Consider the following 52,445-nt stretch of genomic DNA (forward strand, 5'->3'; position numbering starts at 1 on the left):
CTGCGCGAGCACGCCCTGTGCGCTGCATCGGCCTGCGAAATTCGCCGGCCGAGGGGTTCAACTGCTCTTTTTAGGGTTAGAGGCGCTGCCTCGTCGCCGCCCCGCTCGGCAGGGAGAGCCTGCGGCTTGGGCAGTGGCAGCGGGCAGCCGGGGCGGCTGTTGGCGGCCCTAACTCTGCCACAGCCTCGATCCGATGGGTGGCTGTCGGCGACGCGGTGTGCCCGCCGCTTGCCCCGGTCCGCTCGCCGCGCGCTGGCGCTGGCGCTGGTGCGCTGGTTCCCAGGCTCGGCCTGGGAACCCGGTCGGGAGGCTCTGCCTCCCGTTTCGCGAGGCAGAGCCTCGCGACCGCATTCCCGGGCGGAGCCCGGGAACGAGGTGCACGAGGTACACGAAGTGCAATGGTGCGAATCTTCTCCGCGAGGCGCTCGCCGATGTGCGGCAGCGCGCTCAGGTCCTCGTCCTCCGCAGCGTGGTCGGCGAGGCTCTGCCTCCCGTTTCGCGAGGCAGAGCCTCGCGACCGCATTCCCGGGCGGAGCCCGGGAACGAGGCTCCGATCACGCTCCCGGGCGGAGCCCGGGAACGAGGGGCGCGGCAAGGGAAACCGCCGATCGATCGCCGTCTTCCCAAGGCGCCCGCGCTGGCATGCCGCTCGCATCGGGCTGGGTACCAGGCGCCGCGCGCCGGCGCGGCCCCGTGCAGGATTCAGCGCTGGGAGACAGACCCATGCCCGAGCTGCCGGATGTCGAGATCGAGCGGCGCCACGCCGAGCGCTGGGTGGTGGGCCATGCCATCCGGCACGTCCATGTGCCGGAGCCGGAGATTCTGGAAGACACCTCGCCCGCGGCCCTCGGGCGCCGGCTGCACGGGCGCCGGGTGACCGGCAGCCGCCGGCACGGCAAGTATCTCTTCCTGGAGACCGACGGCGCCCCCTGGCTGCTGCTGCACTTCGGCATGACGGGGCACCTGGAGCGGGTCGGCAAGGCCGCACAAGCCCCCGCGTACACCGACTTCACGCTGGTGCTGGACGACGACAGCGCCGTCGCCTATGTGGCACCCCGCAAGCTCGGACGGGTCGGGGTGATCGACGACCCGAACGCCTACGTCGCCGCGCAAGGGCTCGGCCCGGACGTGCTGCGCCTGGACCGCGAGGGCTTTGCGGACCTGGCCGAGGGCCGCCGCGGCGGCACCAAATGCTGGCTCATGGACCAGGCGGCCATGGCCGGGCTCGGCAACGTCTATACAGACGAGATCCTGTTTCGCGCCCGGCTGCACCCGAAGACGCCGGTGGCGGCGCTGGACGCCGATGGCCTTCACCGGCTGTTCGAGGCCGTCTCCGAGGTGCTGCGCACCGCCATCGAGGCCGGCGCGGACCCGGCCCGGCTGCCGGAGGACTGCCTACTGCCGCACCGCGAGCCGGGCGCCGCCTGTCCGCGCTGCGGCGGCGATGTGCAGCAGATCAAGGCCTGCGGGCGCACCGCCTATTTCTGCCCCGCTTGTCAGCCGCGGCCGGATGGGCAGTGAGTGCCCCGCCGCGGCGGAGCGCGGTCATGCTCGCGCGGTGCATTACCCCAAGGCGATGGGGCATTTGAGCCGGATCGGTTGCGGCGGGCCACCGCCTGCCGGCGGCAGCGGACAACGGTCGGCCCCGTCGCTGCCGGGAGCGCATGCAGCCCGAAGCGTCCGGGCCCCAACCGGCGCCCCTGCACAGCCGCCCATCACGGCTGGCACGTCATCTGCTCTCGGGTTGGCGAGACCACCGCCCCGCGCCCCACAGCCGATGCCGAGCCCGTTATGCCCGATGCTGCCTCCAATACCGATCAGGCCGTGCTGGTCGTTCAGCTCGCGGACCTGGACAACAATGATGTCGCCCGTGTCGGCGGTAAGAACGCCTCCCTCGGGGAGATGATCGGTGCCCTGAGCGCCGAGGGCGTGCGCGTGCCGGACGGCTTCGCGACCACCGCAGACGCCTACCGGCAGTTCCTCGCCGCCAACGAGCTGGCGCCGCGCATCCGCGAGCGCATCGAGGATTACCGCAGCGGCGAGCGCTCCCTGCGGGAGACCGGCGAGGCCATCCGCGGCCTGATCCTGGACAGCGACCTGCCCGCGGACCTGAGTGAGGCCATCCGCAGCGCCTACCGCGACCTCGCCGACGCGCGCAGACAGGAGAGGCCGGACGTGGCCGTGCGCTCCAGCGCCACCGCCGAGGACCTGCCGGAGGCGAGCTTCGCGGGTCAGCTGGAGACCTATCTCAACATCCGCGGCGAGGACGCGCTGCTGGACGCGGTACGCCGCTGCTGTGCATCGCTCTTCACAGACCGCGCCATCGCCTACCGTGAGGACCACGGCTTCGACCAACTGAAGGTCGCCCTGTCCGTCGGCGTGCAGACCATGGTGCGCAGCGACCTCGGCGCCGCCGGCGTCATGTTCAGCCTGGACACGGACACGGGCTTCCCGCGCACCGTGCTCATCAACGGCGCCTGGGGGCTCGGCGAGACCGTGGTGCAGGGCAGCGTGGACCCGGACGAATTCCTTGTGTTCAAGCCATTGCTGGACGACGCCGAGCGCCGCCCGATCATCGCCCGCAGCATCGGCGGCAAGGAGGCCAAGCTCGTCTACGCGGACGACCCGGATGCGCCCACGCGCCGCCTGGACACCACCGGCGACGAGCGCCTGCGCCCGGTGCTGAGCGACGAGGAGGTGCTGACCCTCGCCCGCTGGGCCGTGCTGGTTGAGCGCCACTACGACAAGCCCATGGACATGGAATGGGCCAAGGACGGCGAGACCGGCGAGCTCTTCATTGTGCAGGCGCGCCCGGAGACCGTGCACTCCCAGCGCACGGGGGGGACGCTCAAGACCTATCGGCTCAACGCGGCGGGCGAGGGACTGGCCAGCGGCTATGCCATCGGTGACGCCATTGCCGCCGGGCCGGTGCGCCGGCTCGACAGCCCCGACGACAGCGAGCGCTTCGAGCGCGGCGACGTGCTGGTGACGGCCATGACGGACCCGGACTGGGTGCCCATCATGCGCCGGGCGGCGGCCATCGTCACCGACCACGGCGGACGCACCTCCCATGCGGCCATCGTCAGCCGCGAGCTGGGCCTGCCGGCGGTGGTGGGCACCGGCGACGGCACCGAGCGGCTCGGCGACGGCACCGAGGTGACCGTCTCCTGCGCCGAGGGCGAGACGGGCCATGTCTACGCCGGCACCGCCGACTACGACGTCGAGGACATCGACCTCGACGACATCCCGGAGACCCGCACCCAGGTCATGCTGAACCTGGCCAACCCGGCGGCGGCCATGCGCTGGTGGCGGCTGCCCGCCGACGGCGTGGGCCTGGCGCGCATGGAGTTCATCATCAATCAGCACATCAAGATCCACCCGCTGGCGCTGCTGCACCCGGAGCGGATCGAGGACGCCGCCGCCCGCGAGCAGATCGACGCCCTCACCGCCGGCTACGACGACAAGGCCGAGTACTTCGTCGAGCGCCTGGCCCGCGGCATCGCGCGCATCGCCGCCGGCAGCCATCCGCACCCGGTGATCGTGCGCATGAGCGACTTCAAGACCAACGAGTATGCGGACCTCATCGGCGGTCGCGCCTTCGAGCCCGCCGAGGCCAACCCGATGCTCGGCTGGCGGGGTGCGAGCCGCTACTACAGCGAGGACTACCGCGACGGCTTTGCGCTGGAATGCCGGGCCATCCGCAAGGCGCGGGAAGAGATCGGGCTGGAGAACATTGTCGTGATGATCCCCTTCTGCCGCACGCCCAAGGAGGCGGACAGGGTGCTGGCCGTGATGGCGGAGCACGGCCTGGAGCACGGCGAGCGGGGGCTTGAGATCTATGTGATGTGCGAGATCCCGTCCAACGTCATCCTGGCCGCGGAATTCGCGGCGCGCTTCGACGGTTTCTCCATCGGCAGCAACGACCTGACCCAGCTGGTGCTCGGCGTCGACCGCGACTCGGACCGGCTCGCCCACCTGTTCGACGAGCGCAACGAGGCCGTGCGGCAGATGATCCGCTCGGTGATCCAGACCGCCCACGAGCACGAGCGCAAGGTCGGCCTCTGCGGCCAGGCGCCGAGCGATCATCCGGACTTCGCCGCCTTCCTGGTGCGCGCCGGCATCGATTCCGTCTCGGTGAATCCGGACAGCTTCCTGTCGGTCAAGCAGTCCATCGCCGGGGTAGAGCGCAGCGGCTGACGCCGCTTCGGCGGCCACCAGGCTATGACAGCTGGCGGCTGTGCCGGCCACCACCGCCACGACCATTCACCACTGCTGGAGAGGTGCGCAACATGACCGCCAATTTCCGCATTTGCTGGCCCGCCTTCATGACGCTCATGATCGGTATCACCTGCGCCACCCAGGTCGGCGCTCAAACCGGCTCGCCCGGAGCTGGGGAGCGCATGACACCCGGGATGGGAGGCGGCACGATGCCGATGCAGCCGGGTGCCGGTGGTATGGGGCCCGGTATGGGACCCGGTATGGGACCCGGTATGGGACCCGGCATGGGACCCGGCATGGTGCGGCGCATGGGCATGAACATGCCCGGTTTCTCGGATTTCGACGCCGACAACGACGGTCGCATCAGCCAATCCGAGCTCAACGCGGTGCGCTCGGAGCGCCGGAGCCAGCGTGCAGCGCAGGGCTATCCCATGCGCGGTGCCGCCAACGCACCGAGCTTCTCCGATCTCGATGCCGACGGCAGCGGCGGCATCTCCAGGGATGAATTCAGCCGCTTCCACGGCGCCGGCGGCCGTCCGCAAGCAGGCGGGCGCTGATCGAAGCGCCACCGGCAGCCGGCGGGTAAGCCGCACCACAAGCCGGACCGTCATCGTCATCGGCGGCGGCTGCGCGGCGCAATGATCGACCCACAAAGGCATTGGCAGATGGCCGCCATCGTCACCCTGACCATGAACCCGGCGCTGGACCTGACCAGCGACACCGGCGCGCTGGAGGCCGGCCACAAGACCCGCTGCGAGCCGCCGCGGCGCACGCCGGGCGGCGGCGGCATCAATGTCGCGCGCGGACTCAGGGATCTGGGCGACGACGTCCTCGCCGTCTATCCCAGCGGCGGACCCACCGGCGAGGCCTTCGACCGGCTGCTGGCGAAGCTCGGCGTCCCCGCCGAGCGGCTGCCCATCGCCGGCGACCTGCGCCAGAACCTGTCCCTGCGGGTGCATGACACCGGCGAGGTGCTGCACCTGGTCTTTCCGGGACCGACGCTCCAGCAACAGGAACGGCAGGCCTGCAGCGACGCCGTCGCAAGCCTCGATCCGGCGCCGGAGGTGGTGGTGATGAGCGGGAGCCTGCCGCAGGACACGCCGCTTGAGTTCTACGCCGGAGTGGCCCGCCGCGCGGCCGAGCGCGGCAGCCGCGTGGTGCTGGACACCAACGGCCCGGCGCTGCGGGCGACGCTCGACGCCGGCGCCCCGCTCGACCTGATCAAACCGAATCGCAACGAATGCCGGGAGCTTCTGGACCTGCCCGACGGCGACGGCGAGCCGGGGCCGGACGACTATCTGGCGGCCATGGACCGGCTGATCCGCGACGGCGCCGCCGCGGCCGTGGTGGTGACCCTCGGCGACCAGGGCGCGGTGCTGGCGAGCGACGGCCTGCACGTGCATCTGCGCCCGCCGGCCATCGAGGGGCGCGCGCCGGTGGGCGCCGGCGACAGCTTCGTCAGCGCGCTGGTGCACCGGCTCGCCGCCGGCGGCGAGCTGCTGGAGGCGGCCATCGACGGCGTCGCCGCCGCAGCCGCGGCGGTGAAGACCCGCGACACCCGCCTGTTCCGCCCGGATGACCTCGCCGCACTGCGCGCGGAGGTGACGGTACGCCACGCCGGTATCGACGAACGCAGCAAGCCCTGACCGGGTGAAGGTGCTGGCCTGGTACGACAACGAAATGGGCTATGCGGCGCAGATGGTGCGCGCGGCCGTGCAGGTGCTCGGCTGACGCGTGGGAGCGGCATCCCTGCCGCGACGGCTGCCAGCGCAGCTGAGTGCCAGCTCCGTCGCGGCCAGAGGCCGCTCCCACGGCGTCCCTCGCTGTGGGAGCGGCATTCCTGCCGCGACGACTGGCAGTGCAGCTGAGTGCCAGCTCCGTCGCGGCCAGAGGCCGCTCCCACGGTTGCCGCGTGCCCTTTTTGGCTCGAAGATCGGGCCCAGGCTCAATCATCGCGCGCGGGCACCGACACCTCCCGCAGCGCCGGCAGCATGGATCGACCGACAGTGACAGCGCCCTACCAGCAATCCGCCGATACCCTGGTCGATGCCCTCGACAGCAGCGTCGAGCAGGGCCTGGACGACGCCGAAGTCAAACGCCGGCGCGAGGAGCACGGGCCGAACCGCCTGCGCGAGGCGCAATCGCGGCCCACCTGGCGCATCCTGGTGGATCAGCTCGCGAGCCTGATCGTGCTGCTGCTGGTGGCGGCGGCGGTGGCCGCGGCGGTGTTCGGCCGGGTGGTCGAGGCCATTGCCATCGGCGCCGCGGTGGCCGTGAACACCGTCATCGGCTTCGTCATGGAGCTGCGGGCCACCCGCGCTATGGAGGCGCTGCAACGCATGGGCAAGGCGCAGGCCCGAGTGCGCCGCGGCGGCAAAGAGCGCACGCTCTCGGCCGACGAGCTGGTGCCAGGCGACATCGTGCTGCTGGAGGCCGGCGACGTGGTGAGCGCGGACCTGCGGCTGCTGGAGGCCAACCGCCTGCAGTGCGACGAGGCCGCGCTCACGGGCGAGTCCGTGCCCGTCACCAAGCGCACCGGCACCCTGGACCGCGACGACCCGCCACTGGCGGAGCGCGAGAACATGGCCTTCAAGGGCACCGCGGTCACCGACGGCTCGGGCTTAGGGTTAGTCGTCGCCACCGGTATGGACACCGAGCTTGGGCACATCTCCAGCCTGGTGGAGGAGGCGGAGTCGTCCGAGACGCCGCTGGAGCAGCGCCTGGAGCAGCTGGGCCGGCGGCTCATCTGGCTCACCATCGCCATCGCCGGCGTGGTGGCGGCGGCGGGACTCATCGCCGGCAAGGCGATGATGGTGATGCTGGAGACGGCCATTGCGCTGGCCATCGCCGCGGTGCCCGAGGGCCTGCCGGTGGTCGCCACGCTGGCCCTGGCCCGCGGCATGCGCAAGATGGCCAAGCGCAACGCCGTGGTGAAGCGGCTCTCCGCCGTCGAGACCCTGGGCACCGCCAGCCTGATCTTCACGGACAAGACCGGCACCCTCACCGAGAACCACATGACCCTGGCCCGGCTCGGCCTTGCCGCAGGCACGCTGACGCTGGAGCGGGAGCAGGACGGCGCCCGCTTCCTGCGCGACGACGACACGGAGGTGGCGCTGGACGACATGCCCGGCCTTGCGGATGCGCTCACCGTGGGCGCGCTCTGCAACAACGCGAGCCTGCAGGAGGCGGGCAGCGTCGGCGATCCCACGGAGGTGGCCTTGCTGGAGGGCGCCGCCGCCGCCGGGCTGCATCGGGACGAGCTGCTGGAGCGTCTGCCCGAGGAGCGGGAGGTGAGCTTCGATCCGGACCTCAAGCTCATGGCGACCATCCACGCCGAGGACGACGGCTGGCGCTACGCCGTCAAGGGCGCACCGGAGGCGGTGCTGGAGCACTGCCGCAGGGTGCGCACCGGCGACGGCGACGCCGAGCTTGCCGACGCCGACCGCGAGGACTGGCAAACCCGCAGCGAGCAGCTCGCGGCCGACGGTCTGCGCGTGCTCGCCGTCGCCGAGAAGCATGCCGACAAGGCCGACGCCGAGCCCTATGCGGACCTGACGCTGCTGGGGCTCACCGGACTCTACGATCCGCCGCGCCCAGGCATCGACACCACCATCGCCGCCTGCCAGGACGCCGGCATCCGCGTGGTCATGGGCACCGGCGATCATGCGGCCACGGCGCAGGCCATCGCCGTCGAGATCGGCCTCAGTAAGCCGGATGCGGAGGCCGTCGACGCGTCGACGATCAAGGACTTGCAGGCCCTGGACGAAGACGGGCGCGAGCGGTTGCTGGCCAGCGACGTCTTCGCCCGCATCAGCCCGGAGCAGAAGCTGCGCCTGATCGACCTGTATCAGGATGCGGATTGGGTGGTCGGCATGACCGGCGACGGCGTCAACGACGCCCCCGCGCTCAAGCAGGCGGACATCGGCATCGCCATGGGCCAGCGCGGCACCGAGGTGGCCCGGCAGGCGGCGGACATCGTGCTCAAGGACGACGCCTTCGAGACCCTGGTCCACGCCATCGAGCACGGCCGGACCATCTTCCGCAACATCCGCCGCTTCATCGTGTATCTGCTCTCCGGCAACCTCGCCGAGATCATGGCGGTGTCCGCGGCGGCCGTGGTGGGCGCACCGCTGCCGCTGCTGCCTTTGCAGATCCTCTACATCAACTTCGTCTCGGACGTCATGCCCGCGCTGGCGCTGGGCCTGAGCCCGAGCCGCCCCGGCGTCATGGACGAGCCGCCCCGGGCCAAGCACGAGCCCATCCTGCAGCGCAGCCACTGGGTGGCGATCGCAGGCTATGGCGCGCTCATCGCCGCCACCGTGCTGGTGGCCTTCACGCTGGCCTTCCTCTGGCTGGATCTGGACACCGGTCAGGCCGTCACCATCGGCTTCCTGACCTTCGGCCTCGGGCGCCTGCTGCACGTACTGAACATGCGCAGCGCCGACTCACCGGTCTTCATCAACGAGATTACCCGCAACCCCATGGTCTGGGTGTCCATCGGCGTCGGTGTGGCCCTGCTGGCGCTGGCCGTCTGGCTGCCGGTGGCGGCGGAGGTGCTGTCCATCCAGCCGCTGCCGCCCGCAGGCTGGCTGCTGGTGCTGGGGTTCTCGCTGCTGCCGCTGTTGCTGGCACAGCTGACCAAGCTTTGGCTCGCAACGCGCCGGCGAATGGCCAGAGAATGAGGCCGGGCAACGACCCTGTGCACCCCTGCAAAAGCAGGGCGACCCCCCCCAGGTCCGCGGACGTCAGTCGGCCCCCGGGGCGGGCGGACTTCAGTCCGCCGATGCCGGAGCCCCGCCCCGCCTCAGGCCTTCTGCAGCGCTTCAAGATCCCCCGGCGTCCCTGCGGTCATAGACCTGCATCAGCTGGTCCACACCGTCTGGCCCCTGGGCATCCAGGTACAGGGCGCTGAGGCTGAAATCATAGGGTGGCCGCAGCCGCGCCCCCTGCACGAGGGTCGCGTAGTCGGCCCCGCCCAGGATGCGGGTCACGGTGGTCATGTAGAGCCGCTTCAGTAAGCGGCTCTGCAACAACAGATGCAGGACCTCCAGGCCGGCCGTGGAGTAGACCAACCGCAGCCCCCGCTCCGTCAACGCCGCGCTCAGCCGGCGGCCCTCGACGGACCACGCACCCAGACGCAACACCTCGGCACCCGCGTTCGCCGCCGCCTCCCGCGCGGCCTCGGGTGCATCGTCCACGCTGGCGACGATGAGCCGATGCGCCTGTGCAAGCCGCTCCAGCGCTTGGACCGGCAGATGCAACGACCGGGTGACGACCACCAAAGCCGGCTGCTGGGGCAGGGATTGCCGCTCGCGGAACGCCAGCAGATCCGCCGGCGCATCTTTGCTGAACGGCGGCCAGGCCTGGGCGCTGCCTGCGCCGAGCTCGCGCACGTGGCGTCCGCTCAGCATGATCGCGTCCGCCGGAGCCGCCAGCTCCAGCAGCAGCCGCCAATCCCGCGGATTGGCGGTCTGGGCCGGCACGCCGAGCCGTCCCGTCCCAGGGTCGGCCACCGCAATGCGCCCATCCAGACTGGTGATGAAGTTGCTGTAGACGAAGGTCCCTGACGCAGCGATCTGTGATCGCAGGTCTTCGCACAGGTAGAGCCCGCACAAGGGCACTGGCTTTGCCTGCGGATACAGCATCAGCAGGCCACCACCCGCCCCGTGCTCCGACTGCGATTGATTCGTTTCCGTTGCCATCGAGCTTCCCCGTTACGCGCCGGGCGCCTTTGTTTGCCCGCACACGCAACGCAACACGCGATGCGCTCCGGGATGACCTGAAAGCAGCAAAGACTGCGCCAGGCAGCTCATTCTTCTGGGTGAGCAGCCTGAAAACCTGCGCGCGGCGCCTGCCGTCCGCGGCACCCGGCGGGCGCTCATCACTCAGGTGAGTGTCGGGTTACGCTGTCGCTGACCCGACCTACCGAAGCGCTTATCGCAACCGCAGAAAAGCTACTCGGGGAGACCGAGCCGGGCCACCGCCCGGGCCAGCGTCTCCCGCTGCCCGGGGTCCTTGAGCGGAAAGGCGAACAGAAGCCGGGACAGCGAGAACTCCGGGCTCAGGGTCAACAGCTCGTCAACCTGCCACGCAGCTTCCTCCGGGTGCCCGAGCTGGGACAGCGCCGCCGCCAGCCAAAGGCGGGCGCGGGTATGGGCGGGGTTACGCGCCAACGCCGCTTCGAATGCCTCTGCGGCCTGAGCATAGGCGCCCTTGGTGAAGGCAATCTCGCCCGCGATCTCGCGGTACGACGCCGAGGAGCCGGGGTTGCGCCGGTGTGCTTCAGTGAGCGCGGCCTCGGCGCGATCCGATCGCCCGGCGTAATTGAATATCCAGGCCAGCAGTGCATAGGCATCCGCGTAATTGGGGTCCAGCTCGATGGCCCTGGCGGCGGAGGCGGCCGCGCCCGAATACCGAGCGCGGAACAGATCCACTTGGCCGCGCACGAAATGTATCTGCGGCACCGTCGCATCCAGCGACGCCGCCTTGTCCGCGTACTCGGCCGCTTTCATTAGGGCACGCTCCGCGTCGTCCGTCCAGCCGTCGATGGCGAGGCGTGACCACGTCAGCGCCATGCCGGCATAAGCCCGTGCAAAGCCCGGATCCAGCTCGATTGCCCGCTCGAAATGCCGTCGCGCCGCGCGATTGTCCTCTGGGGTGAGACGGCCGTAGCGCTCACGTCCGCGCAGAAAGGCATCATAGGCGGCGATGCTCGCCGTCGCCGAGCTGCGCTCGAAGTGCGGCTCGGATAATGCCATACGCACCGGCAAGGCCGTTGCAAGGCCCCTGACGAGCTGATCCTGAATCCGGAACAGGCCGCTGGCCTCACCGGCAAACCGCTCCGCCCACAGCGTTTCGCCGCGCTCCGCTGCCAGCAGCCGGACATTGATCCGGATGCGATCACCCAGGCGCTGGACCCCGCCGCGGATGAGGTAGTGGACACCGAGCTCGGCGGCGATCGCGGCATCCGTCGCCGCGGTCTCCCGATAGCCGAAGGCGCTGCCCGGCGCGATCACGAGCAGCCCCGGAATCCGCGACAGCTCGGTGATGACATCCAGGGTGATGCCTTCGGCGAAGTACCTGTGGGACGGGTTGCCACCGAGCAGCTCGAAAGGAATCACGGCCACCGAAGCCGCGCTCTCCCTGGATACCGCGGGAATCTGGGGCATGCGCGTGGTGCTCCAGTAGAGGAAAGCGGCGACGGCGATTGCCGCAGTCAGAAACAGCAGGCCGACGAGTCGGATGCGCTGCTTGCGTGCCCCGGCAAAGACGGTCATGTCCGGCGGCGGCCTCGCGGCACCAGCAGGCATGGGCGCGACCTTGAGCCGATAACCCCTCTTGGCGATGGTCTCGACGAAACGGGGGCTGCGGGCGTCATCGTCCAGGGCGCGGCGCAGTTTGCCGATGGCGTTGGTCAGGGCATCGTCCGTGACGATGCGACCCGGCCAGACCTGGTGCGCGAGCTCCTCACGTGTCACCACCTGATCGGGCCTGTCAGCCAGGGCCAACAGGACCTGCATGGTCTTCGCTTCGATGCGCTCGCAGGCGCCTGAGCGGCCCATGCACAGTGCCCCCGGGTCGACCCTGACGTCGCCCAGCAAAAAGGGGTCGCGCGCGTCGCGGCCAAGCTGTTCGTGCGTGTCGCCCATTCCACAGATGAGTCTTCAACTCATTGATCAATGGTGGAAATGGAATAGCCCAGCAAATCCGTCGGAAAAAAGTCGGCGTTTCGTTAGGACTTCTTTTCAGTGTAGCGCTACTGCTGAAGGCAAGTGACGGCGCCGCCGCGGCGGCACCATCACGGCGACAGAGCGTTGCTGACAGCACGCCCAAACGAGACGACGGAGGAAACGAACATGAAGATGCGCACCGCCATCACCCTGCTCGCCGGCCTGTTGGGCGCGAGCGGCAGCGTCCTCGCCGCCGATGCGGCCGACGACGCCGCGCTGGAGGCCAAAAGAGCGGTTCTCGAGCAGCGCCGCGTGCAGCTCGCCAACCACGTCATGCCGGTACACCTCCTGGAGCCCTGTATGAACGGTGGCGTATCCGCCTCGGGGCTGTATCCAACCCAGGCCGCGGAAGATGCCGCGCTGGCGGACGCCATGCGTCGCGACACCGCAGGCGAGCATCGCACCGCAGCGAGCGACCGCTGAATACCAGGCTTGCGCCTTCACCAACCTGACCATGCGCCCCCGGCCGTGCAGGCCGGGGGCCATGCCACAGAGGTCACGACATGAACAGAATCCTGATTCTTACCCTGCTGCCGGCGGCGCTCGGCGTCCGTGCGGCCTGTCTGCCGGATGCACCGGAGCCCGGTGATATCGGACCGGATTCAGCAAGCGTCTGCGCGGCATTGGAGCACCAATTCCCGGGGACGGCTTTGGCGGTAGACGGCCGCTCAATCCACTCGGGGACCTGGGTCACGGTGACGGCTTCGGTCGACGGCCGCCCCCTGCGACTCGATTACCGGCTCACCGGATTGACCTGGACACTCGATGATGTCGGTGTCTCCACCCCGGGCGCAGCGGCCTCCCGGGCAGCATCCGCGCGATGACCGGGCCCCGACCCCGCAACGCGAACGGCAACTGTGGCGGCGCTTCTCCAGGCGCCGCCGGCGTGGCGCCGATGCCGGCGTGGCACCCCGGTCATTGGCCCAACATTTGCTCGCTCGCAAGAGACCTCCGCGCTTCCCCGGCTCCGTCGGCGCCGAGCACAGCAGCATCCATGTCCGCAACGACGCTTGAGCTCGTCCGAGCCGCGGCCCGCCCATCACAGCCTCACAAGCAGTTCCCATGGCCCAGCAACCGACACGCAATCTGGAACACGAGCACGAGCCCGCGCGCATCCGCGAGCGCATCCAGGCCGGCGACGGCGGTCACCTCGGCGACGCGATGCTCGGCGCCATCGACGGCGCCATCACCAGCTTCGCCGTGGTGGCGGGCGCCGTCGGCGGCGGTTTCGGGAGTCTGGTCATCGTCGTGCTCGGCTTCGCGAGTCTGCTCGCCGACGGCTTCAGCATGGCCGTCAGCAACTACCTGGGCACCAAGAGCGATGCCGAGAGTGCCGACCGGGCGCACCGCGAGGAGCGACGCCACATCCATGAGGTCCCCCAGGGAGAGCGCGAGGAGCTGCGCCAGATCTTCGCGGACAAGGGCTTCAGTGGCGACACCCTGGAGTGCATCGTCGACGCCATCGCCGGCGATCCGGATCTCTGGGCCAAGACCGTCGTCCAAGAAGAGCTGGGCCTGCACCCGGGCGCCAACGCCAGCCCCCTGCGTTCCGGCGGCGCCACCTTCCTTGCCTTCCTGATCGCCGGGCTGATTCCGCTCCTGCCCTTCGTGGTGCCGATGCTCTCGCCGCAGACGGCGTTCGGCATCAGCATCGGCGCGACCTCCATCGCCTTCCTGGCCATCGGCATGATCAAGGGCCGCGTGCTGGAGCAGCCCGTGCTCCGCTCCGGGCTGGAGACGCTGCTCATCGGCGGCGGGGCCGCGGCCCTCGCCTATGGCGTGGGTACGCTGCTGCGCGCCTGGATCGGCACGGGCTTGGCGTGAGCCGCGGCGCCATTGCCGGACTGCCTGCTGCTGGTGGAGTCCCGGGTTTGGTTCTGGGCGCTCGGCGCCCTGCTCGGCGTTTTCGTCGGGCCCGCCCAGGCCGCCGGGCGCTCCTGGCTGGCGCGGGCGGCACCCGCGGAGCTGCGCGCCGAGCTGTTCGGGCTGTTCGCGCTCTCGGGCAAGGCCACCGCCTTCGCCGGTCCGCTGCTGGTGGGCTGGGTGACCTGGCTCGCCGACAGCCAGCGCATCGGCATGGGCGTCATCGTCGTCTTCTTCGCCCTGGGGCTGCTGCTCCTGCTGACGGTGCCGGAGCAACGCGCACCTGGGCCCGCTTGACGTCTGCGGCCGGCGGCCGTCGCCGCAGGCCTTGCCCCGGCATGCGGACAGAGGTTAAGGACCTGACGCTGCGAGCCGGGTCCCGCGGCACCCCCCCACGGCACCCGGTGCAGGAGATGCTCGCGGAGCCGGCCCGCCCGGCATTCCCTCATGACCGGGCCAGGGTCTGCATCATTCGCCGGCGTCCGGACCGGCCGTTGCCGACACGCTCGCCAGCTCACCCACGTTGCGCGGCCTGGAGAAGACGTAGTCGCGGTCCTCCACCTGGGTGTGGCACTCGAAGCAGTCCTTGGCCGGGTCGATGTCCATCGCCTTGCCGTCGGCGCCGATCATCGCGAAGCGCCAGCCGCCGGTGTCCCGGGCGTCGGCGACCTTGCGCATCAGTGCGATGGCCTGCCCCTCGCCCTCGTTCAAGGTGCCGTCGCCCTCATCCAGCGCGTACACCATGCCGACGAATTCGGTCCCCTCCGGATACGGGCCGCCGCGGCGAAAGGCCTCCAGCCCGGCCGTGTTGATGTAGAACTCATGCATGCCGAAGAGCGGATTTTGCTGGTCCGTGACGACGAAGGCGTTCACGAAGCGATAGCCGGCGAGGCTCTCCGGTGCCGTCAGATCATCCGCGGCGGTTGCGGTGGACAGCGCTCCGAGGACGCAGCACAAGCATCCCGAGAGGGCCGCGACGACTTGCCGGAAGCTGATGGATGGGGCTGGGTACATGACGGTCTCCAGTGTTGGTCCAGGTCTGTTGGGCGGGTTTGCACCGTCGGCCGGCGCCTGCCCAGCGCGACGATGTCGCCAGCGGCGGCATCAGGAAGCGTGCCAAAGGCTTGGGCAGGGGCCGGCGACGCCGCGGCGCCGCGGTTTCGCCGGCGGCCCTGGAGCGCCCGCCGCGTCAGCTCACCCGCTCTCGAGACCAATCTCACCGACGACGCCAGCGTCGAGGCCGCCCTGGAGCAGGTCGCCCGCGAGCATGGGCGGGAGATCGCCGTGGTCTTCCATCTGGCGGCCTACTACGACCTCTCCGGCGACGACCATCCGCTGTATCAGGCCCTCAACGTCGACGGCACCCGGCGGCTGTTACGCGCACTCAGGGCCGATTTCGCGGTGGAGCTGTTCGTCTATGCGAGCACCATGCTCGTGCATGCGCCCACGGTGCCGGGGGTACCGCTGACTGAAAACGCACCGCTTAAGGCCAAGTGGGCCTATCCCCAATCCAAGCTCGCCGCCGAGCAGGCGGTGCGCGAGGAGCACGGCGACCTGCCCACGGTGCTGCTGCGCATCGCCGGGCTCTACACCGACGACTGCGGCTCGCCCTTCATCGCCCACCAGATCCAGCGTCTGTACGAGCGCCGCGTCACCGCGAGCCTGTACGCCGGCAATCCGAGCCGGGGACAGAGCTTCATTCACATCGACGATCTGCTGTCGCTCTGCGCCCGACTCGTCGAGCACCGCGGGGACGTCACGGATGTGACACCGCTGCTCGCCGGCGAGCCCGAGGTGATGAGCTATCAGGCAATCCAGAACCGCCTTGCAGAGCTCCTGCACGGCGCCGAGGGCTGGCGCACCCACAGCGTGCCGCAGCCCGTCGCCGCCGCCGGCGCCTGGCTCCAGGCGCGCGCGGAGCCGCTGGTGCCGGATGCCCTGGACCGCGGCGAGGAGCCCTTCATCAAGCCCTACATGACCGCCCTCGCCGAGGACCACTACGAGATCGACGTCGCCCGTGCCCGCGCCCTGTTGAGCTGGAGCCCGCAGCACCGGCTGCGGGAGGCCCTGCCGCGGATGGTCGAGGCGCTGAAGGCGGACCCCGCCGGCTGGTACGGGCGCCACCAGCTGACCCCACCGCCCTGGCTCGTCACGGCCGCGGAGGCCGACTACGACCCGGATGCGATCCGTGCCACCTTCGAGCGCACGCGCCGCGACGAGCACGACGCCACCCGCTGGGCTCATTTCGTCAACATCGGTCTCGGCGCCTGGCTGCTGGCGAGTCCGCCGACGCTCGGCTACACCAGCCAGGCCATGACCGTGAGCGACCTCGCGGCCGGCGCCGCCGTCATGCTTCTCGCGACGCTGTCGCTGTCCTGGCGGTTCGGCTGGGCGCGGCTCGCCACCGCCGCGGTGGGGCTTTGGCTCATGCTCGCCCCGCTGGTGTTCTGGGCGCCGGAGCCAGCGGCCTATCTGAACGGCACCCTGGTGGGCGCACTGGTGTTCTGCTTCGCCATCATCGTCGCCCCCACACCGGGCATCGCGCCCATGGCCAAGCTCACGGGGCCGAACGTCCCGCCCGGCTGGGACTACAGCCCCTCGGACTGGACCCAGCGCCTGCCCATCATCGCGCTGGCCTGCGTCGGGCTCTTCATCTCGCGCTATCTGGCCGCGTTTCAGCTCGGCCACACCCAGGCCGCCTGGGACCCCTTCTTCGGCGACGGCACCGAGCGCGTCATCACCTCCAGCATCTCTGAGGCCTGGCCGGTGCCGGATGCCGGTGCCGGGGCTTTGACCTACCTGCTGGAGATCGTCACCGGCCTGCTCGGCGGCCGTGCGCGCTGGCGCACCATGCCCTGGGTGGTGGTCCTGTTCGGCATCCTCATCGTGCCGCTCGGGGCGGTGAGCATCTTCTTCATCATCATCCAGCCCATCCTCATCGGCACCTGGTGCACGCTCTGCCTGGCGGCGGCGCTCGCGATGCTGCTCCAGATTCCGTATTCCTACGATGAGCTGGTGGCCACCTTTCAGTTTCTGCTGCACCGCAAGCGCCGGGGCAAATCGGTGCTGCGGGTTTTCCTGTTCGGCGACACGGCGGACGGCGAGGACGCAGCCGCCGGCGCACGCAGCGAGCTGGACCGCCCCGCGGGCGCCGTGCTGCGCGAGGTCTTCGGCGGCGGCGTGCGCCTGCCCTGGACGCTGGCGCTGTCTGCGCTCATCGGCGTCGGTCTCATGGGCACCCGGCTCCTGTTCGACACCACCGGCGCCCAGGCGCACAGCGACCACCTGCTGGGCGCGCTCGTGGTGAGCGTCTCCATCGCCGCCCTCGGTGAGGTGGGCCGACCACTGCGTTGGGCCAACCTGATGCTCGGCGCCGGCCTCATGGGCGCCCCCTTCCTGTTCGACGGCGGCTCGCCGCTCGCGGACGCCGCCGGCATCGCGGCGGGCGCACTGCTGATGGTGCTGGCGGTGCCGCGGGGGAAGATCGCCCACCGCTATGGGGGCTGGAGCCGCTACATCGTTTGAGCCGGCGCGGCCGCCACTGCCCTGCACAGTCCCCGGGCCCCGCCGCCGGCTGCCGGTCACACCAAGGCACACCGCGGCATTTGCACCACCCACCCGGGCAATTCCACCAACGGGCACGCGATGGCCGGCGCGCTCCGCGCCGCCGACGCGACCTGCGCCCGGCGCGCTGTCGGCACGGAGCCTGCTTCGGCTCCAGTGAAACCTCTGGAGCCGAGCCATGCCGCACATCCACAGTCAGACCCGAAGCGCGCCCCGGTCCGCAGGCGTGGTGCACACCGAGACGGTGGTGCCCGCCAACTGGCCCGAGGCCTGCGCCGACTTCGCCCGCACCTACCATGGCCAGGCCGTGCGGGTGCTGACCCTGCCCACCGCCGCCGCCGCACGCGGCGACACCGCCGACGCCGCAGTCCTTGGCGCCGACCTGCCGCTGGACGACGTGGCGGCCGTCGCCGCCGTGCCACTGCCGAACATCGACATCCGCGTCTACGGCGACGGCGAGCCCTTCACCGTGCAGCGGGTGGAGCGGCCCAGGTCCGTGGCCCTGGAGAAGAGCGTGGACGGGCGATTGCGCTTGCTGCGCATCGACGACACCGACGGCGTCACCACCCTGGTGAGACCCACCGAGCGTCGGACCTAGGACAACGCCGAGGGATTCGGCATTTCCGGTGCGGAGCGGGTCTTGAAGAAAACACTGATCGGGGTGTTGGCCGCCGTGATCCTCGTGCCCGTCGTGGTGACCGCCTCCTGGATGCTCATGGAGGCGGCGCTGGCGGCGACCTCCGGGCCCGGCTTCTGCACCACCTGCCATACCATGAAGCCCTTCGCGCGCACCTTCCGGGCCGATATCCACGGCGGCAACAATCCCCGGGGCCTCGCGGCCGAGTGCACGGATTGCCACCTGCGCCACGACAGCCCCGCGGCCCACCTCTGGACCAAGGCCCGCTTCGGCCTGCACGACATTTGCGCGCAGCTCACCTACGACCTGGACGCCATCGACTGGCAGGCTGGCCTCGCCGAGCGCGAGTCCTACGTCTTCGACTCCGGCTGCCTGATGTGCCACCGCGACCTCGAAGACGCCCGCGGGAACAACCCCGCCTTCGTCGCCCACCGCCCGTACTTCCTCGGCGAGATCGACCGGACCTGCGTCAGCTGCCATCCGCACGTGGGCCACCAAGGGCTCCCCGCGGCACTGCCGCCCTCCCCTGCAACAGGAGCCGACCGATGAACAAAGATCCCCTCCTCGCCCGCGGCCTGGTCCTGCTCACGCTGCTGGTGGCCGTCATGCTCGCCGCGGGCATGGACCAAGCCTCCGGGCAAGCCCAGCCGCCGGCCGATCAGCAAGAGGCCGATCAGTCGCTCGGCGACCTGAGCCAGGTGCAGTCCATCGTCATCGACCGCGGACTCACGCCCCTCGGCAAGCGCTGCGTCGAATGCCACAAACAGCACAACCCCGGCATCATCAGCGCCTGGAAGCGCAGCCGCCACGGGCATGTGGGCGTCACCTGCATCGACTGCCACCAGGTGCCGGCCGACGCGCCCAATGCCACCCAGCACGAGTCGCTGGTCGGCACCGACACCCACATCTCAGTGCTGGTGTCGCCGGCCACCTGCGGGCGCTGCCACCCGCGCGCGCAGGAGCAGTTCAACCGCAGCGGCCACTTCCGCGGCTACCGCCAGCAGATTCCGAAGGACGACCTCCACGCCCTGGTGCACATGCACGAGGGTCGCGGCCATCCGGAGCTGAGCGCCGCGCCGGACATGACCGGCTGCATGCAGTGCCACGGCACCGAGATCAAGCTCGACGACGACGGCCGCCCCACCGCCCGCACCTGGCCCAACTCCGGCATCGGCAGCATCTACCCGGACGGCAGCACCGGCAACTGCACCACCTGCCACACCCGCCACCGCTTCTCCATCGAGGAGGCCCGCCACCCCGCCGCCTGCGCGTCCTGTCACCTGGGTCCGGATCATCCGGACATCGAGGTGTACGAGAACAGCAAGCACGGCCAGATCTACGCCGCCGAAGGCGACGACTGGCGCTGGGACTCGGCGCCCGACGCCTGGGAGCCGGGCGACTACCGCGCCCCCACCTGCGCCACCTGTCACATGAGCGGCGTCGGCGAGCTCAGCGTCACGCACAATGTGAGCGAGCGGCTGTACTGGAACCTCTGGGCCAAGCGCTCCGACGTGCGCGGCTCCGAGGACGTCATGAGTCCGCTCCTCGGCGACGGCCCCGCAGGCCGCAGGAAGATGAAGCAGGTGTGCAGCGCCTGCCACGGCGAGCTGCATACGGAGAATTTCTTCTATCAGGCGGATGCCGCCGTAAAGCTCTACAACGAGGCGTACTGGGAGCCCGCCAAGCAGATGCACGATGAGCTCGCCGCTGCCGGTCTGCTGAAGGAGAACCCCTGGAAGGATGCCTTCCAGGTCACCTTCTACCACCTCTGGCACCACGAGGGGCGCCGCGCCCGCCACGGCGCCATGATGGCGGGTCCGGACTGGGCGCACTGGCACGGCTTCTTCCAGCTCCAGCAGAGCTTCTATACGCTGGAGCAGATTCATGCCGCACGCATGGAGCGCGGAGAGATCGAATCCGGGGCGCCGCAAGGGGCCGGCGGACATTAGCCCGGTAACGCGGCAACGCCCCCGGGGCCAAGCGGCTCAGTCCTCTGAGGCGCGGTCTATGAGCGTCTTGAGCGCCGAGACACCGCCGGCAGAGCACCCGACCACGATGACGTCCACCGCCGGTAACGGTGATGACAGCGTCAGCTCATCCCGCCCCCGGGCATTCTCCGCATCCATAGGCTTCGCTGTCACAGGTCCAGGTTTGCTGATTGGAGACCGATTGATTGGCCATCCCGACCAAAAATTGCCCGGCGTTTCCCTAATCCCCGACGGCCCGGCGCTCGATGAGCCCGAGCAGCACCACGATCACCAGCGCCAGCCCGGTGACCATCCCGGCCAGAATCAGGTTGCCGAAGCCGCAGGCCACGCCGATGGAGCCTGCCGCCCAGATGCCGGCGCCCGTGGTGATGCCCTCGATGCTGCCGCTGCCGCGAATGATGCTGCCGGCGCCGAGGAAGCCGATGCCGCCGATGACGCCCTCGATGACGCGGGTCGGATCGATGCGCGCCGAGGGGTCGCCGGCGGCGGTCGCATACATGACCTCCAGCCCCGCCAGCATGAAGCTGGCCGAGCCCAGCGCCACCAGCATGTGTGTGCGCAGCCCCGCGGCCTTGCCGCGCACCTCGCGCTCCAGGCCCAGGATCAGGCCGAGGAGCACGGCTGCGCCAAGGCGAATGGCCATTTGCGCGACGGGTATTTCGGTTTCGATGTCCATGTCCGCGCCACTGCGCTCCGGCGCTCACATCAGACGGAGAACCTGGCCACGAATTCCCGCCGCGTCTTCGGCCCGAAGGTCTGGAAGCTCGGATTGGGCCGCCCGGCATAGTTGTCATTCATCGTCAAGCTGTCCCTCTGGTGGTTGATCTGCCGGCGCCTGAAACGGCGGGCTGAGGTCTGCGACGGCCGGGGCATTTCACCCATGGCTCGGTGCAATTGCACCGGGGTTGCCGCTGCGTCGGCAGCGCCGGGGCTGCCGCCCGGGACCCGACTGCGCCTGATCCCGCCACCCGCAGGCCGTCGAGCCGCCGCAACCCGCGCGGCGCCGGCTCCGGCTCCCCTGTAGCCAGCGCCGTGCCAACCATTGGCACGCTGGGTGAAAGGCGTAAGGCAGGTCCCTGAGACGCGGGGCCTCGGGATGCGATCTATCCACCGCCCCAGCGCAGGCAGCGCGCCGGCGCCGGCGGTTCTCTCGCGCATGCGACACAGTCGAGTCGGTGTGCTGAGCGCATGCGCCCCGCGGCGCAACCCGACTCGCCCATGCCATCCGTCGAGCCGGCGGCACGGCTGATACCCGCGGCGCCGTGGCTGAGCTCATCTGCGGCGATACTCCGATACAGCGCCGCAGCGGGGCTTCAGGAGACGGATCAAGCTGGTTGCAGACGGCGGCCTCGGAGTCCAACCTCACATGGCAGACAGCACACCCGCAGACTCGGCCGCGCACAACGACGCCCTGGCCTATGTCCGCAGCATCGTCGACACCGTGCGCGAGCCGTTGGTGGTGCTCGACGGGCGCCTGCGGGTGCAGAGCGCCAACCGCGCCTTCTATCGCACTTTCCGGGTATCGCCCCAGGACACCGAGGACCGGCTGCTCTACGAGCTCGGCAACGGCCAATGGGACATTGCCGGCCTGCGCGCGCTGCTCGAAGACATTCTGCCCCGGAAGACGTCCTTCGACGACTTCGAGGTGGCGCACGACTTTCCCGGGCTCGGGCCGAAGATCATGCTGCTGAACGCCCGCCGGCTCAGGTACCAGGGCGCCGAGCGGATCCTGCTGGCCATGGAGGACGTGAGCGACCAACGGCGGGCCGAAGCCGAGCGCCAGGCCATCGAGACGCGCTTCACCTCGCTGGTGAAGAACATCAAGGACCACTCCATCTTCACCCTGGACCCGGCGGGGCGTATCACCAGCTGGAACGTCGCCGCAGAGCAGGTCTTGGGCTTCTCGGAGGCGGAGGCCCTCGGCCGCCACTTCTCCTTCATCTTCACGCCGGAAGACCAGGCGCAGGGGGTGCCGGAGGCCGAGCTGCGGGCCGCGCGGGAGCATGGCCGGGCCGAAGACGAGCGTTGGCACCTGCGCAAGGGCGGCGACCCTTTCTGGGCGCTCGGCATCGTCAGCGCCCTGCGCGACGCCGACGGCCGGCTGACGGGCTTCTCCAAGATCCTGCGGGACATGACTGCCTGGAAGGCATCCGAGCGCGCCCTGCGCGAGAGCCACCGTCGCCAGCAGGCCGTGCTGGAGTCGATTCCCACCGCACTGGTGCTGATCGATGCCAAGCGCCTTCGGCTCTCCTACATGAATCCGCGGGCGGCCGAGCTCTATGGGCGAGACTACGGCGACCTCCATCTCGACGCCCACATTGCGGCAACGGCGCCTGTGCGGCTGGACGGCACACCCATCCCGCCCGAGGCGCTGCCGGTGATGCGCTCCCTGCACCATCAGGAGGTCGTGCTCGGCGAGGAGATGCTCATCCGCCGCGGCGATGGCAGTGTCCTGCCCGTCTCGGTGAGCTGCGCGCCGCTCTACGACGAGCAGGGGCAGGTGGACGCCCTGGTCGCCGTCTTCCACGACATCTCCCCCCGCCTGCTGGCCGAGACGGCGACCGCGGCGGCCGAGGAGGTCTCCCGTCAGCGCCTCGCGGAGTTGGAGGATCTGTATCACAACACGCCGGTGGGCCTGTGCCTGCTCGACCGGGACCTGCGCTATCTGCGCATCAACCACCGGCTGGCCGAGATCAACGGCATCCCCGCGGCCGAGCACATCGGCAAGACCATCCGTGACCTCATGCCGGCCCTCGCCGACACGCTGGAGGCACCCCTGCGCGACGTCATCGCCACCGGCCGGCCCCGGCTCGATGTCGAGGTCATGGCAGAAACACCCTACCGCCCCGGCGTGCAGCGCAGCTTCTCAGAGCACTGGCTGCCGGTGACCGATGCCCGCGGCCGCGTCACCGGCGTCAGCATCGTCGTGGAGGAGACCACCGCGCGGAAACAGGCCGAGGCGGCTTTGCAGGACGCCAATCGTCGCAAGGACGCCTTCCTCGCCACCCTCGCCCACGAGCTGCGCAACCCGCTTGCGCCCATCCGCACCGGCCTGGACCTGATGCAGGCGCTGCGCGGCGATGCCGCCGCCTGCGAGCGGCCGCTGCAGATCATGGACCGCCAGCTCCGCCATCTGGTGCGCCTGGTCGACGACCTGCTGGATGTCTCGCGCATCAGCCGCGGCAAGATTCAGCTGAAGCAGGAGCGTCTCGATCTGGCGGAGGTGGTCGATGCGGCGCTGGAGATCACCGAGTCCGGCCTGGACCGGGATGACTGCCGTATCTGCCTGAGCGTGCCCACGGAGCCGCTGCCGGTGGCGGGCGACCGGGTGCGGCTGGTGCAGGTGATCGCAAACCTCTTGAACAACGCCGCCAAGTTCACGGACCCGAGCGGGCGCATCGCACTGCGCGTGGTGCCGCAGCGGGATCGGGTCGAGATCCGGATTGAAGACGACGGGCGCGGCATCGCCCGCGAGCAGCTCGAAGACATCTTCGACATGTTCGCCCAGGCCGAGCCCGGGCGCGGTGGCGGGCTCGGCATCGGCCTCACCCTGGTGCGCGCCCTGGTGGACATGCACGGCGGCAGCGTCCGCGCGGACAGCGCGGGCCTGGGCCGCGGCGCCACCTTCACCGTCTCGCTGCCGCTGTGCCGCAGCGGCCCTGCGCAGCCCCCGCAGGACGAGGCGACGACACAGGACCTGCTCCCGGCGCAATGCCGTGTGCTGGTGGTCGACGACAACAGGGACATCGTTGAAGCCCTGCGCATGCTCCTGACCGCGCTGAACGCCGAGGTGCGCGTCGCCTACGATGGCACCGAGGCCATCGGGGTCTGCGACGACTGGCAGCCGACGCATGTGCTGATGGACCTGGGCATGCCCGGCATGGACGGCTACGAGGCCGCCCGCCGGCTCTGTGCCAGGCACCCCAAGCGCGCCTTCCAGCTCATCGCCATGACCGGCTGGGGGCAGGACGAAGCCCGGCAGCAGGCGCGAGAGGCGGGCTTCGACGCGCACCTGGTCAAGCCGGCGGGTGTCGCGGCACTCAAGGCCGTCATTGCCGGCTCCTGCAGTACTGCGGACAATCCGATGCCATGACCTCACCTGCCGGCGGCGGGCTGAGGTCCGCCTGCCCCGGGCTGCCGATTGAAGTCGGCATACCCGCACCGGCTCCGCCACTTCCACATTGGAGCCTCCCCCCAGCCCACTGAGCCGACGCAACAGCGCCATGTCCTCAGCCCAATCCAGGTCTCCGGAGAAGACCAACCCCATCGTCGGCATCGGCGCCTCCGCCGGGGGTCTGGACCCGCTGTGCACCTTCTTCGCCGCGCTGCCGGCCGACACGGGCGCGGCCTTCGTGGTGGTCATGCACCTCTCGCCCGAGCACCACAGCGAGCTGGCCTCGATCCTGGGCCGCAAGACCTCGATGCCGGTGACCGAGGTACAGGGGCGCGTGGCGCTTGCGGCCAACCATGTCTATGTCATCCCGCCGGACCGGCGGCTGGAGCTCACCGATGCCGAGCTCAGCGCGAAGCCCTACGGGCAGAGTGCGGAGCGGCGGACCGCCGTGGACCTGCTGTTTCGCTCGCTGGCCGCGCACCGCGGCAACGGCTTTGCGGTGATCCTCTCCGGCGGCGGCTCCGACGGCGCCGTCGGCGTCAAGGCGGTGAAGGAAAACGGCGGCGTCATCCTGGTGCAGGACCCCACCGAGGCCGAATTCGACAGCATGCCGCGGGCGGCCATCGCCACCGGCATCGCCGACCTGGTGCTGCCGGCGGGCGAGCTGGCCGAGCGGCTCGCGGCGCTGATCCGAGACCGCGACAGCATCCAGCGCCGACTCCCCGCGCCGGAGGCGCTGGAGGCGGACGACCAGGCCATGCTCAAGCGCATCATCCGCTATCTGAACGCCCGCACCGGGCACGACTTCTCGCACTACAAGCGCAGCACCGTGCTGCGACGGGTGACCCGCCGCATGCAGGTGCATGGTCTGCGCACGCTGGCGCAGTACCTCGCCTTCCTGCGCGACACCGCCGAGGAGGCGCAGGGGCTGTTCCGGGACATGCTGATCTCGGTCACCAGCTTTTTCCGCGATGCGCCCGCCTGGGAGGCGTTGGCGCGCCAGGTGATCCCGAAGCTCTTCGACGCCGCGCCGGCGCAGGAGCCGCTGCGGGTGTGGGTGCCGGGCTGCGCGACGGGTGAAGAGGCCTACAGCCTTGCAATACTGCTGCTCGAAGAGGCCGGGCGCAGGGACGAGCCCCGGGAGGTCCAGGTCTTCGCCAGCGACCTCGACGACCGCGCCCTGGCGGTGGCCCGGGAGGGCCGCTACGGGCAGGCCATCGAGGCCGATGTGAGCGCCGAGCGTCTCGGCCGCTTCTTCGTGCGCGAGGCAGATCACTACCGCGTCGACCGCGCGCTGCGCGACTTGGTGCTGTTCGCGCATCACAGCCTGCTGCGCGACCCGCCCTTCGCGCGCCAGGACCTGATCTCCTGCCGCAACCTGCTCATCTACCTGGACCGGGAGCTGCAGGAGCAGGTCTTCGGCATCCTGCACTATGCGCTGCGCCCGGGCGGCTATCTGTTCCTCGGCGTCTCCGAGCATGCCGGGCGGGAGGCGTTCAACGTTGTCGACAAGCACCACCACATCTACGTGGCGCGGGAGATGTCGGGGCACGCGCTGCCGCTGCTGCCCGATATGCTGACGACCCCGCAGCGGCCCCCTGACATCGGACCCGAGCCCGAAACGCCGCCGCGCGAGCGCAGCTCGCCGCCGACCGCCCACCGGGCGCTGCTGGAGACGCTCGGGCCACCGAGCGTCCTGGTGGACGATCGCCGCCGGATCATCCACCTGTCCGAGACCGCCGGGCGCTATCTGGAGATGCCGCAGGGCCCGCCGGACCCCGACATCACACGCATGGTGCGCCGCGAGCTTCAGCCGGAGCTGAGCGCAGCGCTGTACGCCGCCTTCGAGAAGCGGGAGCGCACGCTCTCCGCCTTCGTGCCGGTGCAGTTCAACGGCAAACCGCGCTCCGTGGCCGTGCTGGTGCAGCCGCGGCCTGCGGCCGAGGGCGGCGAGCACCTGGCGCTGGTGGTGTTCCTGGACGCGGGCGAGGCGCACTCCACCAAGGTCACGCCCGAAGCGACCGACGCATCACCGGATGTCGTCCACCGGCTCCAGCAAGAGCTGAGCGAGACCCGCACCCGCCTGCACACCGCCCAGGAGGAGTTCGAGGCCACCAACGAGGACCTGCGCGCGGCCAACGAGGAGCTGCAATCCCTCAACGAGGAATACCGTTCCACGGGCGAGGAGCTGGAGACCAGCAAGGAGGAGCTGCAGAGCATCAACGAGGAGCTGCAGACGGTCAATGCGGAGCTGAAGCGCAAGCTGGAAGAGGTCTCGCGCGCGCACAACGACCTCGAGAACCTCATGAAGGCCACCGAGGTCCCCACCCTGTTCCTCGACCGCGAGCTCTGCATCCAGCGCTTCACGCCGCAACTGGCCGAGCTGTTCAGCATCCGGAGCGGCGACCTGGAGCGCCCCGTCCGCGAGCTGCACCGCGCCATCCAGTACGACACGCTGGAGGCCGATGCGGCGCAGGTGCTGCGCGACCTGGCCCCGGTGGAGCGCGAGGTCACCAGTGACGACGGGCGCTGGTACCTGGCGCGGCTGCGGCCCTACCGCACGGCCGATCACCACATCGACGGCGTCGTGATCACCTTCCTCGACTTCACCGCGCAGAAACGCGCCGAGCAGGTGCTGCGCAATGCCCGACACTATGCCGAGAGCATCGTCGAGACCGTGCGCCAGCCGCTGCTGGTGCTGACCGAGGACCTGCGGGTCGAAGCCGCCAACGCGAGCTTCTACGAGACCTTCGGCGTCACCCCCGGGGAGACCCGAGGCCAGCACATCTACACGCTCGGCAACGGACAGTGGGACATACCCGAGCTGCGCGAGCTGCTGGACGACGTGCTGCCCCGGGACAACGCCTTCGAAGGCTATCGCGTGGCGCATGACTTCGAGCAGATCGGCCCGCGCCTCATGCTGCTCAATGGCCGTCGCCTGGACCACCTGCAGCGGGTGCTGCTGGCCATCGAGGACATCACCGAGCGCGAGCAGGCGGTGGCGGCACTGCGTGACAGCGAGGAGCGCTTCCGCGTGCTCGTGGAGGCGACCACCGACGCGGTGTGGGAGACGGATGCCGAGGGCGCGGTGGTCCAGGACTCGCCGTCCTGGCGTCGGCACACGGGGCAGGCATGCGAGCAGTTCCTCGGCGATGGCTGGCTCGATGCGGTCCATCCCGACGACCGCGACCGCGCGCGGCACGAGTGGCAGGGAGCAGTGGCAGCGGGGCGCGTCATCGATGCGGAGCTGCGGCTGCGGACAGCGGATGGGCGCTGGATCTGGAGCCGGCTGCACGCGGCACCCATCCGCAACGAGCGCGGAGCCGTCGTCAAATGGGTCGCCATGAGCCGGGACGTGACCGAGCGGCGAGAGGCCGCAGAGGCCCTGCGCGAGGCCGATCGCCAGAAGGACCGCTTTCTGTCCATGCTCGGGCACGAGCTGCGCAACCCCCTCGCCGCCATCACCACCATGGTGGAGGTCCTGCGCATGGAGCAGCCGTCGGCGGAGCGCGTCGCGCAGTCCGTGGAGATCATCGGGCGGCAGACGCGGCACCTGACGCGGCTGGTGGACGACCTGCTGAGCCTGAGCCGCATCCGCCGCGGCAAGCTGGCGCTGCGCAAGCTGCCGATGGACCTGACGGAGAGCATCCACGACGCCGCCGCCCAGGCGCAGCCGGCCATCGCGGCGAAGGGCCAGCACCTGGAGCTGGATCTGCCCGACGCGCCGCTGCCGGTGGCGGGCGACCGGGAGCGCCTGACCCAGATCCTGTCCAACCTGTTGATGAACGCCGCGCACTATTCCGACGCGGGGGGCCGCATCGCCCTGTCCGCGCAGACGGCCGGGGACCGCGTGCGGGTGCAGGTGCGGGACAACGGCATCGGCATCGCGGCGGAGGACCTGCCGCGGCTGTTCGAGCCCTTCACCCGCTTCGGCGGCGCCGCGGAGCACCACCAGGACGGCCTCGGCCTCGGCCTGGCCCTGGCCCGGCAGCTGGCGGATCTGCACGGCGGCACGCTCACGGCGCAGAGCGACGGGCCGGGACAGGGCAGCGAGCTCACGCTGACCCTGCCGCTCGACGCCGGCGGCGACGCCGCCGATGCCGCGGCCCAGGCGCCGGCGGGGCCGATCCCGCCGCGACGGGTGCTGGTGGTGGATGACGACCCGGCCGTGGGACCGACCCTGGTGATGCTGCTGGAGCACTTGGGCCAGACCGTGCGGCTGCTCACCCGCGGCGGCGAAGTGCCCGAAGCGGTGGCAGCATTCGCGCCGGCGCTGGTGATCCTCGACATCGGACTGCCGGACATGGACGGCCACGAGGTCGCCCGCCGGCTGCGGGACGCCCATGGCCCGGATGCCTTCAGCATCGTGGCCCTGAGCGGCTACGGTCAGGACGCGGCAGCATCCACCGAGCGCGCGGACTTCGACCAGTATCTGCTGAAGCCGGCGACGGCGGAGCGGATCAAGCAGCTCCTGACCCAGCTCTGAGCGACGCGCGCAGGCCCCGCCGACGGCAGATCGGAGCAGCCCAGCGCAGCCCGAACTGCGGCGGATTTCCGCCCGGTATCGGCGGGGATCGGGCAGCCCGGCAAGTCAGGACGGCGTGCCGCCGCGCCCGGCCGGCAGCACCGCCTCCAGCATCATCCTGAGAATGCCCACGAGCACACCGAGCCGGGCCAGGATCGCCCACAGACGGCGCCCCGGATAGGCCCCGGCGGCACGCCGGATGGCGCCGCAGATGAACACGAGCCAGACCAGCGACAGCGCATACACCAGCCACAGCCAGGAGATGGCTTTTGCGGCGAGCACCGCGCCGCGGGCCTCGCGACGACGCTCAGCCCCCCAGCACCGCATCGGCACGCCGGCGGAAGGCCGCCACGACCTCCTTGGTGCGCTGGCGGAAGAAGGGACCGGCGACGGCGGCTGCGGGTCCGCCGCGCAGGGTGTAGTCCGTCCAGAGCTCCACGCGGGTCCGGGCCTCCGCACGCTCTTCGAAGCGCCACACCTGGTACAGCCGCTTCAACGGGCCGCCGCCGCCCTGAATGTCGATGCGCTCCGGGCGCTGCAGCCGCGCCTCGGTGCGAAAGCGCAGGACCACGGGGCCGGCGCCCACGGCCTGCTCCACCCGCCGGCGCTCGCCCTGATCGCTGAGCACACGGGCCTCCCGCCAGCCGGGGACGAACTCGGGATAGCGCTCGATGTCGGCCACCAGGTCGAACACGGCGGCACGTGGGTGATGGACGGTTTCGGCGACGGTGAAGCTGGGCATGTGATGGCCTGCTCTGGGAAAACTGTCGGGCAAGTGAAGCCGCTGTCGACGCGCGCGAGCGGACGCTCAGCAGCAAGCGCCCGTGGGAGCGGCATCCCTGCCGCGACGACTTCCAGGGCAGCAGCGCCCGCGCATCGCGGCCGGAGGCCGCTCCCACAGAAGCCAGGCCCTGTGGGAGCGGCATCCCTGCCGCGACGACTTCCAGGGCAGCGGCGCCCGCGCATCGCGGCCAGAGGCCGCTCCCACGGTCAAACCGGCTCGGGCTCCCAGCCCGCCGCGGCCCGCCGATAGTCGAGCCGCTCGCAGTCCCGAAAGCCGCCGTCGTCGGACCAGCAGCGGATGCGGATGCGGATGCGCTCCTGATCCAGCTCGATGACATTGAAGCTGTTGGGAAAGCCCGCTTTCAGGCGGTCCGACAGGGTAGTACCTGCCTGGGCCGCCACCAGGGTGCGCTCGCCCGTCCTGGCGGCCATGGTCTCGCTGTGATGAATGTGCAGGTGTCCGGACAGCATCAGGTCCACCCGGCTTTCGCCGAAGCACGCCAGCGCCATCTCCTTGCGCCCGATGACGCCGCGTCCCATGGCCAGCTCATGGACGATAAAGGGGTGGTGCACCACCACCACCCGCACGGCGCCCGGCTCGGCGGCGCCGAAGAAGCGCGCCACCTCGTCCATCTGGTACGCCGAGAGCCGGCCGCGGGACCAGTCGGTGTGCGGAGACCAGCGCCGGGCCGAGTTGAGTCCGAGCACCGCCAGTGTCGGGCTGGAATAGGTCGGATACGGGTCCTCGGTGATGTAGCGCCCGTAGCGCTTCCAGGGCCGCAGCAGACGCCGGATCAGGTCCCAGTCCGGCACGTCGTGGTTGCCCGGCACCACCAGCACCGGCGGCGCCAGCTGCGCGAGGAAGTCCCGGGTGGCGGCGAACTCGCGCCGCCGGGCCGACTGGGTCAGGTCCCCGCTCACCGCCACCAGCTCCGGGGCGCGGGCGTTGATTTCTTCGAGCACCGCCTGCACCAGCCGCGGGCGCTCGCGCCCGAAATGCAGGTCGGAGATGTGGTAAAGCGTCGGCATGGGCGTCACTCGGCGCGCTGCTGATCGGCTTCGGCCGCCGCAGCACCGCCCTCCTGTGCGGCCACGAGCTCCGAGAGCAGCGACTGGAGCTCTGTCAGGGCATCGGCGGCGTCCTGGAAGCGCCCGTCCCCCTGGGCGCCGAGGTAGCGCTGGAAGGCGGCATTCGCATCGCCCGCGAGTTGGCGCAGGGAGCGCGTGCCGAGCCCGGCCGCGGCCGGCTGCTCGGGCCCGAACAGCCCGGCTATGGCCTCATCGAAGGTCTCGGCATAGCTCAGATCGTCGCCGTGCATCACCGCCACCAGCCGCAGCTCCGGGTAGGCGGCGGTCTCGGCCTGGAGGTAGATGGGCTCGACATAGAGCAGCGTGTGGTCCAGTGGGATGGCCAGCACATTGCCGCGGATGACATTGGAGCCGCGCTGGTCCCAGAGCGTGAGCTGGCCGGAGAGGTGGCTGTCCTGATCGATCTTGGTCTCCACCTGCTGGGGCCCCAGCACACGGCGCTCCTTCGGGAACTGGTAGGCCAGGAAGCGGCCGTAATTCTCGCCGTCGGAGAGCCCGGCGATCCAGCCGATGAGCACCTGGCGGTTCTTGGGCGTGAAGGGCAGCATGAGCACGAATTCCGCCGCGTCGGATCCGGGCAGCTCCCACATGACGTAGTAGGGCTCCACCGGCTGCACCCGGTCGTAGTGCTTCTCGGTGGCGCGCACCCAGAGGTCCTCCTGGTTGTAGAACACCTCCGGATCGGTCATGTGGTACTTGGCATAGACCAGACCCTGGGTCAGCAGCAGCCCTTCCGGGTAGCGCACATGGGCCTTCAGGCTCCCGGGCATGGCGCTGCGGGGCTGGAACATGTCCGGCAGCGCGCGCTGCCAGGCGCTGATGAGCGGGTCCTCCGGGTCGAAGACGTAGAAGTGCACATCGCCCTGATAGGCATCGACCACGACCTTGACCGAGTTCCGCAGGTAGTTGATGCCGCTCAGATACTCCACCTGCGGCGTGCCTTCGCCGCCGGCACCGCCCGGTCGCAGCCGGCGCGCGAAGGGCGCGACGAAGGGCTCGCTGTACGGAAAGCGCGAGGAGGTGGTGTAGGCGTCGATGATCCAGTACAGGCGCCCGTCCACGAGCACCAGATAGGGGTCGTCGTCCAGCTGCAGGAAGGGCGCCAGCATGCCCACCCGTTCCTCGATCTGGCGGTGCAGCATGATCCGGCTCTCGGCCCGCGGATAGCCCGACAGCAGCAGCCGGGTGCTGTCGAGCTTCCAGCCGAACAGGAATTTGCGCCACAGGCTCTTCAGCTCCACACCGCCCTGGCCCGCGTAGTGGGTGTAGGCGTTCTGCTCACCGCGGGGGTAATCGAACTCCTGCTCGCTGCTGTTCACCACCACCCACTCGTCGGTGAGCTCGCCATAGTAGATCTCCGGGCGCTCCACGGCGAGTGCCGGGTAGGCCGACACGGGTGGGATGTCCTTCACCAGCAGGTTCGGCAGCCCCTGGGGCGTGAAGTCGCTCACGGTGGCCAGGGTGAGCCCGTAACCGTGGGTGTACTTGAACCTGCGGTTGACGAAGGTCCGGCTCTGGGCCAGCAGGTTCTCCTGCGAGAGCTCCCGCGCCGAGACCATCACCTCGCGGTAGCGGTCGCCGACGTGGTAGCGGTCCATGTCCACGTCCACGAACTCGTAATAGAGCCGGATCTCCTGGAACTGCTTGTAGACGGCATCCAGCGCGCGCCAGTCCCACAACCGCACTTCGGAGAGCAGATGGCGATTGTTCTGTACTGTCTGCCGGTTGAAATCCCCGGCCAGGTCGTACTGGCGCTGCTCCACCTTGTGGAGTCCGAACGCATGACGCGTCAGCGCGATGTTGTGGGCGATGTACGGCTTCTCGAACGTAATCTCGTTCGGCTCCACCACCAGCCCCTGCACGGCCGCCGGCAGCACGGCCGCCAGCACCAGCCACAGCGCCGCCACCAGACCCCAGGGCACCGCGAGGCTCACCAGCAAGCCCCCGGCGCGCGCCGGCAAGCCCTGTTTGAGCCATTGCGAGACGCCGCCCGCAAGCCGCTCGCCGAGGCCCGTCAGCCGCGCGCCCAGCCAACGGCGCAGCGGCCCCACCGCCGGCGCCAACGCCAGCAGTGGGCTGAGCACGGCCAGCAGGAGGAACACCGGCAGGCGGATATTGGCATCCGTCCAGCCGGGACCTGCGGTGACGCCGAGGTCCGAGTACAGCAGCGCAAAGGCGCCGAGCAGCGCCCCGAGCCCGAGCCAGACGCCCGCCGCTGCGCTCAGTACCGCCGCCGCCGGCACCAGGGCACCGGCGTCGTCACCGGCTGCGCCACCGCCGGCCCTGCCCCGCAGGCGCAGCAGCACGGCCACCGCGGTGGCCGCGGCGAGCACCACCAGCACCCATTGCAGCAGCCCATGCAGGGTTTCGAGCACTGGCAGCGTGAACAGGTAGAAACCGGCGTCCAGCCCGAGGATGGGCTCCGTCACACCGGCCTCCGCCCGGTTCAGGAACAGCAGCCAGGCTTCCCAAGTGCCGAATCCCCAGAGCAGGCCGCCGCCCGCAGCGGCCAGCTCGGCCCAGGGTGACAGCGCGGGCAACAGGTGCCGCGCCGGGCGCAGCAGCAGCCAGGCCGCGAGCCCCGCCGCCAGCGCCCCGGCGCCGGCGGTTGCCACACGGGCACCGACGAATGCCCAGAACCGGGCAGCGAAGCCCAGCGCATGGAACCACAGGGCATCCGCCCAGAAGCCGAGCAGCGGAAACAGCACCAGGGTGCCCACCCCCAACGCGATACCGCCCCACAGCCAGGTCCGTCGGCCACGCGCAGAGCCCATCCGCGCGAGCACGATGCCGGCGCCCACGAGCAGGAAAAACACCAGTAAGTACATCAAAGGCTCCTGACCAGGCGCTCAGGCGGCGGCTCGGGGGTATTCGGCATGCGCACCCACCTCAGCGGGCAGTGCCGAAGCCTTCGTCTTCGGTGTGCGGCGGCACCGGCAGCCCGGCGATCTGCATGCCCTGGAGCACGGGTCCCTCCGGGAACAGCTTGCGCAGCCAGCGGCGCCCGCCCGCATCGGCGAAGCGCTCGTCGAGCATGTCGCCGAGCTCGCGGCCGTCGTCGGCCAGCCCGTGCTGGCGGTAGTGCTCGCGCAGCGCGTCGATGACGGCCCAGTGGTCGTCGGTGAGCGAGATGCCGAGCTCGGCGGCCTGCTCCTTCGCCTGCGCCGGATTCCAGTCCGCGAGATCGCGCTCGCGGTCCGCCTGCACGGGGCTCGAGGTGTCGGGGTTCTGGATAACTTGCTTGATATCGGTCATGGTCCAGCTCCTGTCTGAAGGACACCGCCCGAGGATCCGCGGCCGGCGGTGCCTGCGTGCATTTGCCCCGGGCCCTGGTGCATATGAGCCACTGCCCGCGACGGCGCGGGCGCGGCAGCCTGCGGGGCACCGCCTCTTACTGAACCGAAGCATCTGCGATGCCAGCCCCGCCCAGTCCCGCCGGATGCGCTGCGGGGCCAGCTCGGGCGCGCAGGTGGTGCTCAGCGCCATCGCCACGACGGCAGAGAACGGAACAACGGGCGCTGTCCGGCGGCGCTTGTGGCTACGCGAGCAGGCCCGCCCGCCGCGTGATGTTGGCGATGATGTCGCGCGGTGACTTGCGCGCCGTGGATGCGCTGCAGCGATCAGCACCTACCATGCAGGCTGTCCCCGGGGGACCGGACCGTACGGGGGGAGCCGATGGCGATTGTGCTCGGCCCGAAAGGCGACGAACGCGTCTTCGTCGTCGAAATGCAGGAAGGGGTTGCCGCGGCGCTGCTCAGCCATCGTCGTGCTGGCCGCAGCCGCATATCGATGGCCGGGATGCACGATCACCGGGTCGGCGATGCGCTCGGCGAGCTTCCTCAAGGATCGGAACATGCTGCCGGGGTCCGATCCCGCGAGGTCGCAGCGCCCGCAGCCGTAGACAAACAGCGTATCTCCGGTGAAGAGATCGTTGCCCAGCCGGTAGCAGCATCCGCCCGGCGAGTGGCCGGGCGTCATCAGTATCTCGATGCTCAGATCGCCGACCGCGATGACCGTCTCGGCAGGGTCATGCCGGACAGCGCGAGGCCGGCGGCGAACAGCACGCCCGACGAGAATACGAACAGGTATCCAGGCATCAGAATACCTCCCACAGGTGTCTTACCGCGTAGGTGGTGAGAACCGCAAATCCGAAGAACACGGCGCTCGCCACAATCGAGCGCGGAGCGAGCCGACCGACGCCGCAGACACCGTGGCCGCTGGTGCAGCCGTTACCGATACGGGTTCCGATACCGACCAGGAATCCGCCCAGAATCACGGCGGAGTCGGAAACGTCGATGCGCAGATCGAATGACGCCGGATGCAGCCACAGCATGATCAGGGCACCGGCGAACAGGCCAAGCAAGAACACCGCACGCCACAGGGTGTCGTCCTTCTGCGGGCGCAGGACGCCGCCCATAATGCCGCTGATACCGGCGATTCGGCCGTTGAAGTAGAGCAGGCCGACGGCGGCGAGGCCGATCATGATGCCGCCGATGGTCGAAAGTACGGGCGTAAATCCTTCCATCCTGTCCTCCGGGTCAGGGTTCTCGACTCTACCCACAAGCAATCGCCGTGCCTCCGACTTGCGACAGTGCATTCGGCGCGGGGGCGGGCAAGACGCAGACCAGCAGTGACAGGCCGAGCACGCGCAAGGCACGGCGAAGAAACGGCAGTGAACAGACACATGGGTACCGGCTGCGCAAGCACCCCGCGTAGGTCGCCATCAGCGCTACGTCGCCCGAGCGGGCAGGTAACGCCTTGATCGTCGGACACGCGAGCGCTGACCCGACCTACCAGTGACGAGGTTTGCCGGCGCGCTGGCCGGACGTTCCCGGTCTGATCAGCTCCGGTGCCGCACTTCCTGCGGCTCGCCCTCGCGCTCGAGCTCACGGCGGGCGGCCTCGCCCGCGGCGCCGGCGACGTCCTCCACCCGCTCACGCGTGTCCCGGGCGCGCTCGCGCACTCCTGTGCCCGTGGCGCCGTGCCGCTCGGCCTCGTCGCCGGCCTTGCGGGAGACGGCTGCGCCGGTCTCCCTGGCACGCTCCTTCAGCTCGTGCGGGTGCAGGCCCTGGCGGTGGGCCTCATCGGAGGCGGCCTGCGCCGCCGCCTCGGCGCTGCGCTTGGCGGTGTCGGCCGCAGCCTGGGCCTGTTCCCTTGCGCCCTGCATGCGCTCATCGCTGGCCCGGCCCATCCAGCGGTCCTCGGCGCGGGTGGTGGGTGCACCGGCGCCCAGGGCCGCGCCCGCGGCGACGCCCAGCGCCACCAGCGACAGCGGATAGCGGTCCACGAAATCACTGGTCTGCCGGACCGCCTCGCGGGCGCCGCGCTCGGCGGCCCGCTTCGCCTGCGCAGCGCGGCGACGGGCGTTGTCGCGGGCGCGGGCGACGCGCAGCTTGGCCTCATCGGTGGCCTCGCTCATGCGCTCGCGGGTACGATCAATGCGCGACTTGGCCTCACCGCCTGCGGCCCGGGCCTGCTCGCGGAAGCGCTCGCCGGCGTCGCCCTGGACGTCCCGGGTGCCGCTGCTGCCCGGCTCGATATCCCGACCGCCGGTGCCGGTCCAGGCGGCCGCCGCCGCGGGCCCCAGGTCGTCGTAGAGCAGGCACTCCACCTCGTCGTCGTAGAAGGGATACTCCCGGCGCAGGCAGAAGGCGTACAGGTCGCCGATGGCGGTGTCATCCGGTACCGGGGTCACATCCGGGCTCTCGCCCGCCGCGCCCGTGTCCGACCGCTCGCCGGCGCCGGTCGCCCCGGCGCGGCCGCTGTCCTGCCCCCCGAACATGAGCCAGCCGAGACCGACGCCCACGAGTGCCAGCGGCATGGGATTGTGCTTCGCGGCACTGAACAGCTCGCTGAAATAGCTGCCGGGGCCGCCGCGGAGCTGACGCATCAGCTGCTCGGCGATGTCCTGCGCGGAGAACTTGCTCTCCAGCGCCGAGAGGGTGCGGTCGAGCTCGCGGCGGTGCCGCTCGATGTCCTCCTGCAGGACATCGGGGTCGCGCGGCCAGTCGGTCGGGCCATTGCCGCGCGCATGGGCTTCGGTATCTGTTGCGGTGGCATTCATGTGAGTCTCTCCTTCAGCATGCGGCGGTCGCGGCCGCTCTCGTCGATGGTGCGCTCGGGCGTCAGGGTGCGGGGACTGAGCTTGCTGCGCCCGGCCGCCAGCATGACGCCGCCGATGGCGAGCACCACCAGGGCGACGGTCAGCGGCGACAGCCACAGCGGGGCCGGCAGCACCTGGTAGAGCGCCAGGACGATGGCGTCGAGCAGGACCGCCAGGCCGGCGATGAGCACGATGGCGCCGCCGACGATGGACAGGAGCCCGCTCTTGAGGCCGGTGATACTCTCGCCGACCTCGCCTTTCGCGAGGCTCACCTCGTCACGCAGCAGCGCGGCGAGCTCGTCGATGAAATGGCGCATCAGCCCGGCGATGGAGCGGTTTTCGGAATGCACCCACTCGGGGCGCTCGCTGGCTTGGGTTTGGTCGTTCATGGTCAGTCTCCGTCAGACCTGGGGGCGGTGGGTGGTGACGCCGGCGGGGGTGCGCGGCGTCTCGCGCGGCCAGGCGCCGGGGCTCGTGGGTGCGGTGCCGCGGCGGGCACCGGCGGACGGGCTGTCAGCCGACGCCTCCGGGGTCGAGCTCTTCAGGAAGCGGGCGAGCATGAAACCGGCGATCATGGCGCCACCGAAGCCGAGCGCCGGCTCCTCGCGCACGGTCTCCTCGGTGTCGTGCCAGGCCTCCGCGAGGGGCTTGTTGCGGATGCGCTCCGCGAAGCGACCGGCACTGTCCGCGGCGTTGCCCCAATAGTCCGCCATGGCTTCATGGCCGTCGGCGCGCAGGGATTCCACACCGGCGCGCAGGGCGTCGGCGAACGCGTCCACCTGCTCCGCGGCGTCGAAGCGCCGCTCCTGCATCTCGGCGCCCGCCTGCTCTTGCAGCGACTCGGCACCGGTCTCGGCCGCCGCGCGCACATCTTCGCCGAGCTTGGCGGTCTCGTCCCGGACCGCGGCGGCGGCCTCGTCTGCTTCCCGGCGCAGCTTGGTGCTGGTGTCCTCCTGCGCGCCGGACCCGGTGCCGCTGGGCTGCATGGGCGAGCCCGCTCTGGTTTCGGTCGGATTGGGCATCTGCTGTCTCCGCTCGTTGTGGATGGACCAATGAGGCACGCTGACGGCCATCAAGAACTGTGCCCGTCCAGCCGCGCCCCCTGCAGACTGCGATGTGGGCAGCGGCGTGGGCCGGCGCCGGCGCACTGGGCCGGAAACCCGGCGGTGGGCCGGGGCTTTACCACCGTGAGCAGTTGCATTGACCCGAATGGCGGGCGCGGGGGCAGGCCGTCCGGCGCGTCTGGGGATAGCGCTGGGGGATGGCGCGCGGGGCTGGCACGGCGCTGGCAGTGTCGCCACGGCGTATGGCGTCGGTGTGCTGACAGCGGCCGGCCGGCGCCTGACCAGGAACCACCTGCCGAGGAGACTCACCGATGGCCGACCAACAGCAACCCCCCCAGCATCAAGCGCGTCAGCCGGGACGCGAGGGCGAGATGCGCCCGCAGCCCGAGTACATCCGCGAGAGCTACCGCGGCAGCGACAAGCTGCGCGGCCGCGCCGCCATCGTCACCGGCGGCGACAGCGGCATCGGCCGCGCGCCAGCGAGGACGGCTCTTACATGTCGGGGCAGGTGCTGCACCCCAATGGCGGCGTCGTGGTGAACGGCTGAGGCAAGCGATTCCACCCTGTTGTGCGTCAGGGCCAGGATGGCCCGCCATCGTCAGCGGCTGACGCCGCTGGCCATGGGGGCTCAGGGGCGCCGCGCTTTCCGGCTGCGTGCGCGGGTCAATGCTTCAGAATGACGTACAGGGCGTGAATGATGCCGGGAATGAAGCCGAGGATGGTGAGCAGGATGTTGAGCCAGAAATGGCCCTTGAGCCCGACTTCCAGAAAGACGCCGAGGGGCGGCAGTAGAATGGCGAAAAGAATCTTGATGGGGTCGGTGGCAGTGATGGCCATGCGTGGGTCCTTAATCGACAATGGGTGTCGAGATTGACGCAAAGCCCATGCCGAATGGCGCAGACCCGACGGCACCACGGCCGGACCGGGCAACCATTGCGCTTGCCGCTATTGCCGGCCCTTTCGCGCCGCCGGGCGCGCGGCAGCCGAAGCCCGCTTAAGATCATGGCCGTCAAGGCCCAGGCCGCCTTTGCCGGGCACCCAGCCGCGGCCCTGCGCATGGGCATCCGCCATCGCCAGAAGCCCCACCAGGGTGTTGCGCACGGCGTCCAACGCCGGCAGACCGCCGTGCGGACCGCAACCGAGCACCGTGTTGTCGATGGCAAAGACCCCGCGCCCGGCACCCTGGCCGCGCCCGTCGGCACCGCGGCCGAGGGCGGAGCTGCGCGTGATCCAGCCGTCCCCGGAGCGATACATGCGCGCCGCATAATCCACCCCGGGCCGCGGATGGATGATGGCTTCCGGGGCGAAGCGAAGCTCGGGCACGCCGCCGATGCGCTCCTCGACGAAGCGGGCCAGCGTCGGTGTGCAGTCGCCGGCGAAGACGTCATACGCAAAAGGCTGCGCCACCGGCCGATTCAGGGCGAGCTGCAGCCGTCGGCCGCGCTCCAGCGACGCCTCCAGTATGGCCTCGATGGCGGCCAGACGGCGCTCGCCGCCCGGGCTCGCCCGCAGGCGCCGGCGCACAGCCGGGTCGAAGATGGACTGGCGCAGCGCACGCCAGGTCTCGGGGTCATAGAGATCGCGGTCCACTGGACGCCCCGACGTGTCCAAGAGCCAATCATGGTCCGGATGCGGCAGCGCCTGGTAGGCACTCGGCATCACCGCCATCAGCTCCGGGCGCAGGCTCACCAGACCCAGCTGGTGGCCCCGCATCATGAGCTTGAGCCAAAAGGCCGCGCCTGTATTCGGCACCCCAATGAGTGCCGCGCGCCGCACCTTGGGCGCACCGGCAAAGTCCACCCGGACCTCCTCCGGCGAGCGCCCGAGCACGTCCCGCCCACCAAAGCGCACGAAATAGCGCACCACCAGCCCGCCGGCGCTGTGGCCCAGCAGATCCACCCGCAGCGTCGGCTCGCCGCGGGTGCGGCGCAGCCGCTCGATGAGCTGGTCGAGCCCGGCGGCGGCCCGCACCAGGTCCCGGCGCCAGTCCCAGGGGTAGAGCACGCAGCGGGTCTGCGGCCCCACCGCATCCGGGAGCACGCAGGGTGCGCCCGCCCGTGCCTCCAGGCGCTCGATGAGACCGCCGTAGTAGTCCTGCCCAGGGACGCCGCGGATGACGTCCGCAGCGACGACGCGGGCAGAGGCACTCGCATCCGGCATCATCGGCTCCGCGAGGCGCGCAAAGGCGTTGGGGTCGAGCAGATGGGCCGCGCTGCCGGTCCAGAGCATTCGGCCGTCGGCGGTTTCCAGCGAGGACGCCTCCGCTCCCGGGATCAAGATCACGGGGGTCGCGTCCGCCAGGGCGCTTGGCATGGGCAGCCTGGCATCGTTGTGGATCCGCTCGCAGCCGCCGGACGCCAGGAGCACCAGCACCACCCAGCCGAGGACCAGGCCGGTGCGCCCGAGGCCGCGCCGCCGGCAGACGACAGCCGCCACGGGCGCGTCATCACAATGGGAGGTCGGGTCCGCCATGCCCAGGGCGGTTGCAGCGGGCGTGCCAAGGGGCCGGGGATCGCCTCCCGGGTCGGACCTTGCTTGGACTCAGGCTCCCTTCCCTGTTCCGGAGCATGCCGCCATGCCAGAAGCGAATACAGCCCCGGCGTCCAGGCGCCGCGACCCCGCGCCCGACGCCGTCATGGATCAGCTCATGGCCCGGGCAGAGCCGGGCACCGACTACCTGGTGCTGATGGGCACCGCGGGCGTACTCGCGGCCGTGGCCTTTCTGACCAATTCCGTGCCCATGCTGGTGGGCTCTATGATCGTCGCGCCGATCTTCTCCCCGCTCGCGCTGATCGGCTTCGCCCATGTCGGCAACAGGCCGGAGCAGGTGCAGATGGCGCTGCGGGCCGTGGGCCTCGGCCTCGGCGTGGCGGTCCTGGCCGCCATGGCGACCACCTTCATCCTCAACGTCACCAACGTCTTCCCGCCGGACGAGAATCTGTTCGACAAGCCGCTGCTGAAAGAGCGGCTCAGTGTGGGCTGGTTCAGCGCCGTCTCCGCGGCGGCCGCCGGCATTGCCGGCAATATCGCCCTGTCCCGCGATCGCTTCGACAGCCTCATCGGCGTCCTCGCGGCACTGGCCCTGGTGCCCGCAGGCGCTGCCGCGGGCATTGCCCTGATGTCCGGGAACCTCGGCATGGCCTTCGGTGGCCTCATGCTGCTGGCGGTGAACACCGGCGTCGCGGTGGTCAGCGGCGTCGCGACACTGCGGTGGCTGGAAGGCACGGCCGACAAGACCTGAAACGGCGCCGGTACCGCGCCCTCTACGGACCAGGCCCGGCGGCGCAGCCGGCACGCACCCGCCCGGTTGCGACCCGGCGGCGCAGACACCGACACCCGGAGAGCCCATGACCCCCGATGCAAGCAGCCCGAGCCCGCCGGCGCCGGCTTCAACGCGGCAACAGGAAACCGCCGGCCCGGAGACCGCCCCAGAGGCCCCCGACTACGCGCCCATGCTGTTCGCATATCACCGCGCCCACGCGGCCGAGCTCAAGGCGATGATCGCGACCCTGCCGCTCGGCCCCGCCGACCGGGTGCTGGATGTGGCCTGCGGCGACTGCGCCCACGCCCAATGGCTGGCGCAGCGGGTCACGGACGGTGTGGTGCTCGGCATCGACATCTCGGCCCCCTATCTGCACCTCGCCGAGCGGCAGCTCGAGACCGCCGCCGCAGGCAGCGGAGCCAAAGCCGCGCCCGTGCTCCTGTGCGCCGCCGCGGCAGAGGCGCTGCCCCTGCCCGCCGCCAGCATCGACCTCGGCTGGTGCGCGCACAGCCTGTACAGCTTGCCGGAGCCCATGACGGCGCTGCGCGAGCTGCGGCGGGTGGTGCGCCCAGGCGGCCATGTGGCGGTGCTGGAGCAGGATTCGCTGCATCGGGTGGTGCTGCCCTGGCCGGCGGACCTGGAGCTGGCCCTGCAGCAGGCGCAGCTGCGCGCACTCCAGCGGCGGCCCAACGGCCCGGGCAAGTATTTCGCTGCACGCCGGCTGGCGACGCTGCTGGAGGACGCCGCGCTGGACACGGTGTCGGTGCAGCCCTTCTCCACCATGCGCCGGGCCCCGCTCGACGGGGACGAGCGCTGCTACCTCGACGGCCTGCTGGACGACCTGCGCGCCAAGGCGGCACCCTACCTGGCCCCCGCCATGCGCGATCGCTTCGAGCGCCTGTGCGATCCCGGCGCCGACACCTACCTGCTGGACCGGCCGGATTTCCACGCCACCTACCTCGACGTCCTCGCCGTCGGGCGTCGCTGAGCCCGCCCCGCGGCCCGCCTCCATGCGGGCTTTGACGTGCTGACGCAGTATCCGCGGGGTCTGCCGGCGCCGACGGCGCGCGCTCAGGCGCCGCCGGGGCTCTGCTGCCGCGCCGACGGCGCCGGCTTGTCCGCAGGCGGCTCCAAGCGCTTCGGCGGCTCCGTCGGCGGCAGCTGGGTACCCCCCACGGGCCCGATGAAGGGCGCCATCCGCTCCATGACGCCGTCGCGCCTGCGGTGTGCCGACGGCGCTCGGGGGACCTCCTGTTCGGTGGTTTTCAGTCGGGGGGGATATGCAGCGCCGCCGGCGGCGGCGCCCGGACAGGGCCCGCGGCAGCGGGTCAGCGTGCCTCGACGGCGCCCGCCGGCGCACCCCGGCGCCGCAGCGCTCGCAACAGCAGCTTGCGCAGCTCTTCCAGCACGAGCACGCTGGAGGCGACCGCCGCCGCCAGCAGCCAGTCACCGGCACGGAGCGCCGTGGTGCCGAAAATGTCCTGCGCCGGCGGCCAGTGGACCACGGCGACCTGCAGCAGCAGTACCCCGAGCAGCGCCAGCCACAGCTTGCGGTTGCGCAGGAAATTGGCGTTGAAGGCGCTGCCTTGCTCGGCGCGGGCATTGAAGACGTTGAAGAACTGGAACAGCACGAAGGTGGTGAAGGCCAGGGTGACGGCATAGACCGGCTCCGCATGCTGCTCCAGGCCGTAGACGAACAGGCCCAGGGTCCCGGCCGTCATCACCGTGCCGAACAGCACCAGCCGCAGCAGCCGCCAACCGGACAGGATCTGCGCACCGCGGGGGCGCGGCGGCTCCGCCATGAGCCCCGGCCGCGCCGGCTCGACGCCCAGGGTCATGGCCGGCGGCCCGTCCATGATGATGTTGATCCACAGGATCTGGATCGGCGTGAAGGGCGATGGCAGCGCCAGCAGTGTGGCCCCCAGCACCGTCAGGATGGCGCCGATGTTCGTCGAGAGCTGGAAGCGCACGAACTTGACGATGTTGTCGTAGATGACCCGCCCCTCCTCCACCGCCCGGACGATGGTGGCGAAGTTGTCGTCGGTGAGCACCAGGGTCGCCGCCTCCCGCGTCACCGCGGTGCCGGTCATACCCATGGCGACGCCGATGTCGGCGGCCTTGAGCGCCGGGGCGTCGTTGACGCCGTCGCCGGTCATGGCCGCCACATGGCCGTCCGCCTTCAGCGCCTGCACGATGGCGACCTTGTGCCGGGGTGCCACCCGTGCAAAGACAGCCACGTCGTCGATGCGCCCGGCGAGATCGTCGATGCTCATGGTGTCCAGCTCGGCGCCCGTCACCACCGCGTCCGCCGCATCCGTGAGCCCGAGCTCCCGGGCCACCGCGGCGGCGGTGATGCGGTGGTCTCCGGTGATCATCTTCACCTGGATGCCGGCGGCGCGGCAGCGGGCGATGGCCTGGGCGGCCTCCGGGCGCGGCGGGTCCATGAGCCCGGCGAGGCCGAGGAAGGTCCAGTCCTGGGCCCATTGCCAAAGGACGTCGCCGGGGTCGAAGTCCGCGGCGGGGATGTTTCGGCAGGCCACCGCGAGGACGCGCAGCGCGTTGTCGGCGAAGACCTGGTTCACGGCACCGGCCGCCCGCCGCGCGGCGTCGTCGAGGGGCTGCGCCCTGCCGTCCGCCCCCTGCCAATGGGTCGAGCGCGTGAGCAGCACATCGGGGGCGCCCTTCACATACATGGCCACCTGGCCGCCGGCGGCGTGGAAGATCGCCATGAACTTGTGCGCGGAGTCGAACGGGATCTCCGCGATGCGCGGGTGGTGCGCCTGCGCCGCCTGTGGGTCCAGGCCGCCCTTCTGCGCCAGCACATAGAGCGCTCCCTCGGTGGGGTCGCCCACCAGCTCGCCGTCGCGGACGCGGGATTCGGTGCAGAGCGCCATGGGCAGCAGGAAGGGCTCCAGCGCCGGTGCATCCGCCGGCCAGTGGATGCGCCCGTTCGGCTCGTAGCCCTGGCCGGTGATCTCGAAGGCGCGCTCGGCATACCAGCCGGCGCGGGCGGTCATCTGATTCAGGGTCAGGGTGCCGGTCTTGTCCGAGCAGATGACCGTCGTGGAGCCCAGGGTCTCCACCGCGGCGAGCTTCTTCAGGATCGCCTGGTTGCGGGCCATGCGCCACATGCCGATGGCTAGGGTCACGGTCACCACCGCCGGCAGGCCCTCGGGGATGGCCGCGACGGCGAGCGCGACGGCGGTGAGCGCGGCGTCCACCAGCGGCGCATCCCGGGCCAGCGTCAGCGCAAACAGGACCAGCACCACGGCGCCGGCGATGGCCGCGAGCCGCTTGCCGAGCACGTCGAGCTGGCGCTGCAGCGGCGTCTGCGACTCCGGCGTGGCAGCGATCATCCCGGCGATGCTGCCCATCTCCGTGTCCATGCCGGTGGCGGTGACCAGCAGCTCGCCGCGCCCGCGGGTGACCACGGTGTCTTTGAGGTCGCCGATGGCCCAGGCCAGCACCGCCGCGAACAGCAGGACCATGACCAGCCAGCTCCTGAACTGGTCCAGCAGCTTGAGCCACACCGGCCTGGGCCGGGTCTCGGCGAGGCGGTTCTCGCCGTGGCGGGCGAGCCGCGGTGCCGCCTGCGCCGCGGTGAGGCCGCGGGCGGGGTCGGTGTCCAGCGCCGCCGCGGCCTCCGCGGTGGTCAGGGTGTGCCAGGCGTCGGTGCGCGGGCGGGGGGCGTGAGCGGCGTCGTTCATGACGGTTTCTCTGGATTTCGGGACTGCGGGAAGAGGTTTCGCGACAGGCGCGTGGCGGCGCCGGCGTGCGGTTGCATCAGCTCGCGCAGCTGCAGCCCTGGGTCGGTGGGCAGCCGGCGCTCACCACCACCAGATCACCATCGCCAGGGCGAGCAGGGTCAGGCCCAGGGCCATGAGCCTGTAGTTGGCATACCAGGGCGTGCCGGCCAGCGCGCGAGTCTCCTCGCGCCACAGGGTGCGCCCCCAGGTGCAGCGCTGCTCCTGCTCGGGGTCCGGCGGACGCGTCGCCATGCTCACCGCCACCAGGATCGCCGTGCTCAGCGCGAACATGATCCCGGCAGCGTAGAGGTACTGGAGCGACAGCCGGCCGAACAGCTCGTTGGTCATCCAGCCGAGGATGCCCAGCGGCACGCCGACGGCGAGGGTGGCCATGGCGCCGGCGCTGTTGGCCCGCCGCCAGAAGATCCCGATGATGAATACGGCCGTCACCGGCGGCGTGATATAGGACATGAAGGACTGGAGGTACTGCCAGAGGGTCGGGAACCTCAGCACGACGGGCGTCCACAGGATGGCCGCGACCATGAAGCCCACCGTGGACCAGCGGCCCCAGCGGGTCAGCCCGGCATCGCTGGTGGCGGGCCGGAAGGTGCGCACGAAATCCATGGTGAACAGGGTCGCCGCGGAGTTGAAGATGGCCTCCAGGCTGGACAGGATCGCGGCGCGCCGCCCACCAGCCGAACAGCAGGCGGGTGCCGATCACGTACACGGCGACCACCGCGATGTCCCAGGGGCTGATCCGCAGCTCAGGCATGTCGCGATGTGCAGTAGGTCCGCCGCCCGCGGGACGGCGGCGGTCAGCCGGCGCCCGTGAGCTGCCGGATGAGGTCCATCAGCCGCCGCCGCGCCTGCGGGTCGCGGGCCTGGACAGCGGGCTCGGCGCGCTCGAAGCGGTCGAAGTAATGACCGGTCACGCCCGCCAGCGCCGAGGCCGTGGCCAGGTGGACCTCGGCCTCGGCACCGTCCGCCGCCGGCCCGTGCGCGCGGCCGAAGCCCTCGCGGACCATCTTGGTATCCAGCAGTGTGCCTGGATGCAGAGCGTTGACAATGACGCCGCGGGATTGCAGCCGCTCGGCCAGCTCGATGGTCGCCATCACCAGCGCGAGCTTGCTCTGCGCATACGCGAGCATGCCGTCATAGCCGTGCCTGAGCTGCGGGTCATCGAAGTCGATGGGACTCTGGGCGGCGGAGGCGACCATGACCACCCGGGCCTCGCCCCGGGACCTGGCAGTGTCCGCGAGCAGATCCGACAGCAATCGGGTGAGCAGCACCGGCGCCAGCGCGTTCACGGCGAAATGCAGCTCATGGCCGTCGTCGCTCTCGCGCCGCGGGCCGCGCGGGTCGCCGACGCCGGCGTTGTTGATCAGGATATCGAGGCGGGGTGTGCGCTCCAGCACCGTGTCGGCGAGCCGCCGCACCCGCGCCACTGCGGCCAGGTCCGCCACCACGCCCTGCGCGTCGCCGCCGTCGCCGCGGATCATCTCGACGACCCGCTCCACCTTGCCCGGGTTGCGCCCGTGCACGAGCACGGTGGCGCCGTCCGCGGCGAGGCGCCGCGCCGTCAGCTCGCCGATGCCGTCGGTGGCGCCGGTGACCAGGGCCACGCGGCCGGTGACATCCTCGCTCATGCGGTCTCCTCCCGGGCAACGCAGGTGTGTGCCCCAACTGGCTTAGCAGTATCCATGCCGGCGGCCGGCGCGCGCGCCTGCATTGCTTGCGGGAGATGACCGAGAACGCAGTCCGGCTCAATCCATCACACTCACGCTGACCTGCGGCTCCACGCCCCGCCAGCGGTCCACCAGCGCCGCCTCCACTTCGGCACGCAGCCGGGCTGCGAGGTCCTGCGCGGCCGCCGACCCACCCGCGGCATCGCCCGTGGGCTGCGCATAGATCTGCCCGAGCAGGGTTGCCTGCCCGGCCTGGCGCTGGCCGGTAAAGCGGAAGCTCGCCTCCAGCACTCGCGCCGCCCCCTGCTGCTGCACGGCATCCTCCGCCAGCTCCTGCGCCTTGCGGACGATACTGAGGCGCTCGAGCCCGGCGTCGCCGCCGAACTGCCAGAGCACGAGTCCGATGAGGCAAGCCGCCGTCGCCGCCAGCGCCGCCATGCCGCCGCGGTGGCGCTTGCGGCCGAAGCGGGGTCCGCTCGCCGCAACCCCGTAGCGCCAGAACACCAGCGCCCCGGCGAGCAGGATGCCGAGGAACTGCAGGACGAGCAGGAACAGACCGCTGCGCGCCATCTCCCAGCGCCCGAGCACCAGGGCCGCGCCGAGCAGGCCCGCCGGCGGCGCCAGGGACACCGCCACCAGCATGCCCACGGCGGCGGTGGACACCAGGCTGTCGCGCTCCGACTGCACCAGGCCCACGGCACCGGCCGCACCGGAAACCAGCGCCAGCACCAGCGCCGATTCCATGATCAGCGAGACATCGACCATCAGTGCCGTCGGCCCCAGCAGACCTGTGCCCCAGGTGGCGAGGGCCGAGGTTGCCACCGCCACCGCGAGTCCCGCCCAGTAGCGCAGGACGCTGGAGCCGAGCAGCTTCAGATCCCCGCTGACGGCACCGATGGCCGCGTTCATGGCGGGACCGGCGTAGGGCGCGATGAGCATCGCCGCCACCAGCAGGTGGACGATATTCGTGGCGAATGCGACCCAGACAACGACACCGGAGGTGAGGGAGAAGACCAGCTCGCGGGCCGCCGCCGCGACCTCGCCGCCCCGGCCCCGCGGCACTTGGATATGCAGCTCGCGCATCTGTGTCCTCCGTCCTCTCCCACAGGGGTAGACGCCATGGTCGCCGGCGCCGTGCATGGCCGGGACAGAACGCAGCAACGCTTATGCCATTGCGCGGGGGACGGCGGCCGGCCGTCGTGCGCGCCCCCAGCCACGCAGGAGCATGCGGCGCAGGCCCCGGCGCGGCGGCGCGAAGTGGGCATTGCCACCGCTGGCAAGGGCAAATCCCCCGGCGGCGCCACGGCTCCCCGGCCTGGCGGCGGCTCGCCTCCCCCGGGGTCCGGCGAATGCCGACGGGGCAGCCTTGCCGCTGCGCGTTGGCAGGAAGCCTGCATACGGGCGCCTGACGCCGGCGGCCGTGCACGCAGCGCTCACCGCCGTATCCCCACCTGCAGAGTCAGTCCCGCATTCAGCCATGCCCGGACCCGTCGCCCGCCTGGGCAGCTCCCTCAAGACCTCCGCCGGCGACGTCGTCTTCGGCATGGAAGACAGCGCGGTGTCCGTCTTCGGGCTCGTCTTCGGTGTCGCTGCAGCCACTGACCAGACCGACCAGGTGCTGGTGGCCGGCATCACCGGCGCCTTTGCCGCCGCCGTCTCCATGATGGCGGGTGCCTTTCTGGAGCGACAATCCGGTGGCGGCCATTGTGCGACGGCGCCCGGCACTGGCTATGGTCACGGGAGACTTCGTCTACGGCCCGACGGACGAGGACATGGACGATGTCCGCGAGGAATGGCGGGAGTCCGAGCTGATACCGAGCTGGGACCCGACGGCGGCGACGGATTGACGGCCGCAGAGCCGCTCGCGCGGGGCCGCGGGCCATTCAGGCAAGCTCTGGCTCGCGGGCATTGGTCCCGTCTATCCGCAGCTGGCGGACGCCGTGGCGACCCTCACCTGGATCAGGCTCACCCGCGGGCAGCCGGACAGCGGCCAGGCACCAGAGCCCGCCACGGGCGCCAGCGCCCGCTGCGCCGTTCGCTGCCGCGCCGCCAGGCAGCCAGGCCGCCCGCAGCCACCCCCATGCCCGCCATCCATCGCGCCCTAGGCCGCGTCAGCGACAGCGTAAGCCGACAGTCGACGGGTGATGAGAGCGCAGGGTCGGCGGCGTACGCGAGCGCAGGGTCGGGTAATGGGTGGGAAATCGCAGGCAACCCGAGAACGCCGTTTTCGGGCCGCTGAATTGCCAGCGGCTCGAGCCGCTGACAACGCCGGGGCATCCTGCCCCGCACGGGACGTGCCGATCAATCGGCCTTGTCCTAGTTGCTGCTGGCCACACCCTGGCCCATCGGAAACATCTCGGCAGCCCACTGCGCGATGATGACGGGCTTGCCGTTGATGCGTCCGGCACGGCCGCTCACGAACAGGATGTCGCCTTGCTGAAGATCCAGCTTCTCCTGCTGGCCCTGTGCGCCGAGGTCCACCACCAGGCGCTTGTCCCGTTGCTCGATGCGCACGAGCTTGTGCGCCTGGTCGATGCCCTTGATCTGGATGTCCTGATCGTCCACGACGCGGCCGATGACCATGCGCTGGCGGCCCTGGCCCTCATCGCCACCGGCGCGGGCCTGGCGGTCGCTTGCGTCGCTCTGCTGCATCCCCTGCTGCTGCGCACCCATTTGCCCGCCCTGCGCCGAGCTCTGCTCGGCGAAGGCGATGGTACTCACGGCGGCGAAGGCGATGGCGGATGCCGTTGTCTTGAGATGTTTCATGGCCTGTGTCTCCAAATCGGATTGCGGTGGGTATTGGATTGCGCTTCGCGTGTCACTGGGATTCGGGGATGTCGCCGGGGGACGTCTGCCAACCGAGGAAGGGCCTGTTCCACCATTCCTGGTCCGCACGCTCATAGGCGGACCAATCATCGGCGTAGCGCTCATCGTCCCACCACTCGTCGTTCTCAGCCACGTCCGCCTCATAGTCGAAGTCGCGGTCGTAGTAGCCGTAATCGTCCCTGTCCCAGTTCCCGGACTGGAAGGTGCCGTAGTCGTCATCGTTCCAGTAGGCGCGCTCGTCCCAGGGCTCCAGCGCGTGCGCGCCGAGCGAGCCCAGCGCGAAGGTGACGAGAAGCAGTGAAAAGCCGGTCAGTCGTTTCATCAAGGGATCCTCCGTCGTGGCAATAGGGGTCGGCGTCATCGCCGGCCTGCCCGCTTCGGTTTGCGGGTCTCGGACATGCAGCAACCGCGATGCCAGCCCGCGCAGACGCCCGGGGTGGCAGGTCGATGCAGGGTGCCTGGCCGACGGCGCTGCGTTGGCCGGAGCCCAAACTTCCCAGCGCGGCACGCAGGTCGGCGGGAGCCGTCTGTGCGGGCGTTGCGGGTGATGCCGTCGGCTCTGAACCGCGCCGGCGGTGGGGCGTCGACAGAGGCGCGCTCAGTGGGCGCACTGGGCGACGCTGCCGCAACCCCGCGGCGCGACCGAGGCCGCGCCCACTACCCTGCCCTCGGCCCTGATAGGTGGTGAACACCACCGCCGGCGTGGGATTCCAACCTGTCCGTATCGCCATGCCCCGGCAGGCGGGATGCGGCGCGTCCCGCGGCCCCGCACGTCTTCGGCCGGGGCCTGAAATCCCCCGGTGTGGCATCGGCTGTGCACTGCTGTTGTGGGGTCTGTTCGGCCTGGTCGGGGTGAGCGCTGTTCGGCACTGCGCTTGAGCGCAAAGGCCCGCCACCCCACCGCGCCGAGCACGCCGGGAATGGCCCGGTCGGCCGGGCAACAGCGCATGCAGTGAGGCCAGACATGTCCTATATCCGCTTCGGCCTGATGATTCTCACATCGGCGGTGGTGATGCTCATCCTGATGTATCTGAACACCTACGCCTGGGAGCACCTGTTCTTTTCCGAGACACGCGCTTACATGGCCATTCTGATGGGCGCTGCCATGGCCATCGTGATGCTCGCCTACATGCTGGGCATGTACGCCAATGGGCCGCTCAACCTGGCCATCTTCGTCGGTGCCGCCATCGTCTTCGCGCTGTCGCTCTGGCTCGTGCGCAGCCAGGTGACGGTCTCCGGGCCAAGCTACATGCGGGCGATGATCCCGCACCATTCCATCGCCATCCTGACGTCGGAGCGGGCACAGATCCGCGATCCGCGCGTGCGCAAGCTCGCGGACGAGATCATCTCGGCCCAGCGCCGGGAGATCGCCGAGATGCGCTGGCTTATCGCCGAGGTCGCGGCCGGCAGAACCGTGGACAGCATCTACCAGGACCCGCCCGCGGCGCCCGGCACGGTGGCGCAGGCCCTCGACAACACCCTCGTCAGCCACCTGGATCCCGCCCCCGTGCCAAAGGCCGACGCTGCGCCGATGCTCGGCACCGCGGACCGCTGTGCCTTCCGCCGCAGCCCCGCGTCGCACCCCATTCTGTGGGCGGCCCAGGACGGCAGCACGGCGGTCATGCAGCTGAACGGCGTGCTGCTCCAGCTCGACGGCGCAGGGCGCACCGGCGGCCTTAGCGCCGAGTACCGCACGGAAGGCGCCCGGGTTGTGGTGCGCCCCTTGGGCGAGGCGGCCGACTGGCGCGCCGACGCCGAGCTCGTATTCACACTGGGCACGGGCCTGAGCGCCGGCTACCGCGGCTTCTACCGCTGTGGCGACCCCGAGCCGAGCAACCAACAGGCGGTGGGGGTCGCCGTCGGCGGCCGTCTGCCCCACCTCCTCAACTGACGGATTCGACCCATGCAACCCCTTTGCAATTCGGCGTATGGCCGGCACGACCACCCCGCCTTGCCCCCAGTCAAGCCCCTGCACCCACGCTGATGCTGCTCATGGATCTGCTGCTGTTCGGCATTTACGGCATCACGGTCTGGGCCGTGCAGATGCTCTGGATTCCGGTTTTCGCCGCCGGCGTCATCACCGGCGTCGGCCACTACTGGGGCTATCGCAATTTCGAGACCCCGGACGCCTCCACCAACATCCTCCCCAGGGGTGCGCTGATCGGCAGCGAAGAGCTCCACAACAATCACCACGCTGTGCCGCCGCTGTGCTGGCGCGCACCCGCCGCCAGCTGGATGCAGCCGGTCGGCCGAGCCTTCAGGCCCAGCGCTGGACGAGCGTGCGCTTGGCGACCGTGCTTACGGACATGCGCCTGCCAAGCGCCCGGGCGGTGTTCACCAGGGCGCCCCGCAGGCGGGCGGGTCACACGCGCCGGCGTATGACCCGCGCGTGCCGGGCGTTACTGCTTCTCGCCGTCCTTGCTCCCCGACCTCTCGGACGCCTTCTGCGCGGCCGCGTCCATCTTGTCCTGCTTGTCGGTGTCGCTGTTGGCCTCTTCCAGCGCGCTGAACTCCGAGCGCATGTCGCTGTCCTGCATCGGGTCGCTGATCTCGCCGACGATGATGGCCACGGGCTCCACCACACTGCCGTAGTAGGCGGCATTGGCTTCGTCGTCGGCGAAGATGTCCGTAACGCTGATGGACAGGTCGCCATAGAGGCCCTCCGTATCCGACCAGATGACGACATCGGCCCCCTTGCCGGCGGTGGCCTGGGCACGCTCCGACCAATTCAGGATCGTCAGCCCCGCATCCGCATTCAGCGAGAAGTTGTGCTCGTCACGGAAGCCCCGCAGCGCCTTATCGCTCAGGATCATGAAGGCGATGGAGCCGCCCTCGATACCAGCCGTGGCGCCAACATTGACGGCGCCGATGTTGTAGAACGCGGGACCGGACCAGCCGTCGTCGGTGCGGCTCATCAAGACACCCTGGCCACCGGCGGCACCGGCAATGAAGGAGGCGCGCGCATAGTCGGGCACCACGAACACGGCCTGCGCGCGATCCAGCACCTTGCGCGCATCCGCGTCATCATTCATCTGCTCAACCACATCCGCGGCCTCTTTCAGCGTCTCCTTGGCATTGCGCAGCTCGCCACTGCGCTCGCTCATCTCATCGTCGTCGGCATAGTCCTTCTCTTCGGCGCAGAGCAGGCCGGGCCCTGCGAGGACGAGGCTCAGTAACAGTTCATTAACAAACAAGGCATCTTTCTTCAGGTGACGCATGCAAAAACTTCCTTAAGATTTTGAAAATAG

43 protein-coding genes and 2 pseudogenes are annotated in these 52,445 nt (G+C 70.4%); 22 read left to right on the forward strand and 23 right to left on the reverse strand.

What is annotated here, in order from left to right; translation table 11 throughout:
* Positions 1 to 723 precede the first annotated feature (723 nt).
* The 5 genes from QZ607_RS19745 (at position 724) to QZ607_RS19765 (ending at position 8,900) form a co-directional block, all read left to right on the forward strand.
* Complete coding sequence (locus tag QZ607_RS19745) at positions 724 to 1,521, forward strand: DNA-formamidopyrimidine glycosylase family protein (RefSeq protein ID WP_295886180.1); 798 nt, start codon at positions 724 to 726, stop codon at positions 1,519 to 1,521.
* Positions 1,522 to 1,791: 270 nt separating this feature from the next.
* Positions 1,792 to 4,197 (forward strand): phosphoenolpyruvate synthase, encoded by a 2,406-nt coding sequence (gene ppsA / locus QZ607_RS19750; protein WP_295886182.1) that lies wholly within the window; start codon positions 1,792 to 1,794, stop codon positions 4,195 to 4,197.
* A 305-nt stretch (positions 4,198 to 4,502) separates the two neighbouring features.
* Positions 4,503 to 4,775, forward strand: coding sequence for an EF-hand domain-containing protein (locus tag QZ607_RS19755; RefSeq protein WP_295886184.1), 273 nt, complete (start codon positions 4,503 to 4,505; stop codon positions 4,773 to 4,775).
* A gap of 81 nt (positions 4,776 to 4,856) precedes the next feature.
* Positions 4,857 to 5,864 carry a 1-phosphofructokinase family hexose kinase gene (locus QZ607_RS19760; protein ID WP_295886185.1) on the forward strand — a complete coding sequence of 336 codons (1,008 nt, stop codon included), beginning with the start codon at positions 4,857 to 4,859 and terminating at the stop codon, positions 5,862 to 5,864.
* Between the two features lie 345 nt (positions 5,865 to 6,209).
* On the forward strand, positions 6,210 to 8,900 hold the full coding sequence (locus tag QZ607_RS19765) for a cation-transporting P-type ATPase (protein WP_295886187.1): 2,691 nt from the start codon (positions 6,210 to 6,212) through the stop codon (positions 8,898 to 8,900).
* 141 nt (positions 8,901 to 9,041) lie between these two features.
* Here QZ607_RS19765 and QZ607_RS19770 read toward each other — a convergent pair whose 3' ends face one another.
* Positions 9,042 to 9,920, reverse strand: coding sequence for a dihydrofolate reductase family protein (locus tag QZ607_RS19770; RefSeq protein ID WP_295886188.1), 879 nt, complete (start codon positions 9,918 to 9,920; stop codon positions 9,042 to 9,044).
* A 252-nt stretch (positions 9,921 to 10,172) separates the two neighbouring features.
* On the reverse strand, positions 10,173 to 11,867 hold the full coding sequence (locus tag QZ607_RS19775; protein ID WP_295886190.1) for a tetratricopeptide repeat protein: 1,695 nt from the start codon (positions 11,865 to 11,867) through the stop codon (positions 10,173 to 10,175).
* Positions 11,868 to 12,074: 207 nt separating this feature from the next.
* Here QZ607_RS19775 and QZ607_RS19780 point away from each other — a divergent pair, with 207 nt between their 5' ends.
* From QZ607_RS19780 to QZ607_RS19795, 4 genes are all read left to right on the forward strand, one after another.
* A complete protein-coding gene (locus QZ607_RS19780; protein ID WP_295886192.1) occupies positions 12,075 to 12,371 on the forward strand; it encodes a hypothetical protein in 297 nt (98 codons plus the stop codon).
* 80 nt (positions 12,372 to 12,451) lie between these two features.
* On the forward strand, positions 12,452 to 12,772 hold the full coding sequence (locus QZ607_RS19785; protein ID WP_295886194.1) for a hypothetical protein: 321 nt from the start codon (positions 12,452 to 12,454) through the stop codon (positions 12,770 to 12,772).
* Between the two features lie 238 nt (positions 12,773 to 13,010).
* Complete coding sequence (locus tag QZ607_RS19790; RefSeq protein ID WP_295886196.1) at positions 13,011 to 13,772, forward strand: VIT1/CCC1 transporter family protein; 762 nt, start codon at positions 13,011 to 13,013, stop codon at positions 13,770 to 13,772.
* A 12-nt stretch (positions 13,773 to 13,784) separates the two neighbouring features.
* A complete protein-coding gene (locus QZ607_RS19795) occupies positions 13,785 to 14,108 on the forward strand; it encodes an MFS transporter (RefSeq protein ID WP_295886198.1) in 324 nt (107 codons plus the stop codon).
* A 171-nt stretch (positions 14,109 to 14,279) separates the two neighbouring features.
* Here the strand turns inward: QZ607_RS19795 and QZ607_RS19800 are convergent, their stop codons facing one another.
* A complete protein-coding gene (locus tag QZ607_RS19800; RefSeq protein WP_295886200.1) occupies positions 14,280 to 14,825 on the reverse strand; it encodes a cytochrome P460 family protein in 546 nt (181 codons plus the stop codon).
* A gap of 99 nt (positions 14,826 to 14,924) precedes the next feature.
* Here QZ607_RS19800 and QZ607_RS19805 point away from each other — a divergent pair, with 99 nt between their 5' ends.
* The 4 genes from QZ607_RS19805 (at position 14,925) to QZ607_RS19820 (ending at position 19,961) form a co-directional block, all read left to right on the forward strand.
* Positions 14,925 to 17,336 (forward strand): vitamin K epoxide reductase family protein, encoded by a 2,412-nt coding sequence (locus QZ607_RS19805; RefSeq protein WP_295886202.1) that lies wholly within the window; start codon positions 14,925 to 14,927, stop codon positions 17,334 to 17,336.
* 217 nt (positions 17,337 to 17,553) lie between these two features.
* On the forward strand, positions 17,554 to 17,973 hold the full coding sequence (locus QZ607_RS19810; protein ID WP_295886204.1) for a hypothetical protein: 420 nt from the start codon (positions 17,554 to 17,556) through the stop codon (positions 17,971 to 17,973).
* Positions 17,974 to 18,015: 42 nt separating this feature from the next.
* Positions 18,016 to 18,561, forward strand: a complete 546-nt coding sequence (locus QZ607_RS19815; protein WP_295886205.1) for a NapC/NirT family cytochrome c — start codon at positions 18,016 to 18,018, stop codon at positions 18,559 to 18,561.
* Positions 18,558 to 19,961, forward strand: a complete 1,404-nt coding sequence (locus QZ607_RS19820; RefSeq protein ID WP_295886207.1) for a multiheme c-type cytochrome — start codon at positions 18,558 to 18,560, stop codon at positions 19,959 to 19,961. Before QZ607_RS19815 ends, QZ607_RS19820 begins: the two co-directional genes overlap by 4 nt.
* 259 nt (positions 19,962 to 20,220) lie before the next feature.
* Here QZ607_RS19820 and QZ607_RS19825 read toward each other — a convergent pair whose 3' ends face one another.
* Positions 20,221 to 20,676, reverse strand: a complete 456-nt coding sequence (locus QZ607_RS19825; protein WP_295886209.1) for an MgtC/SapB family protein — start codon at positions 20,674 to 20,676, stop codon at positions 20,221 to 20,223.
* Between the two features lie 690 nt (positions 20,677 to 21,366).
* Here QZ607_RS19825 and QZ607_RS19830 point away from each other — a divergent pair.
* Complete coding sequence (locus tag QZ607_RS19830) at positions 21,367 to 24,093, forward strand: PAS domain-containing protein (protein WP_295886211.1); 2,727 nt, start codon at positions 21,367 to 21,369, stop codon at positions 24,091 to 24,093.
* A 130-nt stretch (positions 24,094 to 24,223) separates the two neighbouring features.
* The gene (locus tag QZ607_RS19835) at positions 24,224 to 28,600 is read left to right on the forward strand and encodes a chemotaxis protein CheB (protein ID WP_295886214.1); all 4,377 of its coding nucleotides are present in this window, start codon (positions 24,224 to 24,226) and stop codon (positions 28,598 to 28,600) included.
* A 105-nt stretch (positions 28,601 to 28,705) separates the two neighbouring features.
* On the opposite strand, the gene QZ607_RS19840 is transcribed toward QZ607_RS19835, so the two are convergent.
* The 10 genes from QZ607_RS19840 to QZ607_RS19885 all read right to left on the reverse strand — a co-directional run bounded on the left by QZ607_RS19840 (position 28,706) and on the right by QZ607_RS19885 (position 37,636).
* Positions 28,706 to 28,921, reverse strand: coding sequence for a hypothetical protein (locus QZ607_RS19840; RefSeq protein ID WP_295886216.1), 216 nt, complete (start codon positions 28,919 to 28,921; stop codon positions 28,706 to 28,708).
* 25 nt (positions 28,922 to 28,946) lie between these two features.
* Complete coding sequence (locus QZ607_RS19845) at positions 28,947 to 29,381, reverse strand: type II toxin-antitoxin system RatA family toxin (protein WP_295886217.1); 435 nt, start codon at positions 29,379 to 29,381, stop codon at positions 28,947 to 28,949.
* Positions 29,382 to 29,629: 248 nt separating this feature from the next.
* The gene (locus QZ607_RS19850) at positions 29,630 to 30,451 is read right to left on the reverse strand and encodes a metallophosphoesterase (protein WP_295886218.1); all 822 of its coding nucleotides are present in this window, start codon (positions 30,449 to 30,451) and stop codon (positions 29,630 to 29,632) included.
* A gap of 5 nt (positions 30,452 to 30,456) precedes the next feature.
* Positions 30,457 to 33,339, reverse strand: coding sequence for a UPF0182 family protein (locus QZ607_RS19855; protein ID WP_295886221.1), 2,883 nt, complete (start codon positions 33,337 to 33,339; stop codon positions 30,457 to 30,459).
* Positions 33,340 to 33,400: 61 nt separating this feature from the next.
* Positions 33,401 to 33,766: a TusE/DsrC/DsvC family sulfur relay protein gene (locus QZ607_RS19860; protein WP_295886223.1), complete on the reverse strand. Its 366-nt coding sequence runs from the start codon at positions 33,764 to 33,766 to the stop codon at positions 33,401 to 33,403.
* 372 nt (positions 33,767 to 34,138) lie between these two features.
* Positions 34,139 to 34,522: an MBL fold metallo-hydrolase gene (locus QZ607_RS19865; protein ID WP_295886260.1), complete on the reverse strand. Its 384-nt coding sequence runs from the start codon at positions 34,520 to 34,522 to the stop codon at positions 34,139 to 34,141.
* A gap of 85 nt (positions 34,523 to 34,607) precedes the next feature.
* Complete coding sequence (locus QZ607_RS19870) at positions 34,608 to 35,036, reverse strand: YeeE/YedE family protein (protein ID WP_295886225.1); 429 nt, start codon at positions 35,034 to 35,036, stop codon at positions 34,608 to 34,610.
* Positions 35,037 to 35,351: 315 nt separating this feature from the next.
* Complete coding sequence (locus QZ607_RS19875; RefSeq protein ID WP_295886226.1) at positions 35,352 to 36,575, reverse strand: DUF3618 domain-containing protein; 1,224 nt, start codon at positions 36,573 to 36,575, stop codon at positions 35,352 to 35,354.
* On the reverse strand, positions 36,572 to 37,003 hold the full coding sequence (locus QZ607_RS19880) for a phage holin family protein (RefSeq protein ID WP_295886229.1): 432 nt from the start codon (positions 37,001 to 37,003) through the stop codon (positions 36,572 to 36,574). The genes QZ607_RS19875 and QZ607_RS19880 overlap by 4 nt, the downstream gene beginning before the upstream one ends.
* Positions 37,004 to 37,015: 12 nt before the next feature.
* Positions 37,016 to 37,636 (reverse strand): hypothetical protein, encoded by a 621-nt coding sequence (locus QZ607_RS19885; protein WP_295886231.1) that lies wholly within the window; start codon positions 37,634 to 37,636, stop codon positions 37,016 to 37,018.
* A 353-nt stretch (positions 37,637 to 37,989) separates the two neighbouring features.
* Between QZ607_RS19885 and QZ607_RS19890 the strand changes: the two genes are divergently transcribed.
* A complete protein-coding gene (locus QZ607_RS19890; protein WP_295886232.1) occupies positions 37,990 to 38,217 on the forward strand; it encodes a hypothetical protein in 228 nt (75 codons plus the stop codon).
* 124 nt (positions 38,218 to 38,341) lie between these two features.
* Here QZ607_RS19890 and QZ607_RS19895 read toward each other — a convergent pair whose 3' ends face one another.
* Positions 38,342 to 38,515 (reverse strand): YqaE/Pmp3 family membrane protein, encoded by a 174-nt coding sequence (locus tag QZ607_RS19895; protein ID WP_295886234.1) that lies wholly within the window; start codon positions 38,513 to 38,515, stop codon positions 38,342 to 38,344.
* A gap of 108 nt (positions 38,516 to 38,623) precedes the next feature.
* A complete protein-coding gene (locus QZ607_RS19900) occupies positions 38,624 to 40,114 on the reverse strand; it encodes a hypothetical protein (RefSeq protein WP_295886235.1) in 1,491 nt (496 codons plus the stop codon).
* 139 nt (positions 40,115 to 40,253) lie between these two features.
* Between QZ607_RS19900 and QZ607_RS19905 the strand changes: the two genes are divergently transcribed.
* Complete coding sequence (locus QZ607_RS19905) at positions 40,254 to 40,919, forward strand: DUF389 domain-containing protein (RefSeq protein ID WP_295886237.1); 666 nt, start codon at positions 40,254 to 40,256, stop codon at positions 40,917 to 40,919.
* Between the two features lie 106 nt (positions 40,920 to 41,025).
* The gene (locus tag QZ607_RS19910) at positions 41,026 to 41,928 is read left to right on the forward strand and encodes a class I SAM-dependent methyltransferase (RefSeq protein WP_295886240.1); all 903 of its coding nucleotides are present in this window, start codon (positions 41,026 to 41,028) and stop codon (positions 41,926 to 41,928) included.
* Positions 41,929 to 42,268: 340 nt separating this feature from the next.
* Here QZ607_RS19910 and QZ607_RS19915 read toward each other — a convergent pair whose 3' ends face one another.
* The 4 genes from QZ607_RS19915 to QZ607_RS19930 all read right to left on the reverse strand — a co-directional run bounded on the left by QZ607_RS19915 (position 42,269) and on the right by QZ607_RS19930 (position 47,454).
* Positions 42,269 to 44,647 carry a cation-translocating P-type ATPase gene (locus QZ607_RS19915; RefSeq protein ID WP_295886242.1) on the reverse strand — a complete coding sequence of 793 codons (2,379 nt, stop codon included), beginning with the start codon at positions 44,645 to 44,647 and terminating at the stop codon, positions 42,269 to 42,271.
* Positions 44,648 to 44,767: 120 nt separating this feature from the next.
* Positions 44,768 to 45,361, reverse strand: a complete 594-nt coding sequence (locus QZ607_RS19920; protein ID WP_367268226.1) for a hypothetical protein — start codon at positions 45,359 to 45,361, stop codon at positions 44,768 to 44,770.
* Between the two features lie 140 nt (positions 45,362 to 45,501).
* Positions 45,502 to 46,332 carry an SDR family NAD(P)-dependent oxidoreductase gene (locus QZ607_RS19925; RefSeq protein WP_295886244.1) on the reverse strand — a complete coding sequence of 277 codons (831 nt, stop codon included), beginning with the start codon at positions 46,330 to 46,332 and terminating at the stop codon, positions 45,502 to 45,504.
* Between the two features lie 117 nt (positions 46,333 to 46,449).
* Positions 46,450 to 47,454 (reverse strand): DUF389 domain-containing protein, encoded by a 1,005-nt coding sequence (locus tag QZ607_RS19930; RefSeq protein WP_295886246.1) that lies wholly within the window; start codon positions 47,452 to 47,454, stop codon positions 46,450 to 46,452.
* A gap of 460 nt (positions 47,455 to 47,914) precedes the next feature.
* Here QZ607_RS19930 and QZ607_RS25955 point away from each other — a divergent pair.
* Both QZ607_RS25955 and QZ607_RS19940 read left to right on the forward strand, forming a co-directional pair.
* Positions 47,915 to 48,004, forward strand: a pseudogene (locus tag QZ607_RS25955) (hypothetical protein); the annotation flags it as partial.
* A 61-nt stretch (positions 48,005 to 48,065) separates the two neighbouring features.
* A complete protein-coding gene (locus QZ607_RS19940; RefSeq protein WP_295886250.1) occupies positions 48,066 to 48,218 on the forward strand; it encodes a hypothetical protein in 153 nt (50 codons plus the stop codon).
* 469 nt (positions 48,219 to 48,687) lie between these two features.
* On the opposite strand, the gene QZ607_RS19945 is transcribed toward QZ607_RS19940, so the two are convergent.
* Together QZ607_RS19945 and QZ607_RS19950 are read right to left on the reverse strand one after the other, a co-directional pair.
* Positions 48,688 to 49,137, reverse strand: a complete 450-nt coding sequence (locus QZ607_RS19945; RefSeq protein ID WP_295886252.1) for a hypothetical protein — start codon at positions 49,135 to 49,137, stop codon at positions 48,688 to 48,690.
* Positions 49,138 to 49,189: 52 nt separating this feature from the next.
* Positions 49,190 to 49,519, reverse strand: a complete 330-nt coding sequence (locus QZ607_RS19950) for a hypothetical protein (RefSeq protein WP_295886254.1) — start codon at positions 49,517 to 49,519, stop codon at positions 49,190 to 49,192.
* Between the two features lie 642 nt (positions 49,520 to 50,161).
* On the opposite strand from QZ607_RS19950, the gene QZ607_RS19955 reads away from it, so the two are divergent.
* Together QZ607_RS19955 and QZ607_RS19960 are read left to right on the forward strand one after the other, a co-directional pair.
* Positions 50,162 to 51,088, forward strand: coding sequence for a DUF305 domain-containing protein (locus QZ607_RS19955; RefSeq protein WP_295886256.1), 927 nt, complete (start codon positions 50,162 to 50,164; stop codon positions 51,086 to 51,088).
* A gap of 23 nt (positions 51,089 to 51,111) precedes the next feature.
* Positions 51,112 to 51,399 (forward strand): annotated as a pseudogene (locus tag QZ607_RS19960) (hypothetical protein); the annotation flags it as partial.
* Positions 51,400 to 51,596: 197 nt separating this feature from the next.
* On the opposite strand, the gene QZ607_RS19965 reads toward QZ607_RS19960, so the two are convergent.
* Positions 51,597 to 52,415, reverse strand: coding sequence for a lipid-binding SYLF domain-containing protein (locus QZ607_RS19965; protein ID WP_295886258.1), 819 nt, complete (start codon positions 52,413 to 52,415; stop codon positions 51,597 to 51,599).
* Positions 52,416 to 52,445: the final 30 nt, after the last annotated feature.

It is taken from the genome of uncultured Thiohalocapsa sp. (assembly GCF_913063425.1).
In the GTDB taxonomy this organism is placed as follows: domain Bacteria; phylum Pseudomonadota; class Gammaproteobacteria; order Chromatiales; family Chromatiaceae; genus Thiohalocapsa.

Bases quoted from the DNA above. Each gene is read 5' to 3' on its own strand.
- QZ607_RS19745 (WP_295886180.1), top strand. From the start codon at position 724: ATGCCCGAGCTGCCGGATGTCGAGATCGAGCGGCGCCACGCCGAGCGC.
- ppsA (WP_295886182.1), top strand. From the start codon at position 1,792: ATGCCCGATGCTGCCTCCAATACCGATCAGGCCGTGCTGGTCGTTCAG.
- QZ607_RS19755 (WP_295886184.1), top strand. From the start codon at position 4,503: ATGGGACCCGGCATGGTGCGGCGCATGGGCATGAACATGCCCGGTTTC.
- QZ607_RS19760 (WP_295886185.1), top strand. From the start codon at position 4,857: ATGATCGACCCACAAAGGCATTGGCAGATGGCCGCCATCGTCACCCTG.
- QZ607_RS19765 (WP_295886187.1), top strand. From the start codon at position 6,210: ATGGATCGACCGACAGTGACAGCGCCCTACCAGCAATCCGCCGATACC.
- QZ607_RS19770 (WP_295886188.1), bottom strand. From the start codon at position 9,920: ATGGCAACGGAAACGAATCAATCGCAGTCGGAGCACGGGGCGGGTGGT.
- QZ607_RS19775 (WP_295886190.1), bottom strand. From the start codon at position 11,867: ATGGGCGACACGCACGAACAGCTTGGCCGCGACGCGCGCGACCCCTTT.
- QZ607_RS19780 (WP_295886192.1), top strand. From the start codon at position 12,075: ATGAAGATGCGCACCGCCATCACCCTGCTCGCCGGCCTGTTGGGCGCG.
- QZ607_RS19785 (WP_295886194.1), top strand. From the start codon at position 12,452: ATGAACAGAATCCTGATTCTTACCCTGCTGCCGGCGGCGCTCGGCGTC.
- QZ607_RS19790 (WP_295886196.1), top strand. From the start codon at position 13,011: ATGGCCCAGCAACCGACACGCAATCTGGAACACGAGCACGAGCCCGCG.
- QZ607_RS19800 (WP_295886200.1), bottom strand. From the start codon at position 14,825: ATGTACCCAGCCCCATCCATCAGCTTCCGGCAAGTCGTCGCGGCCCTC.
- QZ607_RS19810 (WP_295886204.1), top strand. From the start codon at position 17,554: ATGCCGCACATCCACAGTCAGACCCGAAGCGCGCCCCGGTCCGCAGGC.
- QZ607_RS19820 (WP_295886207.1), top strand. From the start codon at position 18,558: ATGAACAAAGATCCCCTCCTCGCCCGCGGCCTGGTCCTGCTCACGCTG.
- QZ607_RS19825 (WP_295886209.1), bottom strand. From the start codon at position 20,676: ATGGACATCGAAACCGAAATACCCGTCGCGCAAATGGCCATTCGCCTT.
- QZ607_RS19830 (WP_295886211.1), top strand. From the start codon at position 21,367: ATGGCAGACAGCACACCCGCAGACTCGGCCGCGCACAACGACGCCCTG.
- QZ607_RS19835 (WP_295886214.1), top strand. From the start codon at position 24,224: ATGTCCTCAGCCCAATCCAGGTCTCCGGAGAAGACCAACCCCATCGTC.
- QZ607_RS19845 (WP_295886217.1), bottom strand. From the start codon at position 29,381: ATGCCCAGCTTCACCGTCGCCGAAACCGTCCATCACCCACGTGCCGCC.
- QZ607_RS19850 (WP_295886218.1), bottom strand. From the start codon at position 30,451: ATGCCGACGCTTTACCACATCTCCGACCTGCATTTCGGGCGCGAGCGC.
- QZ607_RS19855 (WP_295886221.1), bottom strand. From the start codon at position 33,339: ATGTACTTACTGGTGTTTTTCCTGCTCGTGGGCGCCGGCATCGTGCTC.
- QZ607_RS19860 (WP_295886223.1), bottom strand. From the start codon at position 33,766: ATGACCGATATCAAGCAAGTTATCCAGAACCCCGACACCTCGAGCCCC.
- QZ607_RS19870 (WP_295886225.1), bottom strand. From the start codon at position 35,036: ATGGAAGGATTTACGCCCGTACTTTCGACCATCGGCGGCATCATGATC.
- QZ607_RS19875 (WP_295886226.1), bottom strand. From the start codon at position 36,575: ATGAATGCCACCGCAACAGATACCGAAGCCCATGCGCGCGGCAATGGC.
- QZ607_RS19880 (WP_295886229.1), bottom strand. From the start codon at position 37,003: ATGAACGACCAAACCCAAGCCAGCGAGCGCCCCGAGTGGGTGCATTCC.
- QZ607_RS19885 (WP_295886231.1), bottom strand. From the start codon at position 37,636: ATGCCCAATCCGACCGAAACCAGAGCGGGCTCGCCCATGCAGCCCAGC.
- QZ607_RS19890 (WP_295886232.1), top strand. From the start codon at position 37,990: ATGGCCGACCAACAGCAACCCCCCCAGCATCAAGCGCGTCAGCCGGGA.
- QZ607_RS19895 (WP_295886234.1), bottom strand. From the start codon at position 38,515: ATGGCCATCACTGCCACCGACCCCATCAAGATTCTTTTCGCCATTCTA.
- QZ607_RS19905 (WP_295886237.1), top strand. From the start codon at position 40,254: ATGCCAGAAGCGAATACAGCCCCGGCGTCCAGGCGCCGCGACCCCGCG.
- QZ607_RS19910 (WP_295886240.1), top strand. From the start codon at position 41,026: ATGACCCCCGATGCAAGCAGCCCGAGCCCGCCGGCGCCGGCTTCAACG.
- QZ607_RS19915 (WP_295886242.1), bottom strand. From the start codon at position 44,647: ATGAACGACGCCGCTCACGCCCCCCGCCCGCGCACCGACGCCTGGCAC.
- QZ607_RS19925 (WP_295886244.1), bottom strand. From the start codon at position 46,332: ATGAGCGAGGATGTCACCGGCCGCGTGGCCCTGGTCACCGGCGCCACC.
- QZ607_RS19930 (WP_295886246.1), bottom strand. From the start codon at position 47,454: ATGCGCGAGCTGCATATCCAAGTGCCGCGGGGCCGGGGCGGCGAGGTC.
- QZ607_RS19945 (WP_295886252.1), bottom strand. From the start codon at position 49,137: ATGAAACATCTCAAGACAACGGCATCCGCCATCGCCTTCGCCGCCGTG.
- QZ607_RS19950 (WP_295886254.1), bottom strand. From the start codon at position 49,519: ATGAAACGACTGACCGGCTTTTCACTGCTTCTCGTCACCTTCGCGCTG.
- QZ607_RS19955 (WP_295886256.1), top strand. From the start codon at position 50,162: ATGTCCTATATCCGCTTCGGCCTGATGATTCTCACATCGGCGGTGGTG.
- QZ607_RS19965 (WP_295886258.1), bottom strand. From the start codon at position 52,415: ATGCGTCACCTGAAGAAAGATGCCTTGTTTGTTAATGAACTGTTACTG.